Here is a 42,986-nt window from a genome sequence, read left to right on the forward strand (position 1 = left end):
GCGATGGTGAGGAGCGCCATGCCGTCCCAGCTCTGCCCCTGGGCGCACGCGGTATGGAAGAGCGCGCCCAGGGAGTCCGGGGCCGGCCCGGTGCGCGGTGCGCCCGCGGCCCGCACCCGGGCGTCCGGCGGAGTACCCGCCCGTGTGTCGTCCCCCGCGCCGCCCGCCGGGCCCGATTCGGGTGCCTCGGCGGCATACCGGCGCGTCAGCTCGGCGGCGAGCGCGCGCGGGGTCGGGAAGTCGAACAGCAGCGTGGACGGCAGGGCCAGCCCGGTCCACGCGGCGAGCTCGTTGCGCAGATCGACCGCGGCCAGCGAGTCCAGGCCCAGGTCCGCCAGCACCGTGTCCTCACCGATCTCGCCCGCCCCCTCCCAGTGGCCCAGGACGCGGGCGGCCAGGGTCCGCACCTTGGCGAGCAGCACCTCGCCCTGCTCGCCGGAGGGCGCGACCGCCGGTTCCGGGCCGCGCCGGTCCCCCTCCCGGCCGTCCGTGCCGGCGGGTGCCGGGAGCGGGCCCGCCGCCCGCTCGCCGCCGCGGAGAGCTGCCGGGGCGAGCCGGGCCGCCACCACCACGGGTTCGTCCCCGGCCACGGCGGCGTCGAAGAGGGCCAGGCCTTCCTCCGGCCCGAGCGGGCCGAACCCGGAGCGGTCCATCCGCTGCCGGTCCGCGTCGGAGAGGTGCGCCATCATGCCGTCGCTCTGCCGCCAGGGGCCCCAGGCGATCGACGTCCCGGGCAGTCCGAGCCGCCCGCGGTGCCGTGCCAGGGCATCCAGCACGCAGTTGGCGGCGGCGTAGTTGGCCTGACCGGCGGAGCCGAAGGTGCCCGCCACCGAGGAGAACAGCGCGAACAGGGCCAGGTCGTGTCCCCGGGTCAGTTCGTGCAGCGCGAGAGCGGCGTCCGCCTTGGGGCGCAGCACCTGCCGCAGACGGTCGGTGGTGAGCGCCGTGACGACGCCGTCGTCCAGCACCCCCGCGGTGTGCACCACACCCGTCAGCGGGTGGGCCGCGGGCACCGCGTCGAGCAGGGCGGCGAGCGCGGTCCGGTCGGCGACGTCACAGGCGTGAACGGCCACCTCCGCGCCCGCCTCACGCAGCTCCGCGATGAGTTCCCGGACCCCCGGAGCGCCGGGCCCGCGCCGGCCGGCGAGCAGCAGATGACGGACGCCGTGGGCGGTGACCAGATGCCGGGCCACCAGCATGCCCAGGGAACCGGTGCCGCCGGTGACCAGGACGGTGCCCTCGGGGTCGAGCGTCCGCCGCTTCCCCGGCTTCGGCGCCGTCTCGGCCGGTGTCACCAGCTCCGGCACGTATACCGTCCCTCCGCGTACGGCCGCCTCCGGAACCGACGCGGCCAGCAGGGCGGGCAGGGCACTCCAGGACCCGGGCTGTCCGTCCACGTCGATCAGGGCGAAGCGGCGCGGATTCTCCCGCACGGCCGAGCGGACCAGTCCCCACACCGGCGCGTGCGACGGTACGGATCCCGCTGCGCCGGTATGGCCGTCATCGCCGCGGCCGGCGCCGTCCGCGTGGAGAGCGTCCTCGGCCGGCGCGACGGCGCCGGACGTCACGAGGACGAGACGGGAGCGGGAGACGCGCGGTTCGGCGAGCCACTCCTGTACGAGCCGGAGCGCCCACCCCGCCGCCCGCAGCATCCCGTCAGCCTGGTCCCGCGCGTCCCCGGCCGCGCCGGGCAGCGGGCACGGTGCCACGACGACGGCCGACGACGCGTCGCACGCCGCCGGGCCGGCGTACACCGCGACGCCGGAACCCGGGGGTGCGAGTGCGTCCACCAGCGGTGTGCCCGCCGTGCCCAGAACGCCCCAGCGGGGCATCGCCACGGGCGCGGGCGGCTCGGCCCGCGGCACCCAGTCCGTCCGGTGAAGGGCACCGGTGACCGTGTCCGCCGCCGGGCCGGCCGGGGGCAGGGGCCGGAGCGTCAGCGAACCGACCGTCGCCACCGGCGAGCCCGTCTCGTCGGTCAGTTCCACTCCGGCCCGGCCGTCCGGCCCGGGAGTCAGCCGTACCCGCACCCGCCGTGCGCCTGTGGTGTGCACGCGCACCCCGCCGAAGGCGAACGGCAGGGACAGTCCGCCCGGTTCCGGAGCGGCCGTCCCCGAACCGTTCGTGACCAGGCGGTCCAGGGCCAGGGCGTGCAGCGCCGCGTCGAGCAGGGCGGGATGCAGGACGAAGTCCGGACCGTCCGTCTCCGGGCTCGGCGCCCGGACCGCTCCGGGAAGCCCGACATCGGCGTACAGCTCCTCCCCGTGCCGCCAGGCGGCGCGCATGCCCCGGAAGGCGGGGCCGTAGCGCAATCCGTCGGCGGCCAGCCGGTCGTACGGTCCGGCCCCCGCGCCGTCGGCAGGCAGCGGGACCGTCTCCTCGAGCGGCCAGGACGCCTCCGGCCGGGGCGTGCCCCCGGTCCCGGTGGGGGCCGTTGCGCGGGCCTCGGACGGCCGCGCGGGCGAAAGAGTGCCGGCGGCGTTCTGGAGCCAGGGCCGGTCACCCGGCAGCGTGTGCGGCCGGGAGTGGAGGAGCACGGTCCGGCGTCCCGCGCCGTCCGCCCCCGACACCTTCACCTGCAGGGCCACGGCACCGTCCGGGGGCAGGGCCAGCGGCGCGGTCAGGACGAGTTCGTCCAGGACCGCCGCGCCCACCGACGCACCGGCGTACAGAGCCATGTCGACGAAGGCGGTTCCCGGCAGCAGGATCTGTCCGGCCACCACATGGTCGGCGAGCCACGGGTGGTCGCGCACCGAGAGCACCCCGCTCAGCAGCAGCCCGTCGTCCTCCGCCGTGCGGGTGACCGACCGGAGGAACGGATGGGTGGACTCAGCCGCCGAGGGCACGGGCGGAAGCTCCGGGGTGGCCTCCAGCCAGTACCGGCGGCGCTGGAAGGCGTACGTGGGCAGTGCGCAGCGCCGTCCGCCGCGCCCGGCGAACACGGCCCGCCAGTCGACGGGAACGCCGTGGGCGTGCAGCGCGGCCAGCGTGTCGAGCAGGGCGTCCGTTTCCGGCCGCGCCCCGCGCAGTGTCGGCAGCACCAGCGGTGCCGGGCCCCGCTCGCCGCCGGCCGCCTCACCCGTCTCCGGCCCGGCCGGGACGGTTCCGGCCGTGGCGAGGCAATCGCGTACCAGGCCGGTGAGCACCCCGTCCGGTCCCAGCTCGACGTAGTGCGCCGCGCCTCGGTCACCCAGGTGCGCCACCGAATCGGCGAAGCGCACCGGACGGCGGACATGGTCCACCCAGAACTCCGGGGTGCGCAGTTCCTCGTCGGTGGCCGCCCGGCCCGCCACGGCGGTGATCAGCGGCAGCCGGGGCGCGGCGAAGGACAGCCGCCGCACCACATCCGCGAACGCGGCCAGCATGGGCTCCGTCCGAGCGGAGTGGAAGGCATGGCCGACCCGCAGCGGCTTCACCGGACGGCCCAGCGCGCGGAAGTACGCGGCCACCTCCCGCACCGCTTCCTCGTCGCCCGAGACGACCACCGAGGCTTTCCCGTTGACGGCGGCGATCTCCGCGGCGCACCCGGTCGCGGTGAGATGGGCGGCCACCTCGTCCGCCCCGGCGGCCACCGCTGCCATCGCGCCGCCCGGAGGCAGGGCCCCCATCAGCCGGCCCCGGGCCTCCACCAGCGTGCACGCGTCCGCCAGGGACAGCACACCGGCGACGTGAGCCGCCGTCACCTCGCCCACCGAGTGCCCCGCCACCAGGCCGGGGCGTACTCCCCAGGCCTCGAACTGCCGGCACAGGGCCGTCTCCAGGGCGAAGAGCGCCGGCTGCGTGAACCGGGTCGTATGCAGCAGCGCGCCCGTCCGCGTACCGGGCGCGGCGAACATGACGTCCCGCAGGGGCACCGGCAGCAGCGGGTCCAGCAGCGCACAGCACTCGTCCAGCGCACCGGCGAAGGCCGGATGCAGATCCCGCGCCTCGTACAGTTCCCGGCCCATGCCGGCGCGCTGGCTGCCCTGGCCCGTGAACAGCAGGGCAGGCGGGCCCTCGTGTCGGGCGGTGCCCGTACGCACGCCGGGCCGCCCGCCGTCCTCCGCCACGGTCCGCAGGGAGTCGAGCAGCCCGGCACGGTCACGGGCCACGAGCACGGCCCGGTGGTCGAAGGCCGCACGCGTGGTGGCGAGCGAGTACCCGATGTCCGCCAGGGAAACGTCGGGGGCCGCGGCCACATGGTCGTACAGCCGTCGCGCCTGGGCCCGCAGCCCCGGCACGCTCCTGGCCGACACCGGAAAGGCCACGGCGGCCGGTCCGGGGCCGCTCGCGGTCCCGCCGTCCGCCACGGCACTCGGTGGTGCCGCCTCCCCGTCCTCCGGGGCCTCTTCGAGCAGCACATGGGCGTTGGTGCCACTGATTCCGAACGAGGACACCCCCGCCCGGCGCGGACGGTCCGTGGCGGGCCACTCCACCGGCCGGGTCAGCAGCGCGATCCGTCCCGTCGACCAGTCGACACGGGGAGTCGGCTCGTCGGCGTGCAGCGTACGCGGGAGCATGCCGTGCCGCATCGCCTGCACCATCTTGATCACCCCTGCCACTCCGGCGGCGGCCTGGGTGTGACCGATGTTCGACTTCACCGAGCCCAGCCGGAGGGGACGCTGCCGCGCCTGCCGCCCGTACGTCGCGAAGAAGGCCTCCGCCTCGATGACGTCCCCTAGACGGGTGCCGGTGCCGTGCGCCTCCACCGCGTCGATGTCCCCGGCATCCAGCCGCGCGTCCGCGAGGGCCTGGCGGATCACCCGCTGCTGCGCCGGTCCGTGCGGTGCGGTCAGCCCGTTGCTCGCCCCGTCCTGGTTCACCGCCGACCCACGCACCACGGCCAGTACCGGAAGTCCGGCGCGGCGCGCCTCGGACAGCCGGCCCAGCAGCAGCATTCCGGCGCCCTCGGCCCACCCCGTGCCGTCGGCCGACGCGCCGAACGCCTTGCAGCGGCCGTCGGGGGACAGGGCCCGCTGGCGGCTGAACTCCACGAACGACGAGGGTCCCGACATCACCGTGGCGCCGCCGGCCAACGCGAAGGCGCACTCGCCCCGGCGCAGTGCCTGGGCCGCCAGATGCAGGGCCACCAGGGACGACGAGCATGCCGTGTCCACGGTGATGGCCGGGCCTTCGAGGCCGAAGGTGTAGGCGATACGACCCGAGGCGACGCTTCCGGCGTTGCCCAGGCCGAGGTACCCCTCGACATGTTCCGGCGTCCTGGTCAGGCCGCGGGCGTAGTCGCTGTACATCAGCCCGACGTACACCCCGGTCGCCGAGCCGCGCAGGGTGGCGGGGACCAGACCGGCGTGCTCGAAGGCCTCCCACGCCACTTCGAGCAGCAGCCGGTGCTGCGGGTCCATGGCCAGCGCCTCGCGGGGAGAGATGCCGAAGAAGCCGGGGTCGAAGCGGTCCGCACCGGAGAGGAAGCCGCCTTCGCGCACATACGTCCTTCCGGCCCGTCCGGGATCGGGGTCGTACAGCGCCTCGGTGTTCCAGCCCCGGTCGGTGGGGAAGGGGCCGATGGCATCCCTCCCGTCGGCCACCAGCCGCCACAGTTCCCCGGGGGAGGTCACGCCTCCGGGGTAGCGGCATGCCATCCCCACGATCACCACGGGGTCCTCGTCCGATCCGGCCGCGCTCCGGTTCACGGACCCGGCACCGGCCGGCGCGGCGGCGCTCCGCGCACCGAGGTGGGCGGCGAGCGCGTCCGCGGTGGGAAAGTCGAAGGCGACCGCCTCGGAGAGCGGCAGACCGGTGGCCGCCGACAGCCGCTCCCGCAGCACCGTCGCCGTCAGGGAGTCCATGCCCAGGTCCCGCAGTGCGGTGCTCGGCTCCACCGCCTCGGCCGAACAGCCGAGCACGGCCGCCACTTCGTTCCGCACCAGCGCCAGCAGGTCCTTCGACGCCTCCGCGGTCGCCCCCGCGCCCAGCGCCCGTGCCGGCAGGCCGGCGACGTCCCGCCGTAGGGTCTTCCCGGAAGCGGTACGGGGAATCTCCGCCACCTCGAAGAGTTCGACGGGCACCTTGACGGCGGGCAGTTCCGCTCGGCAGGCGGCGAGGAGGCGACCCCTGTCCAGCACACCACCACCGGGTTCGGGGACCAGATGGCCGACCGGTACCTCGCCGAAGAGGGGGTGCGGGCGTCCGGTCACGGCGGCGTCCGCCACCCCCGGCAGCCGCCGCAGTACCGCTTCCACCTCCGAAGGATGGATGTTGACCCCGCCCCGAATGATCAGATCACTCACCCGGCCCGTGATCGCCAGTCCACCGGAGGCATCGACCCTGGCCAGATCACCCGTGCGGAACCAGCCCTCGCTCAGTACCTCCGCGGTGGCCTCCGGCCTGCCGTGGTAACCGGCCATGACCCCGGGCCCGTTGACCCACAGCTCGCCCTCGCCCGTGTTCCGGCCGTCGGGGCCCCCGCCGACCCGGACGCGGGTGCCGGGCAGCACCCGGCCGGACGTTTCGGACGTCGCCCCGCCCGGCGCGGACATGGTGACCGGGCCCGCCTCCGTGCTGCCGTAGTGCTCCAGGTAGGGAACACGGCAGACGGCCTCGAAGGATTCGCGGAACCCGGGCCCCGCCGCGGCACCGGCGCTGACACAGCCCCGCAACGCGGGGCCGCCGAGGCCGCCGCCGTCCCTGCCGCCCTCCTCGCCCCGTACCGCGTCGAGCAACGCCGAGCAGGTCGTGGGGACCCCTCCGAGCAGCGTGAACGAGGCGTCGTCGCGGCGCAGTTCGCCGAGCACTTCCGCCACCGAGAAGCGGGGCAGCAGTACGGCGCTCGCCCCGACCGCGATCACCCCGAGGAAGCAGACCACCTGGCTCATCGCGTGATGGAGGGGCAGCGGCCACAGCACGTGGTCCCGTTCGGACAGGCCCAGGACGCCGACGAGGCCGGCCGCGACCGGCGCGAGACGGTTGCGCTGGGTGGACAGGACCCCCTTGGGAACACCGGAGGAGCCCGAGGTGTAGAGCAGCCAGGCCACGTCGTCCAGTGCGAGATCGTCCCGGGCCGGCGTCCGGGGCTCGGTACCCGCCAACTCCTCGTACCGCACAAAGCAGTCCGCGCGCTCGGCTGAGCGTCCCTCGGCCCTGTCCTCGTCGCCGCCCTCGGCCACCACCAGGGTCAGCCCGGGACGGGACAGCGGCGTCCGCCGCCGCGCGAGGCACGCGTCGTCGGTGATGAGCGTCCGAGCCCCGCTGTCGTCCAGCAGGCGGGTCAGTTCCTCCTCCGGGTTCCCGGTGTCCAGAGGTACGCCCACGCCGCCGGCCCGGGTGACGGCGAGCAGGCTCTCGACCGCCTCGACACGGTTGCCGAGCAGTACGGCCACTCTGTCGCCGCGCGCCAGACCGAGTTCCGCCAGATGACCGGCCAGCCGGGCGGTCCGCCGTTCCAGCTCCCGGTAGGTCACACGCGTGAACCGGTCCTGGAAACAGACCTTGTCCCCGAGGTGCCGGGCGTGGTGCCCGAGCAGTTCCGGCAGTGGTGTGACGATGTCGGCGCGCGTACCCACCGCATGACCTCCTTGAGACGACCCGTCGTTGAGGACGACGGCATGGTGTACCGGGTTGCCTCCCGGTGCGGACTCGCGCCCCGCCCGACTGCCGTCGACCCCTTCGGGTGACGGGCACGAGCCCTGCCGGGCGGCATCGTGCCCGCCGAGCCGGAACTCTTCGCGCCGCTGGACAAAGCGGTCGCCACCGCGCGTACGTGGCTCACTCGGCGGACGACGCCGCGGGAGGAGTGATCCGGCGGGCCGCCCCCCCCGGGCGGTGACGCCGGTGGGATCGGCTCGGCCGCGCGGGCGGCGAAGGAACCGCCGGCGTACAGACGTACAACAGCACGCGAAACAGGGGCGGGACGACGCCGGATGAGGTGTTGTGCCGTGCCGGCCGGAGCGCCGGTCCGCAGGGCTCTCCCCTTGACAACGCGGCGCCTGTTGTGGCTGGTCAGGGCGGTGAAAGGGCCCTCTTGGCCCTCGGTCATAGTGTGCGCCATGGACTATGACGTAGTGGTGGCCGGAGGCGGCCCGGTCGGACTGATGCTGGCCTGCGAGCTCCGGCTCGGAGGCGCGCGGGTGGCCGTCCTGGAGCGCCTCACCGAAGTGGATCCGACGATCAAGGGCGGGGCGATCACCACGCCCAGCGCCGAGGCGCTCTACCGCCGGGGCATGCTGCCCGCGCTGGCCGAGGCGCAACGGCTGTCGATGGACCGGTTCCGCTCCTTCATGCGCGAGCGGAACCGCGGGAAGGGAGGCGGGGACGGCGACCGGGTGGCAGGCCGAGGGCTCGGGTTCGTCGGGCACTTCGCGGGGATCATGCTGCGCGCCGACCTGGTCGACCGTACGGAGCCGGACTTCGGCGACGCCGGACCGGCCGCAGATGTCAGTCTCGTGACGCAGCAGGACATCGAGCGGCTGCTCGGCGGGCGGGCGGACGAGCTGGGCGTGGAGGTGCGTCGGGGAGTGGAGCTGACCGGCTTCGACGTGGACGAGGGGGCCGTGACGGTGCGAACGAGCGGTGGGCCGATACGTGCCGGCTGGCTCGTGGGATGCGACGGCGGTCGCAGCACGGTCCGCAAGCTCGCGGGGTTCGAATTCCCCGGTACGGAACCCGAGATCACCTGTCACCAGGCGGTCGTGGAGATGACCGGCGCCGAGGACCTGAAGGTCGGCTGGACCGCCACGGACACCGGGGTGTACGCCCATGGGCCGATGCCGGGCCGCATCGTCACCGTGGAGTTCGACGGTCCGCCGGCCGACCGGGACGCGCCGGTCACCGCCGAGGACCTCCAGGCACGGCTGCGCCGCGTTTCCGGCGTGGACGTCACGATCACCGGAGTGCGGACCGCGACCCGCTTCACCGACCACGCCCGCCAGGTCACCGAGTACCGCAAGGGCCGGGTGCTGCTGGCGGGCGACGCGGCCCACGTGCACTCCGCGTTCGGGAGCCAGGGGCTGAGCCTGGGTATCGGGGACGCGATGAACCTCGGCTGGAAGCTCGCCGCGGTGATTGCCGGCCGGTCGCCGGAGGGGCTGCTGGACACATACACCTCCGAACGGCACCCGGTCGGCGCGTGGGTCCTGGACTGGACGCGTTCCCAGGTCGCGGCCATGCGCCCGGACCCTCAGTCCCGGGCCCTGCGCGAAATCGTCGGCGACCTGGCGGGGACGGTCGTGGGCACCACGTACCTCGCCGCGCGGCTCAACGGTGCCGCGGTGCGGTACGAACTGCCCGACGGGCACCCACTGACCGGCCGCAGCACCCCGGACCTCGAACTCACCGGCAACGGCCGCCTCGCGGACCACCTCCACGCCGGCCGGGCGCTCCTCCTCGACCTCACCGACGACCCGGAACTCCGGGCCCTCGCCGCGGGGTACGCCGACCGTGTCGACATCCTGACGGCCTCCTGCCCGTCCCGTCCGGACCTGGCGGCGGTCCTCGTCCGTCCGGACGGCTTCACGGCCTGGGCGGCCGACTCGACGGCGCGGGCATCGGCGTCGACGGCCGGGCCGGCGGCGGCGCTGAGGGAGTGGTTCGGAGTGCCGACGGCGGCATAGGGCACAGTGGCTGAGCAGCCGCCCCTGCCGCCGGGGGCTGTCGCTGCGTGATCACCGTTGTGGACACAGCCTCAGCATCGGACAAGAGGCCCTGTCCGCCGACGCTGCTGGGGCGTAGAGCGTTGACCATGGCGCTCATCCGCACAGTACGCCGGGGCCCTGAACGCCCTGTGCCGCCCGACAGGGGTTCCTTCCCCATCGGGCGGCATGCGTGACCGGCGCGCGGCGGTGCGCCGGTCGGTTCAGGCCGAGTCAGCCTGGGCGGGCTGCTCCTCGCTGCCGGCGGAAGCCGGTGCGGGGGTTGTTCGCAGGGTGAGCAGTGACGCGACTGCGCCGACGGCGGCGAGGGCTGCCGCGCCGAGGAAAGCGGCGGAGAACCCGTTGGTGAGTGCACCGGGGTTGCCGAGTTCACGGGCACCGTACGCCGCGGACACGGCCGTCATCGCGGCCAGTCCGAGGGCGGAGCCCACCTGGTAACTGGTGTTGACGATGCCGGAGGCCAGGCCGCCTTCCTCGGGGCGTGCACTGGACAGGGCGGTGCCGAGGGAGGGGATGAACGCCAGCGACATGCCGGCCGCGGCCAGCAGCGAGGCGGGCAGGACGTCGACCCAGAAGGTGCCCTCCGCCCGGGCGAAGGACAGCCACACCATGCCTGCTGCGAGGGCCAGCAGGCCGGTGACGATCAGCGGCTTGCTCCCGAAGCGGGACATCAGACGGGGCGCCAGGACGATCATCATGATCATGATGGCGACCGTCATGGGCAGCAGGGCCGCGCCGGAGGCGAAGGCGCCCAGTCCCAGGACCTGCTGGAGGTAGAGGTTGAGGAAGAACCACATCGGGATCCACGCGGCGGCCATCAGCAGCTGCGCGATGTTCGCTCCGGCCAGGTTGGGGGCCCGCCAGATGCCCAGCCGCATCAGGGGCTCACGGCGCCTTGACTGGATGGCGATGAACACGGCGACCAGGGCCACACCGGCCAACAGCACGAGCCAGGTCCGGGCGGAGTCCCAGCCGGTTTCGGGGGCACGGACGATGGCGTAGACGGCGGTGGCCAGTCCTACGGTGACGGTGGCCGCTCCCGCGAAATCGACGGATCCGCGACGGACCGGGGCCGAGGGCATGACAGCCGGGGCGGCGGCCAGTACGACCAGGGCGATCGGGACGTTGATGTAGAACACCCAGGGCCAGCTGGCGTATTCGGTGATGACACCGCCGAGGAAGACTCCGGCGGTGCCGCCTGCGGGGGCCGCGGCGCCGTACAGAGCCAGCGCCTTGGTCAGCTCCTTGGGGCGGGCGCCGAAGAGCATCATCAGCAACGTCAGGGCGGACGGGGCGATCAGCGCGGCACCGACCCCCTGCAGGGCGCGGCCGGTCAGTTCGACCCAGACCTCGCCGGCCAGACCGGCGACCAGGGATCCCGCGGCCATCACGGTCCAGCCGGCAGCGAAGATTCGCTTGGCGCCGAACAGGTCGGACAGCCGCCCGCCGAGCAGGAGCAGCCCGCCGAAGGCAACGACGTAGGCATTGAACACCCAGGACAGGCCCTCCTGGGAAAAGCCCAGGTCAACCTGCATCTTGGGGAGGGCCACGCCGATGATGGACGTGTCCATGATGACGGTGAACTGGGCCAGGGCTATCAGGACGAGTGCCGTCCAGCGGCGTGGGCTCGGAGGGGCGGTTGGGGTTGACATGGCAATCTCCTATACCGGAGGGGGGTATGTCTTCTCGGGTCAGCAATATACCCCCCTCCGGTATGTAGAACTCGCCTGGTTCCCGAATTGCCGGCCCGGAGTACCGTTCGCGCCCCCGTGTGGCGACGGGCTCTCCTTCGCGGGGGGTCGGGGTGCGGTGGGCGCCTCGCGGATTGCCGGGGCCCGCGTGGTCGCGTCGGCCGAAATACCCCTAGGGGGTAGTTGACGTGGGGCGTGCCGAGTCCTACGCTCCTCCTGTCCATGCAATACCCCATGGGGGTATATGTGATCTGGGAGGTCCACGATGTGCACCACGTCTGCCGCGGCACAGAACATCCCTGCCGTCGTCCGAGCGGGCACGAACGACGGCACGCTGCCCGACTGGCATTTACGGGGCGAGTGGTTCGACGTGTGCAGCTGCGCGCTGCCCTGCCCCTGTACGTTCGCCCAGACGCCGACCCACGGGGACTGCCTCTTCACGCTCGTCTGGCAGGTTCACGAAGGGCACTTCGGCGATGTGCGCCTGGACGGCCTGGGTGTGGTGGCACTGGGCGAGTTCGCCGGGAACATGTGGGTCGGTGATCCGGACGCCACGATGAAGGTGATGCTCTACATCGACGCCAAGGGCGACCAGGCCCAGCGCGGCGCGCTGGAGCAGGTCTTCGCCGGTCATGTCGGCGGCTGGCCGGGCCGGTTCGGCTCGCTCATCGGCGAACTGCGCGAGGTGCGGTACGCGCCGGTCCACTTCGATTCCGCCGAGGATCTCTCGTACTGGCGGGCCCGTGTCGCCGACAAGGTCTCGGTCGGCGCGATCGCTCTCACCGGCCCTACTGCCGACCCCTCCCGTCGGGTTCAGCTGATCAACGCTCCGGGCGCCGAGGTCGGACCCGGCCAGATCGCCACCTGGGGCGTCGTGGAGAGCGACCGTGCGGAGGGGTTCGACTTCTCCCACGAGTACCGCGGTGGATCCAGCAAGCACTTTCCCTTCGACTGGCGTCCCTGACCGCAGGGCAGGGGCAGGAGGCGGGTCAGGGGTCTCGCCCGGCGGCTGATCGGCTCGGCCGGCGCAACGGACCGGACGCGGCGCCGACCGGCCGGCCACACGTGCGGGATCCGTCGTCGCGCGGGTGGAGTGCGGGGAGCGGCGGCTGGGCCGGACCGGGGATCTCTTCGTGCTCCGGCGCACCAGGGCCGGGACTCTCCGGGCGATTCGATGGGCCCTGGTGGTCCTGGGAGACTGCCGGCGTGACTGGCATGATCGTGATCGGCGACTACGACCCCCGATGGCCCGAGCGGTTCGAGTACCTGCGGCGCAGGCTCGCACCTCATGTCGTGGACCTGGCCGTATCCATCGAGCATGTCGGAAGTACGGCCGTGCCCGGATGTGCCGCCAAGCCGATCATCGACATTGACGTCGTGGTGGCCGAGGGGGTGGTTGTCCCCGAGCTGATCTCCAGGCTCACCGGGCAGGGCTACCGGCACGAAGGTGATCTGGGGATTCCCGGGCGGGAGGCCTTCCAAGCCCCTTCCGGGGTTCTGGAACATCACCTGTACGGCGTGGTCGCGGGTTCCAGACCCTATCTTGATCACATCTTGCTCCGTGACTACCTGCGTCAACGGCCCGATGAGGTCCGGCGCTACAGCGCGCTGAAGGCGGCCCTCGCACAGCGGTTCCGCGCCGACAGAGAGGGCCGGCAGGGGTACTCGACGGGGAAGGGCGCTCTGGTGGAGGAGCTGATGGCGAAGTCCTCCGCCGCTCGGGCCGCCGGGAGGCCGTGACGGTGGCCGAACGGGCCGGAGCCGGTAGGTTCCGCCCGGTCGGTGGCGTCGTCCGGCACGCACACTCGCGGCCTTGTCGGAGTCGTCCGCGTACATCCGGAACGCCGGACGGTTCTCGGGGTCGCCGTCCCGGTGTCCTCTCCGAGGGCAGTGCTACGGGTCGGGTGCCACACCCGGTGGAGACGCTGACGTCGCGGCAGGGTCGAGGAGACGCGACGTCAGCGGCGCGCCGCGCCTTTGCGCCGCCTCCGGCCCTACGCGGTCCGGTAGGCCCGGAGGAACGTCCGTACCCCCTCGACGACGAGTGGCCGGACGCGGGTGTCCTCGACGGCGTTCGCGGAGCCGAGCCTGTTGAGCGCGACACCGAAGGTCAGCGCGATGAACTGGTCGGCCGCGAGCCGCGCGTCGGAGATGTCGAGCAGCCCGGCCGCGGCGAATGCGGCGAACCGCTCGGCAAGCGCCTCGTCGGGGGTGTCGGCCATGGCGTTGTAGCCCTGGTGCGGCAAGTGGCCTGATTCCGCCCGGACCAGCCGTTGCAGCGTCGCGTACTCCGCCGAGCCGAGCATGTCGGTAGCGATGCGCATCGAGAACGTGATCAGGGCGTCTTCAAGGTCGGCGATCTCGGTGGGGTCGGCGAGCGTGTCGTCGAGGGTGCGCCGGATCGTGGTGATCAGTGACTGGCCGACGGCATCGACGACTGCTTGCAGCAGCGTCCGCTTGTCGCCGAAGTAGTCGTAGACCGTCCGCTTGGAGACCTCTGCCCGCGCGGCGACAGCATCGACGCTGGACCGGTCGAAGCCGTCGGCGAGGAACAGTTCCCGGGCCGCCGAGAGGATGGCGGCCCGCTTCCGCGTGGACCCCTCGCGCAGTGTCTTCGTGGTCGGCATGGGGACATCCTAGTCGTTCTACACTGCACGGTGTAGTGTAGTAGTTGCTCGGCGCGCCGCACTCGTACGTCCGCCCGCTCAGCCGGCGGAGCCGTACGTACGTCACGTCGGGCACCGTTTCCCCGGGTCCGCCTCGTCGGACGACCTCGGTCCCGTCCCGGAGCACCATGCGCACTGCGCCCCGCGTGAATGGGCCGCTGTGCCCGTGCCGGGCCGGCACACGACGGCAGCACTCCGTGTAAGGCCGGCCCCGTACCCGCCCGGAAATGACGGAAAGGACGTCCATGACCGCAACTCTGGCTCCCCCGGTCCGTATCGGTAGGGCCGCTGTCGGAGCGCTCGGAATGCTGGCAGTCGCCACCGGAGCCCTGGAATCGGTGGTGACGCCGACGCTTCCGCTCCTGCAGCGCGATATGGACATGAGCCCAGCTGAAGGGGCGTTACTCAGCATCACGCTTCTCATCACCGGCGCGCTCGTCACGCCGGTCGCGGGCAGGTTCGGTGACCGCTACGGCGGGAAACGAGTCCTGATCCGGCTGATGGCGGTGGTGTCGGCCGGTGGACTGGTGTCCTCGCTGGCGCCGAACCTGCCCGTGCTGCTGCTCGGTCAGTTATTGCAGGGGGCGATGGTGGGCGCGCTGCCCCTGTCGTTCATCCTGGTGCGCAAACACCTCCCCGCGGGGGATTCGAAGGTGGCCATCGGGCTGGTCAGCGGGTTGTTCGTGGGGGGCGGGATGGCGGGAACGCTGTCGGCCGGGCCCGTGGCGGAAGGGCTTTCCCGACACTGGATGTTCGCGTTGCCGACGATCGCGGTCATCGGGGCCACCATGCTGGTGAACAGGCTGATGCCGCATGATCCGCCGGACCGTTCGGACGACGCCGGTATCGACTGGCCCGGCCTGGCACTCCTGAGCGGGACGCTGGTGACGCTCATGCTCGTGCTGGCGCCCGGCATGGGCTCGCGGCCGTTCGTGCTCGGTGCCCTCGTCGTGGTTCTGGCCGCCTTCGCGACCGGATGGACCGCCGTTGAGCGCCGCGCGGTCTCGCCGATGGTCGATCTGCGCATGCTGGCACGGCCCGCGATGTGGAAGGCGTGCGTGCTGACGTTCGTGACGTGCGTCGGTACGTCGGTGGCGGTCTACCTCGTTCCGCAGTTGTTCGCCGTGTCCGCCGACGGGTACGGCTTCGGCGCCGGCGCCACCGAGATCGGCCTCTTCCTGCTGCCCGGGGCCGTGGCCGCGTCGCTGGCCGGGCCGATCGGTGGGGCAGGCGCCCGGCGCCTCGGCTCGCGTGCCGTGGTCGCGGCGGGGATCGTCATGCTGGCCGCCGCCCTGATCGCCCTGGCAGCCGTGCACACCGAGGTCTGGCACCTCGTCACCGGCAAGGTACTGATCGCGCTTGCCAACGGCCTGTGCGTCACGGCGTTGGTGACCAGCACCGCCGCATCCGTCGACAGGAGTGACACCGGCATCGCCACCAGCCTGGTCCTGGTGACGCGGGTGATCGGCTACGCCGTCGGCGTGCAGGTCAGTGGCGCGATCCTCACCGTCGGGACCCCTTCCGGGTCGGACGTCCCGGCGGAATCAGCCTTCGTCACCGGCTTCGTCATAGCCGGCGCCGTCACGGCGCTGTCCCTGCTTGTTGCCCGCACCATGAGCAAAGGAGTCAAGGAGTGACCCGCACCGATCTGTTGACGGAAATGCGCACCACGTCGAGGCGCGAGGTCCTCGTCTCCGGGGCGGGCATCGCCGGGTCCGCCCTCGCGTTCTGGCTGAACCGCCATGGATTCGCGGTCACGGTGGTCGAGAAGGCGAGCACACCGCGTCCCGGTGGTTACCCCATCGACGTACGCGGCACCGCACTCGAAGTCGTCCGGAGGATGGGAATCCTGCCGCGACTGCGGGACGCGCACATCGACCTGCGCCGGCTGACCTTCCTCGAAGGGAACGGCAGCGAGGTGGCCTCGGTCAAACCGCACAGCGTCACCGGAGGTGTCGCGGGGCGGGATGTCGAGGTGCGGCGCGGGGATCTGACCGACGCTCTTCACACGGCGGTCCGAGACGACGTGGAGTTCCTGTTCGATGACTCCATCAGCACCCTGGACCAGTCCGTCCACGGAGTCGACGTCACGTTCCGAAAGGGCAACAGGCGTACGTTCGACCTGGTGTTCGGTGCGGATGGCCTGCACTCACGAACCCGGGAGGCCCTGTTCGGACCCGAAGAGCGGTTCCACCGGTACCTCGGCTACTGCTTCGCCGGATTCACCATGCGCAACACCTTCGGGCTCTCCCACGAGACCGTGATGTGGAACGCCCCGGGCAGAGCCGCGGCGCTCTACGCCGTAGGGGACAACGACGACGTGCACGCCCTGCTGAACTTCGCGCACCCGGAACCGCCGTTCGAAGCGTTCCGGAACCCGGAAGCCCAACGGGACCTGGTCGCCGGGGTCTTCGCCGACGCGGGGTGGGAGGTGCCCGGCATGGTCACCGCCATGCGCGACACGGAGGATCTGTTCTTCGATGCGGTCGGCCAGATCCGTATGCCTCGCTGGTCCAGCGGCAGGGTCGCGCTGGTGGGCGACGCCGCGTACGCACCCTCGTTCCTCACCGGACAAGGATCCAGCCTCGCGCTCGTCGGTGCGTACATGCTCGCCGCTTCCCTGGCCGACCGGGACCACGCCGCGGGCTTCGCCGCCTACGAGCACAACACCCGTGAGTTCGTGACCCTGAATCAGCAACAGGTCGGCGAAGGCGACGCCACACTCTTCCCCACCACAGCCCAGGCCCTGGAACGGCGCAACGACATGCTGCGCGGTCTCGGTGCCATGCCCGCAGCGGAGGAATGCCCCGCCCACTCGGCCCTCACTCTGCCCGAATTCGTGCCCACGACATAACTCCGGGCACACGCACCGGTGGCGGGCGCCGTCGGAGGGCGCCCGAGCACGGAGAGCGGGCCGCGCGTGGGTTGCACCCGGGCCTACGGCGCCCTTGCTCTTCTCCTCGGCCGTCTCAGTCACTCCCGAAGCCTCCCCGGCCGTGTTCGCGGCGAGCGCCCGATCATCCGCCAGGGGGACTGTTCTCCGCTCGGCGGCGGCCGTGGATCCCGACGGCCGCCGCACGGCCTCGGCCTCGCTGCTGTGGAGGTGCTTCGAGGTCACCGAGCGGCAGATGGCTAGTGTGCCGGCTGGAGCCCGGCAACGCTGCCGATGGCAGTCCGGCATTGCGCGACGATGGGCATGCTCCCTGATCCGTCCGCGTTCCGGTTCAGCCCCGTATGGGCCTGTCGAATTGTGGAACCGGTGCGGTCGGTACGAGTCTGGAGGCCAAGCCCGCGGGCGCCCGGACCGGTGGCCCGGCGCGGTCGCCGCCCGCCATCGGGCGGAGGAGAGCCACGGCGAAGGAGCGTGATCGGCATGGCCCGGAACCGCCGTCTGATCCTGAGCTCGCCGTCCGAGGTGTGGGGCCTGTTGTCCGACGGCCACCGCTATGGGGAGTGGGTCACGGGTACCCGGAGGGTTCTCGCCGCCGACCCGCACTGGCCGGAGGTCGGCGCCCGTCTGAGAGTCCGGGTCGGGGCAGGTCCGCTGACCCTCGATGACACCTGCGTCGTCCGTATCTGCGAGCCGCAGCGCCGTCTGGAACTGGAGGCGAAGGCGGAGCCGTTCGGCGCAGCCCGTATCGCCATGAACTTGATCCCCTGGAGCGAGAACACCCTCTTCGTCCTCGACTGGCACCCCCTCCGGGGCCCCGGCACCCGGCTGCACGGGCTCCCCGTGGACTACCTCGTCGCGGTCCGCAACGGAATGATGCTGACGAAGCTGGCCCGGATCGCGGTGCGGGAGCACGCCGGAAACGCTTGAGGCACCCCAGTCGGCGCCCGCCCGCATCCAGACCGCACCCGGATCGCGCCCCGGCGATGCCGACCGGGCCCTCCGCTCGTGGAGTGCGAACCGTTGGCCTCCAGCCGTGAGGAACCGCCTCGCAGACGAACGTGGACTTGTCGAATATCGATATGCTCCGCTAGCCTCGAACATATCGAAATTCGATAGGGAGGGGTGCGGTGAACACGCGACTCACGAGGGCTCTGGCCTCGGTGACCTTCATGCTGGCGGTGCTCTCCGGGCTGGCCTTCGTCGGCACGGGGTTTACGCACATGATCGATGACGGGGCGGTCTGCGTTCAGACGGGCTTCTGGAGCAATGCCTCACTGGCGCCGGACAGCCTGTCGGTCAACACAGGTGTGGAGGCGTCCAGCAGTGCCACGCGCCTCTGTCAGGACGGCCCCTCCACCGGTCAGCGTGCTGCGGACCTCGGGAGCGAACTGCCCTGGCTGTTGTTCGGCACCCTCGCACTGCTGCTCTTCTCCCGGCTGCTGAAGACCGTCCAGTTGCAGGGGCCGTTCACCGAGGTGGTGGCGCAACGGCTTTCCGTTCTCGGCTGGTTCATCGCCGTGGGCACGCCGCTGGCCGGCCTCGTCGTCGGATGGTCGCAGTCCTGGCTCGTTGCGAGCATGGCACCGATAGTGGGTTCCGGGCCGACGGTCTCCGGATCACAGGAGCTCGTCCTCGCGGGCCTCGCCGCAGTGATCATGGGGAAGATCATGCGCCAGGGCGTGCGCATGCGAGAGGACCTCGAAGGGACCATCTGATGCCCGAAGAGGAACTCCATGCCATCCGGATCCATCTCGACCGAATGCTCGCCCGGCGTGGTATGACGCTCACCGAACTCTCCGCGCAGGTGGGCATCACCGTCGTCAACCTGTCCGTGCTCAAGAACGGCCGGGCCAAGGCCATCCGCTTCTCGACCCTGTCGCGGATCTGCGAGGTTCTCCAGTGTCAGCCGGGGGACCTGATCACCCACAATCCCGACGAGGCGGCCCAAGGGCTGAAAGGCTCCGGTTCCGGTTCCGGTTCCGGTCCGGTGGAGTCGGGGCCGGACCCCGAGCCATGAAGGCGTGTCAGCCCCGCCGCCGTCGGCCGTACGGCACGGGGGACCCGTGCCGTACGGCCGACGGAAGATCGCGCAAGCCCGAACGGGCTTACGTTTCAGTGGACTTACCCGGTGAGGTCGCTCTTGTAGAAGACGGTCGCCCGGAACTCGTCCGGACTGTCGATGAGCTTGCTGGAGAACCCGAACGCGAGGCGCGGGCCGTCCGGTGACCGCCAGATCGCCATCCCCTGAGGTTCGCGACCCGGCAGAGACTCGCCCGCCTTCGTCTGGAACACCTCCTCGACCGAACCCCCCGTCTTGTTCATGTCGAGACGGACCAGGTAGGACGGTTTGGCCGGGTCCGAGGGCTTCGCGGGCGGACCACCGTAGGAGAGGTAGGCGTACTGCCCGTACGACGTCACGCCCTGGAAGTGGTCGGAGTCGGCGAGACCGAGTTGGGCGTTGGTGGGAAGGGCACGCTTGGCGAGGATGGGAGTGGTGTCGCTGATGCCCTTGTTGATGACGGCGGGGAGGTCGAACAGCGCGAGGCGCCACGGACTCGTCGTTCCCATGTACCGGATGAGCAGTCGGTTGGTATAGGGATCGATCGACGGTCTCGGACAGTCCCGGAAATCGGAGAGGCCGATCGGGAATGTCCAGACCCTCGCGCTGTCGGAGTAGTCGAGCACGCTGTCGTCGCTGTACTTGATGCGGCAGATCACATGGCTGTTGGGGGCCGTCCCGGGGGACAGGCTCCTCCAGTCACCCGCGAGCCACACGTACGGAGATCCGAACGTGTCCGGCTGGATCGCAATCGACGAACCGTGGTCGAACCCGTGGAGCGCCATGGCACCCAGCACTGTGCCGGTCATGCTGGTCCTGGTCATCCAGAGGTCGCCGTTGGTGCTCCCGACCTTGGTCTGCACGAAGTACATGTGACCGTGGACGTGGTCGATGGCGAAGGACTGCATCGCCCAGTAAGGCTGGTGAAGTATGGCCCGCACCACGGGATCGCCGCCGGCTCCCTCGAATACGAAGCGCTGCGACGTCGGGACGGTCGCGGACGCCGGTCCGGCCGCGAACAGGGACAGGCCACCGCTCGCGGCGACGGCTGCTATCCCTGTACCGGTGCGGAGGAGCGTACGACGACTCACGGCAGATGCTCCGCCGATCTGGGTATTTTCGCGCAAGTGCATCACCCTGCTGGTCGTTCGGCTGATTTGGTGGATCACGATCAACCTATCCATCGGGACGATGAGTGTCGACAGGATGAACTACGCCTGCAGCAGCGGTACTTCGGTGAATCGTCCTCGGTTCGGAGGAAGCGCCGGCGCTCTGTCCGACGGGAAACGTGTCGGGCGGCGGGGCCGCTCCAGCCGGATGCCTATGAAGGTGTGCGGGTCCTGCCGACTCACGCTCCGGTAGCCGCCGACAGGGGGAGCACTTCCGTCTTCCCCGGAGATCGAGTCCCATCGAACGGCTGCCCGCGCAGATCGGTGCCGAATTCGGCGGCACAGCCAGGCCGACGCGGTGATCGGGGACCGGGACCGATCGCGGCCCGTGGGTGCGGGCGTACCCCGGTCGGCCGCACGAGGCCGGCCGGTTGTGCCGGTGCCTTTGCCACCACCACAACCACCACCGCTGCCACACCGCACTCGGAGGCAAGCTCCTCTATCAGCAGCCGTGCTAACAGCACTACGCGTCAATACGGCTAACGGGTCAGCGTCTCGAAGCCGACGTCTCCGCAGTACTGCACAACGCGTCCCTCCGCCTCGGAGTCGCTGTTGTTCATCGCCGCCACCGTCGCCTCCGCCAAGGTGCGTCCTCCACCGACGGCCTCGTCCTGGAGCGGTCGCATCGCCAGGAAGGCGTCCTCGGCGACGGCCCCGACCTCGTCGTATTCGGACGGCTCCGGTGTGTCCGTGTCCGCCGCGTTCCGCGCCTTCTGCCATGCCCCCAGCTGCGTACAGTAGTACTCCCGCTGCGCGGTCAACTGCTGGTCGTCCTTGCCCTCGGACGAGGAACACCCCGCTGCCACCGCCACCACGGCGAGGACCGGGACCACTGTCTTGAGCACGCGCACCATGTTGCCCCCGGCTGAAACGGCGTTTCGCTTGTCCTGGACACCTGCAACTCCTGCAACTTCCGCAGCAGGATACCCGCGTGGGAGTCGCGCCACACGGTGAACACCGGCTCGGTCAATGCCCACCGGCATCGCATACATCACTGGGATACGGACGACGAAATGCTCACCAACTGTCCAACGGCTCACCATTGTGAGCAGTCAAAAGAGCATCCCGAAACACCGACTACTCAAATCAGATGCCCTCCTACCTAACGGCTTGTCAGGCTGGAACAAAGCTCCCTACTCTTTGTGACTATGACACCACAGAGATTTCGGGCCGTTCAATTACGCAGGAATCACACGAGGACGTCCCGTAGTGACCGTTCCTGAGCAGGCTGCCCCGAATGACAGCCCCCGGTACACACACAGCGAGGCGACCCGGCTGCTGTGCGCGGGTGTCTACTTCGACGGGGCGTTCCGGCGTCGGGTCATCGAGGAGCTGGTCGAGCACGAGGAGCGCCCGGTTGCTCCCTCGCTGGGCATCGACGCCCTTCCGGTCCTCGCGCACGCACTGCGCGCCCGGCGCCGTGAGACCGGCACCGGGCTGGTGCTGCTGCTGATCTGGGCGCTGTTCATCGGGCTGGGACTGGCAGGGACCGGCTCCGAGCAGACGGTGTTCCCGATCCCCTGGTTCCTGGCGTACGGGCTGGTCTGCCTGGTGACCCATGCCATGCAAGGGCCCACGGCCACCACCTTCACGCTGGACCGCGCCGTACTGAAGCGGGCCACGCGGGGCCGGCTGAAGGCAGTCCTGCCCGTCCTGCCGTTCGCCTTGATGTTCGTCTACTGGGGCACTGCCGTCTTCTCGGTCTTCTCCGGCGCGGACGTCTGGGCGGCCTTGGTGCTCCCGATACTGCTGATGCTGCCCGTAGGGGAGTACCGCAGGCGCGTTCAGGAGATCATCCGCAAGGAGCTCGGCCGTGACGCCTTCAGGGCAGGTCCCCGCCAGAAGCTTCCGGACGGTGAGCAGTTCGAGCGGATCGGCGCAGCCATCGACCGCGAACAGCATGCGAGGCTGACCATCTACGACCCGTTCCGACCGTTCGTCGGAGCGGGCAAACCGTATAAGCCGTGGTCCGTGGTGATGGAGTTGAAGGGCGTCAACGTCGGAGCCCAGCCGCTCACCGGACGTGAGGTCATCGACCTCGTAAAGCCTCAACTGGAGGAACTGCGCGAGTCGGCGGCCACCAGCCGCGACCGCCTCCGCTCCCTCGAAATCGACGAGATGGTGTATCTGCCGGTCGGACTGCCCCGGGATCGTTTTGCGCAGGAGCTCGACCAAACCGACCGGCACGTGGAAGCGGCTGTCGGCGAGGGCGGCGAGGGGCGCCGGCACTTCCTTCGGGTACGTATCGGGGCGTGGGACGAACAGGTCGGGATCTCTGTCCTGGTCCGAGTCCACACCCAGGGAGGCATGCTCGTACTGGAGGTCATCCCGCACGTGCTCAACCCGCTGCGCCCACAGTTCCGTTCGGCCGATGTGATCGCGCGGCATGCCACGGAGGGCGACCTGTCGCGCAGCCTCGTCCACGTGCTGCTCACTGGTCCCGGCGCGGGCGTCGCCGCCGGGCTCTGTCTGTTCCGCACGGTCGTCTCGGCCATCCGCGTCTGGCTGACCGTGCCGCAGTACGCCCTGCCCGACGGGCCGGCCGCGTCAGTGCGGGAGCTGGGGAGTGTGGAGGAGATCTCCCTGTTCCAGGAGATGGACATCAGCCGGTACGTGAAGACGCTCCAGGACCGGATCTCCAGCGGGGTGGGCCGGGCGCTTCATGTGAAGGGCTACGAGACAGGTGACTTCGAGCGCTACGTCATCAATGTGAGCGAGGGCGGCGTGTTCATCGGGGAGATCAGCAGCAGCGCAGTCGCTGTGGGCGAGAAGTCCTCGGCGAAGCAAGTGCAGTCGAAGACGGCGACCAAGGACTGAAAAGGCGACACCTCATGACAGTGGGCAAACGGAATCCCGAGCCCCGGCCAGACGGGATCAGCATCAGGGATGACAACGCTGCAGCTCAGGGCTCGCATGCTCAGGCTGTGGGCTTCGCGCAGGGGCACGACCGACGGGCGCGGCCACGTCGGCCGTGACGCACGTGTGCGAGAAGCCGGACGCACGGGGTGACCTGGATGCCCAACCCGGTGCCGCCGCCGGGGAGATCCGGACCGGCGGAAAACCACAACCGGGTGTACGGAATGGCTGCGCGGCCAGGCCGCGATGGGTGCGGCGGCGACCGGGCTCGTCACGGCGGACGGGCAGCCAATCCGTACGCCCGACTCATTGACAGGCAGGGGTAGGCACCGTGGACCAGTGGGACGAGAAAAGGCAGGACTGGACGGAGCCGGACATCCCGGAGGGGCCGCCGCCGGGCACCAGGACCGTGCGAGTCGCGGTGGTGACGGCGGTCGCGGTCCTGCTGTGCGTGGCGGTGGGCGCCGCGATCTGGGCATGGGCGCCGGACCGGGAGCCCCACTCCTCGGGCTCCGCCCTCCCGGTCCAGACCTGGCCGAGTACGCCGGACGGCACTCAGACCGCGCCCGGGGCGACGGCCGCTTCCGGTGGAGTGGAGAGCAGCCCCACTCCACCCAGCCCCGAGGACGCGTTGTTCGCCGGCATCGGCATCGACGACTGTCTGGACAACTTCAACGATCTCTACGGGGCCTGGTCGCCCGAGACTCCCCAAGCGGCCAGTTGCAGCGGCACCGGGGCCTACTACCGTGTGATGTCGATCGCCGAGGATTCCACGGAGTGCTCGGAGTACGACTACAACTGGTCCCACGACAACGAAGACTTCTCAGAGACTGTCTTCTGCCTGAACCGCAACTTCCGTGCCGGCCAATGCATGTTCGCCGACGAAGAGGAGCGCTTGAGCCGCAACGCGATCACTCCCTGCGATGGCGACATCCCCGATGACTACACGTACATCATCAGGATCACGGGCGTGACCCCCAATAGTGGCGACTGCGAAGGCAGTTCCTGGACGTTCGACGAACACGGAATCACCGTATGCGGTGAGAGGGTCTGACGAACAAGCCGGTGTGATGGATGCGCCGGAATTCCTGATGGTTATTCACCACCCATGTTGCCCGGCCCCACGGCGCGTCCCGGGCTCTCCGCTGGAAGGTGGTGGGCGATGGTCTGATATCCACCGAAGAGCACACGTTCACCCAACCGCGGTTCTGTCCGGTGTCAGGGAGCGGATACGAGGTATCGGCGAGGGCAGCAGCCAAAGCATCGACAGGGCTCCGCCAAGGGCGGCGACAACGAGCGTGGCGCGCAGTCCGACCACGGTGGCCAGGAGGCCGCCGACGACAGCGCCTACGGGCCGAACCCCGTAATTGATCGTGCTGTACGCGCCGGCTACACGACTGCGCAGGCCGTCGGGGATCACCGTGGTCTGCAGGGCGTTGAGGTTGACGTCGAACAGCATGACACCGAATCCGGACAGGAACTGGGACGCGGCGAGGGCTCCTGCGCGGAGCCAGAGCGGACCGCCCGCCGCAGCGGCGATGGCGATCGGAGCGGGGAAGAGCACTGCCCCCACGACGATGCTGCGCCCCACACCGAACCGTCGCGAGATTCTTGGAGCGACGAGGGCGCCGAGGAGCGAACCCGTCGCGCCGATCCCGAACGCGGTACCGATGACTCCTGCGGACAGACCGAGGTTCCGGCTGGCGAACAGCACGGTCAGCCCACTGCCGGCGAGGAACGTGAAGAAGTTGACGGTCGCCGCGCATCCCAGACTGGCCCGCAGCACTGGATGACGGACGACGAGTGCCAGTCCCTCCCTTGCGCGCCGCGAGAGCGAGGGTGCCGTCGTCTCGGCGGATGTCGGCGGTTCGTCGACCGGGACACGGCCGATCAGGACCGCCGAGACCAGGAAGGTCAAGGCATCAACGACGAGGGTCACGGGGGCGGTGAAGATCTGGATCAGAGCGCCGCCGATGGCCGGGCCGGCGACATATGAGGCGGACCGGCTGGCGCTGAGCTTGCTGTTCGCCTCCACATACGACCTGCGCGGCACGAGGCCCACGAAGAATGGGGGATAGGCGGTGTTGAACAGAACTCCGGCAGCGCCCGTGAGCAACGCCACGGCGTACAGCTGACCGAGCGTCACTGCTCCCAGCACGTAGGCTGCCGGGACGCTGAGCAGCACCGCGGCGCGCAGCAGGTCGGCGGTGATCATCAGACGGCGTTTGCGAGCGCGCTGGTCGACCCAGGCCCCCAGGAGGATTGCCAGTAGGTTCGGGACCCAGATGAGTGCGGTCAACCAAGCAACCTGATTGGCCGAGGCGTTCAGGGCGCTGACAGCGATCAGAGGCAGGGCCAGTTCGGTGATCCGGTCGCCGAACTGTGAAACCGCGTTTCCGGCCCAGAAGCGGCGGAACCGTTGATCTCGCCACAGCGATATCGCAGCGGTCCGTCCCGCGCCGTTCACGGCGTCTGCCCGGTCTGCTCCTCGGCACCTTCCGGCAGCACGTAGCGCATCACCTGGACGCCGCGGCTGTCGGCCGGCCGCTCGGCCGGGTCGCGAGTGACATACGGCGCGAGGATGCGCTCGATCCCGTCCTCAATGGCGGCGAGTTCCTCGGCGGAGACGACGAGGCGGGTGTTCGCCAGCCCTGCCAGCCGCTGCCACACCGGATCGAGTTCGGGCTCCACCTCTGCCGCCCACCGGCTCGGCAGGTCCGCGTAGCGCAGGAACATCTGCTGCGACAGCACCCGCGCGGCCGACCGGCCCGCCTCATCGGCTGGATCCTGCGGGGTCTGGAACCGGAAGCCGCGTGCCGCCGCCTCCCACCGCCTCTGGCGGCGGTCCGGGCCGGGCTCGCTGTCGCGGACCAGTCCGAAGCCGGCCAAGTGCCTCAGATGCCAGCTGGTCACCGATGGCGTCGCTCCCACATCCGGGGCGAGCTGCGTCGCGGTGGCGGGCCCGTGCCGCGTCAAGCGGTCGAGGATCGCCAGCCGCACGGGATGCGCCAACGCCCGCATCGCTTGCGGGTCACTGATCTCGATATCGCCCAGGCGATTACTGGAGTCCATGGCGTGAGAGTCTCCTCTCAGAATATCTGAGAGTCAACTCTCAAATATTCGGGGTCGGGTATGCCCAGATCCGCCGGCGGGCGGGGGCGGGCCTTGCGGAGATGGGTGGCTTCCCGTGTGCGGGATGGCTGTCGGCTCCGGTACACCGAAGACCGTGGCAAAGATGCCGGGGGTCACTGTCGCCCGCGGTCGCTCAGGAAGTGCCGGGAACGGTCACCGGGGGGAACAACGGGGCCGGTGCTCGGCGACGGCGGTGAGGCGGTGCCGGCGCCGGCCGTGAAACCTTGGGTGAAGGCGAACAGATCACCCGGAAGCGGGCGTGGGGCGTTGTCGCCCCACGCGTCGGCAGCGGATGAGTCATGGTCCGGGATCTGCGTGGAAACGCACCGTGCGAGTGCGGCATCGGCGCGAATCGGTCACGGTGTGGTTCGGCGGGAACTGTTTCCACGTGGTGAGGATCAGCCGAGGCCGAGGGGGTACTGGGCGGCTCAGTCGTGGAGAGTGACGTTGGGCAGTGGGTGGCCGGCAGCGTCGAACAACGCGGTTCCGCAAGGGCAGTGCTCGTCGGCCAGGGTCTGGGACGCCGGCAGCTGCCAGACCACCATCTGCGAGCAGTTCGGGCAGTCCAGGCTGACCAGGGTCTCTTCGGGTGCCGAGCCCCAGGCCCGCACCGGGAGGTCCTCGTACCTCAATCCGGTCAGCTCGCGCTCACCGGTCGGCGCGACCAGCACCTCGTACGTGTCGGTGCCGCTGTCCAGCACCATGAGCGTACAGCCGAGACGGGCCAGTACACCGGACAGATGATCGAGCTGACGAACCGGGACGTCACCGCGGCGCAGGGTCGGGTCGCTCTCGGCCGCTCGGTGGACAACATCGGTCTCGATGTCTGTCGGTTCCGACCCGAAGGCCCGTACCCGGCCGGCCGCGAACGCCGCCAGTCGGCCCGGGACCTCCTCACCGGACCAGTCCATGCTGAACATCACACGGTCGACTCCGACACCCTGTGCCCGCTCGGCGGGGGTCAGTACCAGCTCTTCCAGCTCTGTCACGACGATGATTTTATCAACTGCCGGGCGGTGGGCCATGCCGCTGTAGTGCGGTTGCCGCGCATGGCCAACACCACTCCCGCGTCTGCCCGAACGGCTCTCAGGAGAAGTCGGCCGCGGGCTCGATCCGGCCGAGGAGGTCGCGCCACTCCGCGGCCGGCAGGACACGGGCGGCTCGGCGCAGGTCGACGGGGCGGCCCGCGCCGAGGGACGCGGCGATCTCAAGGAGGACGAGGCGACAGTCCATGGCGCCGGGCTCCAGGTCGTCGTCCTTGAGGACCTCCGGTGTGCGAAGGAGTTGCACGACCTGAACCCAGTCCAGCAGTGCGGGGTGTTCGGCCGGTTCGAGGATCCCGGCCAGGGCGGGGTCGTGGGTGAACCGGCACAGCCAGTACCCGTTCTGGCAGTAGCCGAGAAGGATGATGGCCCGGCGCATGTGATAGTTCCCGACACCGGCCAGTAGCTGCCTGGCGATCTGAACGCCTTCGGGCAGAGTCCGGCGGCGGGACGGCAACTTTTCGACGTCGGCGTCGAGTTCGATGGTCATGTGGTCACTGTGCTGCCCGTAGGGGATCGGGCCTGCCGTACACGCCGGGCGTCACCCGAAGAGGGGTCCTGGCACCGGCGACGACGTGTGTCGCGAGAAGCGGAACAAGGCACACGCCTCGACGGTTCAGGCCGGCCCGGCGTACGCGATAGCCAGCACCGTGAGCATGCGGGTGTCGTGTCCGAGGAGGATGACGGCGGTGGCGTGCCCCTGGGCGACGGTGCGAATGATGCCGTCGTCCTGACCGTAGGGCTCGGAATGCTCAAGTGGGCTCTGCTGTGCGTCGACCAGGACGAGTGAGAGGTCCCGGCGGGCAAGCTCGGGAAGCTGCTTGTACATGTCGAAGACGTCCGGGGAAATGTGGAGCCGGTAGGTCACGCCGCGCCCTCGCCGTGACCCTGCGGGTCGGTGTCGTCGCCGCGGCGATGGGTGGGTGCGGTCTGGTCGTGGCGGGGCCCGGCGTCGCGCAGGATGTCCGCGGTCACGTCCCGCGCCCCGAGGCCCTCGGGGAGAACACCGTGGGACTTCATGCTGACCCGGGCCGCCTCGATCATCGGCCGCGCCTTCTCCAGGTCCTCGGCCGCGGCCGCCCATCCGTCGAGGACGGCGGGCAGGGCATCGATCGGGGTCAGGTTGACGTCATGGAGGAGCTGTTGCCGTGATGCGGAGTGGGGGAGCGCGACATGCAGTCGGTCCACCGTCCAGTCCTCGTGACCCATAACATCCCCTCCGTGGAGTCAGATCGTCCAGCGTAGCGGGGACAGGTCCCGCACAGTTCCAAACCCCGTTCCTCGTCGGCAACCTGAGCAACGGCGGCCGAGGAGGGGGTGCCGCGTGGGACCTCCGGCCGTACGGTACGCAGCATGACCGTAGAGATCACCGAGTACCGCGACACCCACCGCGATGCGCTGCACGCCCTGTTCACCGCTGAGGACTACCGCGATCAGGCGGAGAGGCTGAAGCTCGGCCAGCACCTGTACGAGAAGCGGTACGTCGCCGTACGGCACGACGCAGTCCTCGGCTTCGTGGAGGGAACGTTCCTCGATGGGAGCGGACTCGAACCCGGACTCTTTCCGGCACCCCGGGCGAGGATCGTGACTCTTCTGGTCTCCTCGGCAGCGCGGCGCCATCGGATAGGCAGCACGCTGCTCCACCGGTTCGCCACTGACGCACTCGATGCCGGACGCGACGCGCTGGTGCTGTTCCCCGACCCGCACGACCCGGCAGGCCGGCTCGCGTTCTTCGGGCGATGCGGTCTCGAAAAGCTGCCGTCCGGCGAGATGCTGGGAGCCCATCTGCGCACGGTCCTCGCGAACACCGGCCGCGCCGTTCCCAGCTGATCGGCTAGTCGGCGGATCCGCGCCTGCGCCCGGCGCAGTAGGGCTGGGCCGAGCGCGGCGACGGCAGTGCTGCCGTTCCGTCTTCCCGACTCGATCCGCCCCTGTGGAGACCGGGCTCCGCTGCCGCTATCGAGAAGTTGCCTGCATCCGGAGTCTTCCCGGTCCGAACGACGCCCCCAGGACGGGGCGGGTCCGGTGATGGCCGGGCAGGTGTCCCAGGCTCCAGCGGGCGGTGATGTCGGCGAGGGCGAGGATGGCCTCGGTCATCGCGAAGGTGTCGCCGATGCACTTGCGGGCGCCGGTGGCGAAGGGGATGAAGGCGTGTCGGGGTGGCTGGGGGCGCTCGGGGTCCCAGCGGTCGGGGTCGAAGGTCTCGGGATCGGTGTGGAGATCGGGGCGGTGGTGGATGAGGTAGGGGCTGTAGACGAGGTTGGTGCCGGCGGGGAGTGGGTGCCCGCCGAGGTGAGTGTCATGGGTGACCGTGCGGGTGAGGAACCAGGCCGAGGGGTACAGGCGGAGGGTTTCGGTGATGATGCGTCCGGTCAGTTCCAGGCGGGGCAGATCGGCATGGGAGGCCGGGTTCCCGCGCAGGACGGAGTCGAGCTCGCCGTGCAACCGCTGCTCGACCGCGGGGTGGCGGGCCAGCAGGTCCAATGCCCAGGCGAGTGTGCTGGCCGTCGTCTCCGTCCCGGCCAGGAAGACGGTGAGGATCGTGTCGCTGATCTCCGCATCCGTCATGCCGCTGCCGCCGTCCTCAAGATCGCGGGCTGCGACCAGGGCCGAGAGCAGGTCGCCGTGGTCGATGCCGTCGGCCCGCCGCTCGGCGATGATCCGGTCGCAGGTGTGACGCAGACGGGTATGTGCGCGCAGATGGGCACGGTTGTCCGGAGTGGGGAGCCGGTCCAGTGGCGGCACCAGAAGCATGCGCCGGAAGAGCCCGCCCGCGATCGTCCTGACGTCGTCGATGAGCTGCCCGAGCTCCGCACCGGGCAGGGAGTTGGAGAACAGGGTGGCGGCCGTGACCCGGGAGCTGATCGACATCATCTCGGTGGGCACGGCCAGGGTTCGTCCCGGCGTCCAGGTACCGGTCACCTCCTCGACACAGGCGGTCATGGTTCGTGCGTAGCCGGGAAGACGGTCAGGGTGGAAGGCAGGCTGGGTCAGCCGGCGCAGCCGACGGTGGGCATGGTGCGGGCAGCTGCTGAGACCGTCACCCAGGACGTCACGGAAGCGGTCGAACACCGGTCCGCCCTTGTCGAAGAGACGGTCGTCCACCAGGGCCTGACGGGTCAGCTCCGGATCACAGATCACGACCAGTGGGACTGGGCCCATGTGGACGCGTACCAACGGTCCATGGGCGGGCAGCGACTTCAGGAAGGCCAACGGGTCCCGCGCCAAGGACACCAGGTGGCCCATCAGAGGCCACGCGTGGGGGGCCGGGGGGATCAGCCGTAGATCTCTCACCCGTACTCCCGATGTCCTCCTGGCCCCGCCCTTCGGGTCGGTCTCGTTCACAGCTCACGACCTCCGTCGGGACAGCCGGCATCATCCTGGTCACGGTCGGTGGGTTCGGCCGGGGGCGCAGGCCTGGTCCTGCGGGGTCAGGGCGGTGACGATTCCTTCGACGAGCCGGCCGCACGGGCCGATTCCGCTGAGTTCCGCGCTGCTCGTCAGTGTGCCGATGAAGGCCCGGCGGATGGGGATTGCCTGCCGGGGAGGCAGGGAGTAGCTGTCCCAGACAGCGTGGTAGGTGTCGATCGACAGGACGGTGTCGGCGTTGCCGGGCGGGGTGGGGGCGGTTCCGGGGCCGGCGATGATGTGCGACCAGATGCGGGCTGTCAGGTCGGCGAGTCGGGTGACGACGCTGTGAAGGGTGGTGGCGCTGACGGCGGTGGTGTCGATGGTGGTGGCGCCGACGGTGGTGGGGCCGATGGCGGTCAGGAACAGCTCACGCCAAAGGGGTGCCAGGTGCGGCAGCTTGTCGGGCGTGGCCGTGGCGCAGGCGCTGATGGCCTTGTGTGCCGCGGCGGCACAGGCGCTGGTGACGGCGGTACTGGTGCCGGCGGTGACGACGCGTCGTGCGGCACGTTCGGCGAGCTGACCGGCCCAGTGCGTTTCGGGTGTGTCGTCCTCGTACCACAGCGGTTCCCACCCGGGGCCGTGGAGCATGTCGCCGTCGGTCAGTCTCGTCCGCGCGACCGATCCGAGCCGTTGCCCCTCCCTGCTCAGGGAGAACTCCCGCTGAAACTCGCCTCCCGTGGTGGACAGCGAGTGCAGCTGGGCGCGGACATCGTAGCGGGGGGTCACCAGGTACCAGACGAGGGCGCCCATGGCGGTCTCACCCACCTCCTCGTGCCCGTCCTCCCCGCAGTCGCACGCCAGCACGTCATCCACCACGCGGGCGCACGCGGTGGCGTATCCGGTGACTGCCCGTACCCCTCCGGCGGCGATGGCCAGCAGCGCCTCGTTGCAGGTTTCCGCGTGGGCGTAGTCGGTGAGGATGCCGATGATCTCGTTGTAGCGGTAGGAGCTGTCGATCGCCCGGCGGATCCGGTGGCAGCGGAACGAGGCGTCGAAGGTTCCGGCGCCGTCGTCGTCGAGCGTCCGGTACGGCGGTGAGCCGAAACCCAGACGGAAGTAGGGCAGCATTGCCGCGTCCCACCACCGGGCCCACCTGTATTCCTGCGGGGTCGGTGGACCACCCGCGTCGGCCAGGTACCGATGCGGGTCGGGGAGCGGGGCGGAGGCAGCGCGCAGTGCGTCCTTGGCGAGCATCACCCCACACGTCAGGACGGTCTCCTGGAGTGCGCGGTCGGCGGCGCGCCCGGCCACGGCAACGATCCCCTCGGAAGCGGCCTTGACGTGCAGGTCCCGGCCACCGATCCCGGAGTCGTCCGAGGCACCGGCGTAGTCGATGGCGCTGGCGAGGATGAACACGGCGCCGAACAGGTCCAGGAACTCGCCGGTCCCCCGGGGGAGCCAGAACGTGTTGATGCTGCCCCAGTAGTCACGAACCGCCATCAACGCGGCCTGGGTGCCGTCCACGGCGTGCCGCGCGACGTACTCGGCGATGATCGGCCCGGCCTCACCGCCCTTGGCGGGAATGGCGGCGACGAGCGCGGCCAGCCGGACCCCCTCGGGGTTGTCGGGAGCGGCCAGGAGCTGCCGGACGGCCTCCGTGGCTGCCAGGATCGCCATCGGCCCGCTCTGCTGGACACTCCTGGTGACCTCGTCGCTGAACAGCGCGTCCAGGAATTCTGCGCAGAGACGGTCGCCGTGCGGCGAGCCGGGGACGCCCGGTGACTCGTACGGCCGGTAATCGGTGGCGGTCACGACCTGCGCCCCATCCATCGCGGGATGTCCGGGGGGTCCCATGGTCAGGCGCGCCAGCCTCTGCCGGCACGCCTCGTCGGAGAGGCCGTCGGCCAGCTGTGCGAGGCCGGCCGGCACCGGACCACGACGCCGCCGGACCGCAAGCGGGTCGGGGAACCGATCCAGCCACACCCGTGCTCCTGCCTCACCACCCATGAACACCCTCCAGGCGTGCCGTGCCGTACATTCCGGCGTTCGGTGCCGTACCACCGTATTCAGGTGTCCGGACGTTCTCTCATGCGGCGCGCGCACCGCAGGACTTGGAGTCGGGCGAGCCAGTCCTCTCCGGGGACAGCCCGCATCAGGAGCGGGTACTGCCAGGTCGCGAGGTCCTTGCCTCCACGGCGAGGATCCTCGGCGCGCTGATCCGGTCCTGGCTCACGGTGGTGCCGTGGGACAGGGGCAGGCGCCGGCCGTCATGAAGGTCCACCACGTCGCAGGGCAACGGGTGGTCGAGCTGGGCTGTGCTCACCGGCCGGCCCGAACCGGTCGTGGTCGCCTCCTACGATCCCGAGGCCGTGGTGCGCCACACCGCCGAATGCCGGGAATCCGTCCTGCCGTTCGCCGCTGCCCCCAGCGGTCGGTGCGGGGGACAGCTGCTGGACCGTTTGGAGCGCGCCGTCCGGCGGCATGCCGGCCCGGGGCTGCACCGGGGACGACACAGGCCGGGGGAGTGGGGAGACGGCCTCCGGGACACATCGGAGCATCCCCCAGTTCGGCTAATCGAATGATCTACCGATCATCTTCAGTGTGGTGACCGGCTTTCCGCCCGGTGACGTTCCTACGCTCCCACCGACCCCGCATGGGAGGGCAAGGACCCGTCGCGGTTGGGGACGACGACTGTGACGCGCTGTCCGACATCTCCCACCTGCTGCGGCATGGGCCCGCGTTCCCCCAGCGGTTGCTGGTGTCCGACGAGCAGCAGTCCAGGGAAAGGTGCCCCTGGTGGCTTCTCCTTCTCCCACAAGGAAGAGCGGTATGCGTTCCATCATCGGTAAGAGAGTTCTGACCGCCGCCGCGGTGTCGGGGATCCTGTCGCTGACCGGCGGGTTCGCGGTTGCGGCGAACTTCGAGGGCAACAGCGGTGGCACGCCCGAATCCACCCCGGGCGGCCATCACCAGGAGATCGGCGGACTTCCCGAAGATCTCTGCGGGAAGCTCAACCTCGGTGGGATCGCCGCCCAAGCGGTCAGCGACCTGTGCGCCCCTCCGGACCAAGCGTCCGACGAGTCAGGATCCGGCGGTGACGGCGACGGGGACCCCAGCCATCTCACACCGATGCCCCCCTCTGCGCCGCCCGTAATTCCGGACGAGCCGGAGGAGCCGAGTCCGACGCCGCCGGGGTATGGGGAGCCGGAGGAGCCGAGTCCGACGCCGCCGGGGTATGGGGAGCCGGAGGAGCCGAGTCCGACGCCGCCGGGTTACGGGGAGCCGGAGGAGCCGAGTCCGACGCCGCCGGGGTATGGGGAGCCGGAGGAGCCGAGTCCGACACCGCCGGGGTATGGGGAGCCGGAAGAGCCGACGCCGACGCCGACGTCTCCCACGGTGCCGCCTACTCCTGGGGAGCCGACGCCGACGCCGACGTCCCCTACGGTGCCGCCTACTCCTGGGGAGCCGACGCCGACGCCGACGCCGACGTCCCCTACGGTGCCGCCTACTCCTGGGGAGCCGACGCCGACGCCGACGTCCCCTACGGTGCCGCCCACTCCAGGGGAGCCGACGCCGACACCGTCCCATCCCGGTCGGCCTCAACTCCCCGGCACCGGAAGTGAGCCCGCCCTCATGGGTGCCGCCGCATTGAGCGCGGCGTTCCTTCTCGGGGGCACCGTCCTGTACGTGCGGAAGGGGCGTGCACTGCGGCGCAACTGACGCAGGGGCAGACATCGTTGGTGTGAGCTGGTGGGGACGGGCGAGGACCCGGTGGGCCCGGCGGGTGGGAGGCCACGCGTGCATGCGGTGTCCGCGTCGCTGGAGGGCCGGGGTCGCCGGGGCCGGGCAGGACATCGCTCGGGCCGGGGCTCCACCCCGTCACGTGAGTACCTTGCACGTGTGGTCGAGGGCGGGCAGATCCGGCCGGGCAATGCCCGGCAGGCAGGCGCCCGAGCACTCCACCGTCCGGTCGAGACCGTGTCTGCGCTCGTTTCGACAATGATCATCCGGCCGGGCACGGTGGTGAGCGCGGTCCTGCCCCGACCCCCGCTCCCGCGCACCACCTTCCCTCACCCGGACCCCGCACCGACCGGTCGGCAGCTTTCAGTTCACCGTGCCTGCCTCGCGGAACGAGGACCGCACGAGGACGTTGTTCTCGGCCCACTCAGGTGGATCCGCAGTGACACAGCGCGGTGCCGGTACCGGTGCCGATACCGGTTCAGGTGATCGGTGAGGCCGGGGTCGTCGACGTGACTGGCCGCCCGACCCGCGCTGCGAGGGTCAGGCCGTGGAGGCGGGACCGGGCGGCAGGTGGACGGTCATGATCAGGTGGCAGGTGCCGGCCCCGGCGCCGCGGTAGGCGTGGGGGGCGTCGCCGTCGAAGCCGGCGGTCTGTCCGGCTTCGACGAGGTGCTCGGTGCCGTCGATCACCAGGATCATCCGGCCGGAGGTGACGCTCACGGTTTCCACGACCCCGGCCTGGTGGGGGTGGCTGGGGTATTCCTCGCCCGGCTGGAGTTGCCAGCGCCAGACTTCGGTGGGGGCCGGACCCGAGGTCGTCAGCATGAGCCGGGCTTCGCTGCCCCGCTCGCCGGTCCACAGTGGCGTCACTGTGTCGGCGGAGACGACGCGGACACGACCCTCGGCCCGTCCCTCCATGAGGGCGGACACGGAAACGCCGAGCGTGTCGGCCAGCCGTACCAGAGTCGCGAAGTTCGGGTTCCCCTGTGCCTTCTCCAGGGCGACCAGGGCGCCCTTGCTGACCTTGGCGCGCCGGCCGAGTTCATCCAGGGAGAGCCCGGCCCGGGTGCGTGCCGCCCTGACGTTGTGTGCGAGCGTCCGCAGCGCTGCGTCCGTCTCGGCCATCCGATCACCATCCTCACAAAAAAGGGGACCGCGGAGATGCACCGTGCGATCGGTTGGTTGACACGGGGCGGTCGGTTCGTTGTACGGTCTGGTCGTTCCATTACATCGTAAGGGATGTGCCGTGATCGCTCTGCTGCTGGCCCTGGGCAGCTCCCTCGCCTATGGGTGCGCCGACTTCCTCGGCGGCCTCGGCGCGCGCAAGGCCCATGTGCTGCGCACCGTGATGATCGCGGCCCCGGCTTCTCTCGCGCTGGAGATCATGCTGTGGCCGGTGCTCGGTGCCTCCTTCAGCGCCGGCACCCTCGGCTGGGGTGCCGCGTCCGGGGTGGCTTCGGCCGGCGCGTTCACCCTGCTCTACAAGACTCTGGCGATGGGCCCGATGAACGTGCTCTCGCCTGTGACCGCCCTGGTGTCCGCCATGCTTCCCGTCGGCGTGGGTCTGTTGCAGGGCGAGCATCTTGGTGCCGCCGGACTTGTGGGCCTGCCGCTCGCGCTGGCCGCGGTGGTGATGGTCAGTGCCGGTCACGGCGCCGGGACGGCCCGCCCCTCCCGTACGGCTCTGCTGCTGGCCCTCGGCGCCGGTGCGGCGATCGCCCTCCAGCTGGTCTTCTTGCACCAGGCGCCCTCCGACAGCGGGGTAGCCCCGCTGATCGTGGGCCGGGCGGTCTCCTCGGCAGTCACCCTGACCGCGGCCGGGCTGATGTTTCGCCGGCTGGGGTCCGAGAAGCCCGCCTACGCGGTGTCGGCGGCGGCGGGCCTGCTGGACTCGGTGGCGAATCTGCTGTTCCTCATGGCTGTCCGCAGCGGGGACCTCGCCGTCGTCGCCGTGATCACCGCCCTCTACCCGGCGGGCACTGTTCTGCTCGCCCGCAGCGTGCTGGCCGAACGGATCCACCGCGGCCAGCTGGTCGGGCTCGGCACCGCCGCCATCGCCGTAGGCCTCCTCGCCCTGACCTGAGCGGCCGCCCACCTCCATCGATCGCGCGCAAGGAGAGGAGCGGCCGGACGCTGTTCGGTCTGCCGCCTGTAGAGGACGGCGGCAGGCGCCGGGCCGGTGTCCACGACGGCAGCGGGGTGGCCAGGGCCAGGCGGGCATCAGCCCCGCCGCACATGCCGCCGTCGCGGACACCGGCCCGGCGAACCTGATGCCCGTCTTCTACTGCGGACGATCGGCGAGCGGAAGCGGTGAACCGTTTACGCCCGTCGAGTTCGCGGGCGCCGAACTCCCACTCCCTGTCGAGAGCGACTGCCCGGAGCTCCCGCCCGCGCCTGTGAGGGGCCGGCCCGTTCCGCCCTCGTGCAGCAGTGCTCCCCCCGACCATCCGGAAGCGCCGGCGAACGGGTGGGCACGGCCCGGCGTGCGGAGGACCTGGGCCGCCGCGCCGGAGAGGCGCCGCAGCCCGGCACCAGACGCCGGCGCGCAGCAGGTTCAAGGTTTGCGGGCGACGAGTCCCCACTGGTCGACGGGTACCGTCTCCTCGCCGGCGGCCGGCCGCCACTGCGAGATCGATACGAAGCCCGGCTCGACCAATTCCAGACCCTCGGCGCATCCGGTGATCTCTTCCGGTTCCCGCACCAGATAGGGCGGGTTGTCGCCCGATGCGTACGCCTTCTCGGCCGCGAGCGTGGCGGGTGTCTTCACCGTGTCGCACAGTACGAGGCAGCTCCCGGACGGCATACGGGCCATGTATCTCTGGACCACTTCGATTCCCTCGGCCGGGGCCAGGTGTCCCAGGGTCGACAGCAGCATCACGGCGACGGGCTCGGACAGGTCCAGCGTCTTGGAGGCCGCCTCCACCACCGCGTCCGTGTCGGACAGGTCAGCCTCCACGTAGTCCGTGCGGCCCTCAGGAGCGCTGGTCAGCAATGCCGCCGCGTGGACCAGCACGATGGGGTCGTTGTCCACATAGACGATCCGGGCCTGGGGCACGATGCTCTGCGCCACCTCATGAGTGCTGTTCTCCACCGGCAGGCCCGTTCCCACATCCAGGAACTGACGCACGCCCAGCCCGGCAAGGTACCGGACAGCACGGACCTGGAACGCACGCGAGGCGCGGGCGATGTCGACCGTCTGCGGGTAGGCCGCGCTCACCACGTCGGCCAGCTCCCGGTCGACCGGGTAGTTGTCCTTCCCGCCCAGCCAGGCGTTCCATACCCGGGCGGAATGCGGCACGTCCGACCGGATCCGCCTACGGAAGTCAGCGTCGTTGCTGCTCAAAGCGCTCTCCATACTTGTCATACTCGTACGCCAGTTGTCTATGCGTATGGTTGCACGCCGGTCGAGCCACGGGGACTTGGCCATCATCGCCGCTCGAACCCCGTCCCGGATCACTGCTCAAGTCCTGTGGATCGGTCCCGGGTTGGACGCGGAGGGCGAAAGCTCCGGGTGATCGACTGCCGGCCATCGCGCGGGAGTGCGAAGTCGAGGTGGATGCGGTGGACTTGGTTGATCAGCGGGACGGGAACGGTCGCCGTCCGGTCGTGCGCGAGCAGTTCCGGACCCTGTCCCGTCGTCATGCGCAGTGAGCGTGGCGGACGGGTCCGCACGGCCGGAGCCCCCCAACGGGTCCACGATATGCGCGGTCCCCGGTGGGTGGGGGGCTCTCGGTCGGGAACGTGCCACGGTCGCTACGAGTCCGGGGAGTTGAGGGCGATGGCCCCGGCGGGACAGAGGCCGACGGCCATCCGGGCGGCGGCGCGGTGTTCGGGTGCCGGTGCGGGGTGCAGGAGTACCACCAGGCCTTCCTCCTCGTCCTGGTCGAAGACCGCGGGCGCGGTCAGGACGCACATGCCGGCGCCGGCGCAGCGTTCACGGTCGACGCCGAGACGCATCGGCGTTTGCGGGTCGCTCATCGCGCTACTCCCGTGTCCCAGGTGACGGGCAGGCTGATCACGCCGTAGATGTTGGAGCGGTTGCGCAGCGGTACCTCCTGCGGTGGCACCGCGAGGCGCAAGGTGGGGAAGCGGGCGAGCAGCGCGGGGAAGGCGACGGCCATCTCGACGCGGGCGAGCTGCTGGCCCAGGCACTGGTGGGCGCCGTGGCCGAAGGCCAGGTGCCCGCTCGCCTTGCGGTGGATGTCGAGCCGGTTGGGGTCGGGGAACCTGTGCGGGTCCCGGTTGACGGCCTGCACGGAAATGGTCACCGTCTCGCCCGCCCTGATGAGCGTGCCCTCGACCTCGACGTCCGTGAGCGCCGACCGAAGGAGGGGGTCGGCCACGCTGAGGTAGCGCAGCAGCTCCTCCACGGTCTGCTCGGCCAGGCCCGGGTCGGCGCGCAGAGCGTCCAGCTGGTCGGGATTGCTGAGCAGGGCGAAGGTGCCGAGGCCGAGCATGTTCGCGGTGGTGTCGAGTCCGGCGGCGAGCAGCAGCCCGCCGACCCCCGCCAGCTCCTCATCGGTGAGGTCGGAGGCGGTCAGATCGCTGAGCAGGTCGTCGGTGGGCTCGGCGCGCTTGGCGAGGACGAGTTCGGCCAGGTACTGGAGCAGCGCCGTATAGGCCTCGCCCGTCGCCTCCGCATCCGCCGTCTGATCGAAGACGGTCGCCACATGGCCCTGGAACCGCTTCCGGTCGGTGTACGGCACGCCGAGCAGCTCGCAGATCATGAGCGCGGGCACGGGGTGTGCGAACGCCTGCACCAGGTCGGCCGTGGGCCCGGCCTGTTCCATGGCATCCAGACATTCCTCGGTGAACCGCTCCACACGTGCGGTGAGCTGACGCATCCTGCGGACGGTGAACTTCCCGGTGAGCAGGCGCCGGTAGCGGGTGTGCCCGGGGGCGTCGAGGCCGGTGATGTCGCCGACCGGCGCCGGCGGTATCTCCCCCGACATGCCCTCCATCGGCAGCGGCAGATGCAGGAGTTCGTAACGCGAGCTGAAGCGGGGGTCGGCCAGGATCGCGCGGGCAGTGGCGTGGCCGGTGACCAGCCGGCCCACGTGTCCGTCGGCGTAGCGCATGCGGCGCATCGGCTCATCGCTCAGGGCGGTGAGTTCTTCGGGCGGGTCGAAGGGGCAGCCGGTGTGCCGGTCGGTGGGCAGGGTGGGGAGATCATCGGCGGTGATGCCGTCGGTTGCGACACCGGTGGTGGTGCCGACGGCCGTCGGGTCGTGCGACATGGGGTCCTCCCGTGGTCGTGGTGCGAGGCAGGCTGGTGCGGATCGGTGAAGTGGTTTGTGGGAAGCGGCGGTTACCGCCCGGGTCCGGTTCGGAAGGTGCGGTGCGGCCATACGTGGCCGACCGGGCGAGCGGCTCGGGCGTATGCCGACAGTGCCGCCGTCCGCCCGAAGGGCGTCGCGAACCGGGCGGGACTCTCGGCGCGGGCCTTGAGGCCGGCGGGGAGGGGGAAGGCGCTCCGCGATGGGGCGGTCTCATCGGTATCCGCAGACGGCGGGGGCGGTACGGGGGCGGGTGCGGCCGGGGCCGTGAACGGCACCGGCTTCTCCCGGAACGGTGCGGGTGCGGGCGCCGGTGTCACCGTGCACTCGGGGTGAGCCGCGCAGCCGTACGCCGACGGAGACCGGCACCGGCTTCCGTGCGAGCCCGCCCATGGCGGCTGACAGTGCGGTGGGGCGGGGCGAGCCGGGTGGCGGAGCGCGTAGGGGCGGCGAGCCGCTCAGGCGGCGTACGGGCATGGTCGCCGACGTCCGCAGCGACGGCCCACTCGTGTCTGAGGGTGCCGCCATCGCGTAAGAGATTCATGGCGTCATCATGGCACATGGGAGACGCCATTTGCGAGCCAAATTGGCTCCTAGTCGTCTATGAGGCTCTGACCTGCACACTCTTGCCGCAGAGTGTGTGGTGTCGTGTCACTCTAGGGGAGGCGGGCCTGCGGGGGTGTGAAGGTGAAGTCATGGTGATGCCATGAGGTGGTGGACTTGATGAGGCCTGGGCGTTCGGGCGCGATCATGGCCCGAATGGACGCTCGTTACCTCGGTATCCCTGATCTGGTCGAACCCCCGTCCGTGGCGGTCGTGGTCGACGTCATGCGCGCTTTCACCGTAGCTGCCTGGGCCTTTGCCCAGGGTGCGGAAAAGATCGTTCTTGCTGGGGCGCTGGACGAAGCCCTGGCGCTCAAGGCCCGCCACCCGGATTGGGTGGCGCTCAAGGACGGTCCGGCCGCGCCCGGGTTCGACACCGTCAACTCGCCGGGCCTGATGCGGTCGATCGACCTGGACGGACGGACCGTCGTGCAGAAGACCACGGCAGGGACGGTCGGCGCCCTCGCGGTCAAGGAGGCGCCGCTGGTGCTGTGCGCCGCCTTCGTCGTGGCGGAGGCAACGGCCCGGCTCCTGCGGACGCGTGGGAGCGGCAGCGTCACGTTCGTCATCACTGGCGAGGACGGGCGGGCCGATGAGGATCTGGCGTGTGCTCAGTACATCGCTCGGAGGGTCGCCGGGGCTGGGTCGGACGCTGCCGAGTTCCTCCGCCGTGCTGCCGCATCGCGCGCCGCTGCGGAACTGGCGCAAGGAGTGCGTCAAGGGGTCCACCCTGATGACGTCGCGCTCTGCCTTGAGGTCGACCGTTTCCCCTTCGCCATGGTGGCGACCTCGGAGGACTCACTCATGGTCCTGCGTCCCCATGTGATGCTCTCGCCGACCGGCGAGGCCCCCGTCTGATCGTTGGTGAGGCCTGCGCCCGGCGTGCGGGAGCGAGTGCCCTGCCGGGTGCGTGGTATCAACCGCATGCCCTGATCGAGGGGGCGCCGGGCAGTCGGCCGAGCTGTTGCGGCCGCTTCCTGGGACCGGATGGCCTCCACGTGCTGTGAAGTGAGCCGGGTCAGGTCCGGGTCGGAAGTCTGTGAGCTGGGCGTTCCCGGCGGCTCAGGACCTTCGGCCCTCGAACCCCCCAGGACGTGGCGATACCCTGGGGGGTATATCGTCGGCAGTGCACCCCAGGAGGTATCCGTGAAGGTCGTCATCATCGGAGGCGTGGCGGGCGGCATGTCCGCGGCCACCCGGCTGCGTCGCCTGGACGAGCGGGCGGAGATCGTCGTGCTGGAGCGCGGCGCTCACGTCAGCTACGCCAACTGCGGCCTGCCGTACTTCCTCGGCGGGGTCATCGAGGAACGCGACAAGCTGCTGGTGCAGACGCCCGAGGCGCTGCGCGCCCGGTTCCGGCTCGATGTACGGGTCCGCAGCGAGGCGATCGCCGTGGACCCGGTGTCGCGCACCGTGCGGGTGCGGGATCTGGCGAGCGGGGAGGAGTACGCGGAGTCGTACGACCGGCTGGTGCTCTCTCCCGGTGCCCGGCCATTCGTGCCCCAGCTGCCAGGAATCGAACGAGCTTTCACGCTGCGTGATGTGTCGGACGCCGACCGGATCGCCGCCGAGCTGGACGGGGGTGCGCGTACCGCCGTCGTGGTCGGTGCCGGGTTCATCGGCGTGGAGGCGGCGGAGAACCTGCGCCGCCGTGGCCTGCGGGTGACACTCGTCGAGCTCTCCGACCAGGTGATGCCGCCGCTCGACCCCGAGATGGCCGCGCCGCTCGCCGCGGAGCTGCGTTCCGGTGGGGTGGAGCTCGCGCTCGGTACTCAGCTGAAGGAGGTCGGGGAGGACTGCGTACGCCTGGACGACGGGCGCACCGTACCGGCCGATGTGGTCCTGATGGCGATCGGCGTCCGCCCCGAGACGGGCCTGGCGCGCGGGGCCGGGCTGACCATCGGGCCGCGCGGCGGGATCGCCGTCGACGAGACGGGGCTCACCAGTGACCCGGCCATTTACGCGGTGGGCGACGCCGCCGAGAAGCGTGACGGGCTCACCGGCGGGAGCACCCTGGTGCCGCTGGCCAACCTCGCCAACCGGCACGGCCGGCTCGTCGCCGACGCCATCGCGGGACGCCCGGTCGTGGCCCGGCCCGCCACCGGCACCGCGGTCGTTCAGGTCTTCGGCCTGACCGCGGCGTCAACCGGCTGGAACGAGAAGCGGCTGCGCGCCGCCGGCCGCGCCTACCGGACGGTCCACCTGCACCCCGGTTCGCACGCGGGCTACTACCCGGGCGCGTCCCCGATCGCCCTCAAAGTCCTCTTCGACCCTTCCGACCTGCGGATCCTCGGAGCGCAGGCGGTCGGGGCTGACGGCGTGGACAAGCGCATCGACGTGATCGCCACGGCCATCGCCGGCGGACTGACCGCGCCCGACCTCGCCGATCTGGAGCTCGCCTACGCGCCGCCGTACGGCTCGGCGAAGGACCCGGTCAACATGGCCGGGATGATTGCCGAGAACCTGGCCACGGGCACGGTCCGCACTGTCCAGTGGCACGAACTGGACGCCGCCCGCGAAGCCGGCGCCACCGTCGTCGACGTACGTACGGCCGCCGAGCACGCCCGGGGCGCGATCCCCGGCGCGCTCAACATCCCGCTGGACGAGCTGCGCGAGCGCGTCGCCGAACTGCCCGCGGGCGACCTCGTCGTCCACTGCCAGGTAGGTCTGCGCGGTCACAACGCGCAGCGGCTCCTCGCGGGCCTCGGCAGGGACAGCTCCAATCTCGACGGTGGCTACGCCACCTGGTCCGCGGGCATGGCCGCCTGACCCTCCCCGCCTTCCCCGCGCGCCCCGCACCTCACCAGGGGGAGCCATGGGCATCCCCCTCGCCGCCGTACGCCCTTCCGCTTCCCTCCGCCGCACTCCCTTCCGCTTCCCCGTCGCCGGGCGGCCGTCAGCCCCTGAGCGGGATCCTCCGGC

The 42,986-nt window shown here is 70.7% G+C and carries 33 protein-coding genes (1 of these 33 cut by a window edge); 14 read left to right on the forward strand and 19 right to left on the reverse strand.

The genetic code is table 11. From position 1 onward, the window contains the following. A protein-coding gene (locus ABT170_RS20720; protein WP_351869298.1) for a type I polyketide synthase crosses the window boundary here: on the reverse strand, nt 1-7,499 show its 5' portion. 727 nt of this gene lie to the left of the window's left edge; 7,499 of the gene's 8,226 nt are visible here — the first part of the coding sequence; its start codon is at nt 7,497-7,499; its stop codon lies off the left edge, out of view. A gap of 483 nt (nt 7,500-7,982) precedes the next feature. Between ABT170_RS20720 and ABT170_RS20725 the strand changes: the two genes are divergently transcribed. Continuing rightward, complete coding sequence (locus ABT170_RS20725) at nt 7,983-9,545, forward strand: FAD-dependent monooxygenase (protein ID WP_351869301.1); 1,563 nt, start codon at nt 7,983-7,985, stop codon at nt 9,543-9,545. Nucleotides 9,546-9,787: 242 nt separating this feature from the next. On the opposite strand, the gene ABT170_RS20730 is transcribed toward ABT170_RS20725, so the two are convergent. Further along, complete coding sequence (locus ABT170_RS20730; RefSeq protein ID WP_351869304.1) at nt 9,788-11,236, reverse strand: MFS transporter; 1,449 nt, start codon at nt 11,234-11,236, stop codon at nt 9,788-9,790. A gap of 304 nt (nt 11,237-11,540) precedes the next feature. Here ABT170_RS20730 and ABT170_RS20735 point away from each other — a divergent pair, with 304 nt between their 5' ends. Next, nucleotides 11,541-12,239 (forward strand): DUF1326 domain-containing protein, encoded by a 699-nt coding sequence (locus ABT170_RS20735; RefSeq protein WP_329941588.1) that lies wholly within the window; start codon nt 11,541-11,543, stop codon nt 12,237-12,239. A gap of 251 nt (nt 12,240-12,490) precedes the next feature. Beyond that, a complete protein-coding gene (locus ABT170_RS20740; RefSeq protein ID WP_351869364.1) occupies nt 12,491-13,015 on the forward strand; it encodes a GrpB family protein in 525 nt (174 codons plus the stop codon). A gap of 254 nt (nt 13,016-13,269) precedes the next feature. On the opposite strand, the gene ABT170_RS20745 is transcribed toward ABT170_RS20740, so the two are convergent. Next, the gene (locus ABT170_RS20745; RefSeq protein WP_329941589.1) at nt 13,270-13,902 is read right to left on the reverse strand and encodes a TetR/AcrR family transcriptional regulator; all 633 of its coding nucleotides are present in this window, start codon (nt 13,900-13,902) and stop codon (nt 13,270-13,272) included. Between the two features lie 284 nt (nt 13,903-14,186). Here ABT170_RS20745 and ABT170_RS20750 point away from each other — a divergent pair, with 284 nt between their 5' ends. The 5 genes from ABT170_RS20750 (at nt 14,187) to ABT170_RS20770 (ending at nt 18,851) form a co-directional block, all read left to right on the forward strand. Beyond that, nucleotides 14,187-15,578 (forward strand): MFS transporter, encoded by a 1,392-nt coding sequence (locus ABT170_RS20750; RefSeq protein ID WP_351869308.1) that lies wholly within the window; start codon nt 14,187-14,189, stop codon nt 15,576-15,578. Then, nucleotides 15,575-16,795, forward strand: coding sequence for an FAD-dependent monooxygenase (locus tag ABT170_RS20755; protein ID WP_351869311.1), 1,221 nt, complete (start codon nt 15,575-15,577; stop codon nt 16,793-16,795). The genes ABT170_RS20750 and ABT170_RS20755 overlap by 4 nt, the downstream gene beginning before the upstream one ends. 519 nt (nt 16,796-17,314) lie before the next feature. Then, a complete protein-coding gene (locus ABT170_RS20760) occupies nt 17,315-17,761 on the forward strand; it encodes an SRPBCC family protein (RefSeq protein ID WP_329941592.1) in 447 nt (148 codons plus the stop codon). Nucleotides 17,762-17,961: 200 nt separating this feature from the next. After that, nucleotides 17,962-18,549, forward strand: a complete 588-nt coding sequence (locus ABT170_RS20765; RefSeq protein WP_351869315.1) for a DUF2975 domain-containing protein — start codon at nt 17,962-17,964, stop codon at nt 18,547-18,549. Further along, nucleotides 18,549-18,851, forward strand: coding sequence for a helix-turn-helix domain-containing protein (locus tag ABT170_RS20770; RefSeq protein WP_351869317.1), 303 nt, complete (start codon nt 18,549-18,551; stop codon nt 18,849-18,851). The genes ABT170_RS20765 and ABT170_RS20770 overlap by 1 nt, the downstream gene beginning before the upstream one ends. A 104-nt stretch (nt 18,852-18,955) precedes the next feature. Here the strand turns inward: ABT170_RS20770 and ABT170_RS20775 are convergent, their stop codons facing one another. Continuing rightward, nucleotides 18,956-19,984 (reverse strand): phage baseplate protein, encoded by a 1,029-nt coding sequence (locus ABT170_RS20775; RefSeq protein WP_351869320.1) that lies wholly within the window; start codon nt 19,982-19,984, stop codon nt 18,956-18,958. Nucleotides 19,985-20,541: 557 nt separating this feature from the next. Next, nucleotides 20,542-20,916, reverse strand: a complete 375-nt coding sequence (locus ABT170_RS20780) for a hypothetical protein (RefSeq protein ID WP_329941612.1) — start codon at nt 20,914-20,916, stop codon at nt 20,542-20,544. 355 nt (nt 20,917-21,271) lie between these two features. Between ABT170_RS20780 and ABT170_RS20785 the strand changes: the two genes are divergently transcribed. Together ABT170_RS20785 and ABT170_RS20790 are read left to right on the forward strand one after the other, a co-directional pair. Then, complete coding sequence (locus ABT170_RS20785; RefSeq protein WP_351869322.1) at nt 21,272-22,879, forward strand: AbeC-like domain-containing protein; 1,608 nt, start codon at nt 21,272-21,274, stop codon at nt 22,877-22,879. Between the two features lie 370 nt (nt 22,880-23,249). Then, nucleotides 23,250-23,972: a hypothetical protein gene (locus tag ABT170_RS20790; RefSeq protein WP_351869325.1), complete on the forward strand. Its 723-nt coding sequence runs from the start codon at nt 23,250-23,252 to the stop codon at nt 23,970-23,972. Nucleotides 23,973-24,110: 138 nt separating this feature from the next. Here the strand turns inward: ABT170_RS20790 and ABT170_RS20795 are convergent, their stop codons facing one another. The 6 genes from ABT170_RS20795 to ABT170_RS20820 form a co-directional block, all read right to left on the reverse strand. After that, a complete protein-coding gene (locus ABT170_RS20795) occupies nt 24,111-25,385 on the reverse strand; it encodes an MFS transporter (RefSeq protein ID WP_351869327.1) in 1,275 nt (424 codons plus the stop codon). After that, the gene (locus ABT170_RS20800) at nt 25,382-25,990 is read right to left on the reverse strand and encodes an ArsR/SmtB family transcription factor (RefSeq protein WP_351869330.1); all 609 of its coding nucleotides are present in this window, start codon (nt 25,988-25,990) and stop codon (nt 25,382-25,384) included. Before ABT170_RS20800 ends, ABT170_RS20795 begins: the two co-directional genes overlap by 4 nt. A gap of 488 nt (nt 25,991-26,478) precedes the next feature. Then, nucleotides 26,479-27,039 (reverse strand): hypothetical protein, encoded by a 561-nt coding sequence (locus ABT170_RS20805; RefSeq protein ID WP_329941600.1) that lies wholly within the window; start codon nt 27,037-27,039, stop codon nt 26,479-26,481. 97 nt (nt 27,040-27,136) lie between these two features. Next, the gene (locus ABT170_RS20810) at nt 27,137-27,583 is read right to left on the reverse strand and encodes a hypothetical protein (RefSeq protein ID WP_329941601.1); all 447 of its coding nucleotides are present in this window, start codon (nt 27,581-27,583) and stop codon (nt 27,137-27,139) included. 126 nt (nt 27,584-27,709) lie between these two features. Continuing rightward, a complete protein-coding gene (locus ABT170_RS20815) occupies nt 27,710-27,961 on the reverse strand; it encodes a hypothetical protein (protein ID WP_329941602.1) in 252 nt (83 codons plus the stop codon). After that, nucleotides 27,958-28,302 (reverse strand): hypothetical protein, encoded by a 345-nt coding sequence (locus tag ABT170_RS20820; RefSeq protein ID WP_329941603.1) that lies wholly within the window; start codon nt 28,300-28,302, stop codon nt 27,958-27,960. The genes ABT170_RS20815 and ABT170_RS20820 overlap by 4 nt, the downstream gene beginning before the upstream one ends. 144 nt (nt 28,303-28,446) lie before the next feature. Between ABT170_RS20820 and ABT170_RS20825 the strand changes: the two genes are divergently transcribed. After that, complete coding sequence (locus ABT170_RS20825; protein WP_329941604.1) at nt 28,447-28,923, forward strand: GNAT family N-acetyltransferase; 477 nt, start codon at nt 28,447-28,449, stop codon at nt 28,921-28,923. Nucleotides 28,924-29,049: 126 nt separating this feature from the next. Here ABT170_RS20825 and ABT170_RS20830 read toward each other — a convergent pair whose 3' ends face one another. The 4 genes from ABT170_RS20830 to ABT170_RS20845 form a co-directional block, all read right to left on the reverse strand. Next, a complete protein-coding gene (locus ABT170_RS20830) occupies nt 29,050-30,438 on the reverse strand; it encodes a cytochrome P450 (RefSeq protein WP_351869335.1) in 1,389 nt (462 codons plus the stop codon). A 39-nt stretch (nt 30,439-30,477) separates the two neighbouring features. Then, complete coding sequence (locus ABT170_RS20835) at nt 30,478-32,256, reverse strand: hypothetical protein (RefSeq protein WP_351869338.1); 1,779 nt, start codon at nt 32,254-32,256, stop codon at nt 30,478-30,480. 340 nt (nt 32,257-32,596) lie between these two features. Continuing rightward, nucleotides 32,597-32,767 carry a hypothetical protein gene (locus ABT170_RS20840; protein ID WP_351869340.1) on the reverse strand — a complete coding sequence of 57 codons (171 nt, stop codon included), beginning with the start codon at nt 32,765-32,767 and terminating at the stop codon, nt 32,597-32,599. A gap of 1,958 nt (nt 32,768-34,725) precedes the next feature. Continuing rightward, a complete protein-coding gene (locus ABT170_RS20845) occupies nt 34,726-35,310 on the reverse strand; it encodes a helix-turn-helix domain-containing protein (RefSeq protein WP_351869343.1) in 585 nt (194 codons plus the stop codon). A gap of 121 nt (nt 35,311-35,431) precedes the next feature. Here ABT170_RS20845 and ABT170_RS20850 point away from each other — a divergent pair, with 121 nt between their 5' ends. Beyond that, nucleotides 35,432-36,268, forward strand: coding sequence for an EamA family transporter (locus ABT170_RS20850; RefSeq protein ID WP_329940604.1), 837 nt, complete (start codon nt 35,432-35,434; stop codon nt 36,266-36,268). Between the two features lie 471 nt (nt 36,269-36,739). Here ABT170_RS20850 and ABT170_RS20855 read toward each other — a convergent pair whose 3' ends face one another. The 4 genes from ABT170_RS20855 to ABT170_RS20870 form a co-directional block, all read right to left on the reverse strand. Beyond that, nucleotides 36,740-37,540, reverse strand: a complete 801-nt coding sequence (locus tag ABT170_RS20855; protein WP_443034206.1) for an SAM-dependent methyltransferase — start codon at nt 37,538-37,540, stop codon at nt 36,740-36,742. 98 nt (nt 37,541-37,638) lie between these two features. Beyond that, nucleotides 37,639-37,827, reverse strand: coding sequence for a hypothetical protein (locus ABT170_RS20860; RefSeq protein ID WP_351869347.1), 189 nt, complete (start codon nt 37,825-37,827; stop codon nt 37,639-37,641). Between the two features lie 111 nt (nt 37,828-37,938). Then, nucleotides 37,939-38,163, reverse strand: a complete 225-nt coding sequence (locus tag ABT170_RS20865) for a ferredoxin (RefSeq protein WP_443034207.1) — start codon at nt 38,161-38,163, stop codon at nt 37,939-37,941. Beyond that, nucleotides 38,160-39,422, reverse strand: coding sequence for a cytochrome P450 (locus ABT170_RS20870; protein ID WP_351869350.1), 1,263 nt, complete (start codon nt 39,420-39,422; stop codon nt 38,160-38,162). Before ABT170_RS20870 ends, ABT170_RS20865 begins: the two co-directional genes overlap by 4 nt. A 798-nt stretch (nt 39,423-40,220) precedes the next feature. Between ABT170_RS20870 and ABT170_RS20875 the strand changes: the two genes are divergently transcribed. Together ABT170_RS20875 and ABT170_RS20880 are read left to right on the forward strand one after the other, a co-directional pair. Further along, entirely contained in the window at nt 40,221-40,922 is a 702-nt protein-coding gene (locus ABT170_RS20875; protein WP_329940607.1) for a 2-phosphosulfolactate phosphatase, read from the forward strand. Nucleotides 40,923-41,210: 288 nt separating this feature from the next. Beyond that, nucleotides 41,211-42,833, forward strand: a complete 1,623-nt coding sequence (locus ABT170_RS20880) for an FAD-dependent oxidoreductase (protein ID WP_351869353.1) — start codon at nt 41,211-41,213, stop codon at nt 42,831-42,833. Nucleotides 42,834-42,986 lie beyond the last annotated feature (153 nt).

The sequence above is a fragment of the Streptomyces sp. NPDC001787 genome (genome assembly GCF_040297465.1).
In the GTDB taxonomy this organism is placed as follows: Bacteria; Actinomycetota; Actinomycetes; order Streptomycetales; family Streptomycetaceae; genus Streptomyces.

Bases quoted from the DNA above. Each gene is read 5' to 3' on its own strand.
- ABT170_RS20810 (WP_329941601.1), bottom strand. From the start codon at position 27,583: ATGACCATCGAACTCGACGCCGACGTCGAAAAGTTGCCGTCCCGCCGC.
- ABT170_RS20770 (WP_351869317.1), top strand. From the start codon at position 18,549: ATGCCCGAAGAGGAACTCCATGCCATCCGGATCCATCTCGACCGAATG.
- ABT170_RS20825 (WP_329941604.1), top strand. From the start codon at position 28,447: ATGACCGTAGAGATCACCGAGTACCGCGACACCCACCGCGATGCGCTG.
- ABT170_RS20855 (WP_443034206.1), bottom strand. From the start codon at position 37,540: ATGGAGAGCGCTTTGAGCAGCAACGACGCTGACTTCCGTAGGCGGATC.
- ABT170_RS20780 (WP_329941612.1), bottom strand. From the start codon at position 20,916: ATGGTGCGCGTGCTCAAGACAGTGGTCCCGGTCCTCGCCGTGGTGGCG.
- ABT170_RS20735 (WP_329941588.1), top strand. From the start codon at position 11,541: ATGTGCACCACGTCTGCCGCGGCACAGAACATCCCTGCCGTCGTCCGA.
- ABT170_RS20725 (WP_351869301.1), top strand. From the start codon at position 7,983: ATGGACTATGACGTAGTGGTGGCCGGAGGCGGCCCGGTCGGACTGATG.
- ABT170_RS20740 (WP_351869364.1), top strand. From the start codon at position 12,491: ATGATCGTGATCGGCGACTACGACCCCCGATGGCCCGAGCGGTTCGAG.
- ABT170_RS20870 (WP_351869350.1), bottom strand. From the start codon at position 39,422: ATGTCGCACGACCCGACGGCCGTCGGCACCACCACCGGTGTCGCAACC.
- ABT170_RS20730 (WP_351869304.1), bottom strand. From the start codon at position 11,236: ATGTCAACCCCAACCGCCCCTCCGAGCCCACGCCGCTGGACGGCACTC.
- ABT170_RS20800 (WP_351869330.1), bottom strand. From the start codon at position 25,990: ATGGACTCCAGTAATCGCCTGGGCGATATCGAGATCAGTGACCCGCAA.
- ABT170_RS20875 (WP_329940607.1), top strand. From the start codon at position 40,221: ATGGACGCTCGTTACCTCGGTATCCCTGATCTGGTCGAACCCCCGTCC.
- ABT170_RS20845 (WP_351869343.1), bottom strand. From the start codon at position 35,310: ATGGCCGAGACGGACGCAGCGCTGCGGACGCTCGCACACAACGTCAGG.
- ABT170_RS20860 (WP_351869347.1), bottom strand. From the start codon at position 37,827: ATGACGACGGGACAGGGTCCGGAACTGCTCGCGCACGACCGGACGGCG.
- ABT170_RS20745 (WP_329941589.1), bottom strand. From the start codon at position 13,902: ATGCCGACCACGAAGACACTGCGCGAGGGGTCCACGCGGAAGCGGGCC.
- ABT170_RS20820 (WP_329941603.1), bottom strand. From the start codon at position 28,302: ATGGGTCACGAGGACTGGACGGTGGACCGACTGCATGTCGCGCTCCCC.
- ABT170_RS20865 (WP_443034207.1), bottom strand. From the start codon at position 38,163: ATGAGCGACCCGCAAACGCCGATGCGTCTCGGCGTCGACCGTGAACGC.
- ABT170_RS20760 (WP_329941592.1), top strand. From the start codon at position 17,315: ATGGCCCGGAACCGCCGTCTGATCCTGAGCTCGCCGTCCGAGGTGTGG.
- ABT170_RS20750 (WP_351869308.1), top strand. From the start codon at position 14,187: ATGACCGCAACTCTGGCTCCCCCGGTCCGTATCGGTAGGGCCGCTGTC.